Source organism: Agromyces sp. Y558 (assembly GCF_059445415.1).
In genome coordinates, this window is record NZ_JCAIUH010000003.1 from 1 (window position 1) to 56,937 (window position 56,937).

Annotated in this window: 57 protein-coding genes and 1 tRNA gene (1 of these 58 only partly in view); 43 read left to right on the top strand and 15 right to left on the bottom strand. The window is 66.3% G+C overall.

Going from position 1 to position 56,937, the window contains the following annotated elements:
* The 19 genes from AC1C2T_RS14725 to AC1C2T_RS14815 all read left to right on the top strand — a co-directional run.
* On the top strand, positions 1-1,122 hold a 1,122-nt coding region (locus tag AC1C2T_RS14725), incomplete at its 5' end, for a hypothetical protein (RefSeq protein WP_495385793.1).
* Entirely contained in the window at positions 1,097-2,131 is a 1,035-nt protein-coding gene (locus tag AC1C2T_RS14730; RefSeq protein ID WP_495385794.1) for an HAD-IIA family hydrolase, read from the top strand. The genes AC1C2T_RS14725 and AC1C2T_RS14730, both read left to right, overlap by 26 nt.
* A gap of 97 nt (positions 2,132-2,228) precedes the next feature.
* Positions 2,229-2,435 carry a hypothetical protein gene (locus AC1C2T_RS14735; RefSeq protein ID WP_495385795.1) on the top strand — a complete coding sequence of 69 codons (207 nt, stop codon included), beginning with the start codon at positions 2,229-2,231 and terminating at the stop codon, positions 2,433-2,435.
* A gap of 3 nt (positions 2,436-2,438) precedes the next feature.
* The gene (locus tag AC1C2T_RS14740) at positions 2,439-3,248 is read left to right on the top strand and encodes a TlyA family RNA methyltransferase (protein WP_495385796.1); all 810 of its coding nucleotides are present in this window, start codon (positions 2,439-2,441) and stop codon (positions 3,246-3,248) included.
* Positions 3,203-4,159, top strand: a complete 957-nt coding sequence (locus AC1C2T_RS14745; protein WP_495359681.1) for an NAD kinase — start codon at positions 3,203-3,205, stop codon at positions 4,157-4,159. Before AC1C2T_RS14740 ends, AC1C2T_RS14745 begins: the two co-directional genes overlap by 46 nt.
* A gap of 23 nt (positions 4,160-4,182) precedes the next feature.
* Positions 4,183-5,880 carry a DNA repair protein RecN gene (gene recN / locus AC1C2T_RS14750; RefSeq protein ID WP_495385797.1) on the top strand — a complete coding sequence of 566 codons (1,698 nt, stop codon included), beginning with the start codon at positions 4,183-4,185 and terminating at the stop codon, positions 5,878-5,880.
* 157 nt (positions 5,881-6,037) lie between these two features.
* A complete protein-coding gene (pyrG, locus tag AC1C2T_RS14755; protein ID WP_495360811.1) occupies positions 6,038-7,699 on the top strand; it encodes a CTP synthase in 1,662 nt (553 codons plus the stop codon).
* Positions 7,692-8,366 (top strand): NUDIX domain-containing protein, encoded by a 675-nt coding sequence (locus AC1C2T_RS14760; protein WP_495385798.1) that lies wholly within the window; start codon positions 7,692-7,694, stop codon positions 8,364-8,366. The genes pyrG and AC1C2T_RS14760 overlap by 8 nt, the downstream gene beginning before the upstream one ends.
* Positions 8,363-9,265, top strand: coding sequence for a site-specific tyrosine recombinase XerD (gene xerD / locus AC1C2T_RS14765; protein ID WP_495386122.1), 903 nt, complete (start codon positions 8,363-8,365; stop codon positions 9,263-9,265). Before AC1C2T_RS14760 ends, xerD begins: the two co-directional genes overlap by 4 nt.
* Positions 9,266-9,306: 41 nt before the next feature.
* Positions 9,307-10,194 carry a ParA family protein gene (locus tag AC1C2T_RS14770; protein WP_495359685.1) on the top strand — a complete coding sequence of 296 codons (888 nt, stop codon included), beginning with the start codon at positions 9,307-9,309 and terminating at the stop codon, positions 10,192-10,194.
* Positions 10,178-11,008 (top strand): segregation and condensation protein A, encoded by an 831-nt coding sequence (locus AC1C2T_RS14775; protein ID WP_495385799.1) that lies wholly within the window; start codon positions 10,178-10,180, stop codon positions 11,006-11,008. Before AC1C2T_RS14770 ends, AC1C2T_RS14775 begins: the two co-directional genes overlap by 17 nt.
* Complete coding sequence (gene scpB, locus AC1C2T_RS14780) at positions 10,968-11,729, top strand: SMC-Scp complex subunit ScpB (RefSeq protein ID WP_495359687.1); 762 nt, start codon at positions 10,968-10,970, stop codon at positions 11,727-11,729. Before AC1C2T_RS14775 ends, scpB begins: the two co-directional genes overlap by 41 nt.
* Positions 11,722-12,561 carry a pseudouridine synthase gene (locus tag AC1C2T_RS14785; protein ID WP_495385800.1) on the top strand — a complete coding sequence of 280 codons (840 nt, stop codon included), beginning with the start codon at positions 11,722-11,724 and terminating at the stop codon, positions 12,559-12,561. The genes scpB and AC1C2T_RS14785 overlap by 8 nt, the downstream gene beginning before the upstream one ends.
* The gene (locus AC1C2T_RS14790; protein WP_495385801.1) at positions 12,558-13,640 is read left to right on the top strand and encodes a prephenate dehydrogenase; all 1,083 of its coding nucleotides are present in this window, start codon (positions 12,558-12,560) and stop codon (positions 13,638-13,640) included. The genes AC1C2T_RS14785 and AC1C2T_RS14790 overlap by 4 nt, the downstream gene beginning before the upstream one ends.
* Positions 13,637-14,329: a (d)CMP kinase gene (gene cmk, locus AC1C2T_RS14795; protein WP_495385802.1), complete on the top strand. Its 693-nt coding sequence runs from the start codon at positions 13,637-13,639 to the stop codon at positions 14,327-14,329. The genes AC1C2T_RS14790 and cmk overlap by 4 nt, the downstream gene beginning before the upstream one ends.
* A gap of 41 nt (positions 14,330-14,370) precedes the next feature.
* A complete protein-coding gene (gene der, locus AC1C2T_RS14800) occupies positions 14,371-15,885 on the top strand; it encodes a ribosome biogenesis GTPase Der (RefSeq protein ID WP_495359691.1) in 1,515 nt (504 codons plus the stop codon).
* 7 nt (positions 15,886-15,892) lie between these two features.
* Positions 15,893-16,537 carry an SRPBCC family protein gene (locus AC1C2T_RS14805; RefSeq protein ID WP_495385803.1) on the top strand — a complete coding sequence of 215 codons (645 nt, stop codon included), beginning with the start codon at positions 15,893-15,895 and terminating at the stop codon, positions 16,535-16,537.
* Positions 16,534-17,250, top strand: a complete 717-nt coding sequence (locus tag AC1C2T_RS14810) for a DUF4166 domain-containing protein (RefSeq protein ID WP_495385804.1) — start codon at positions 16,534-16,536, stop codon at positions 17,248-17,250. The genes AC1C2T_RS14805 and AC1C2T_RS14810 overlap by 4 nt, the downstream gene beginning before the upstream one ends.
* Before the next feature lie 5 nt (positions 17,251-17,255).
* Positions 17,256-17,492, top strand: coding sequence for a DUF167 domain-containing protein (locus tag AC1C2T_RS14815; RefSeq protein WP_495359694.1), 237 nt, complete (start codon positions 17,256-17,258; stop codon positions 17,490-17,492).
* Positions 17,493-17,521: 29 nt separating this feature from the next.
* On the opposite strand, the gene AC1C2T_RS14820 is transcribed toward AC1C2T_RS14815, so the two are convergent.
* Entirely contained in the window at positions 17,522-18,160 is a 639-nt protein-coding gene (locus AC1C2T_RS14820) for a GNAT family N-acetyltransferase (RefSeq protein ID WP_495385805.1), read from the bottom strand.
* Between the two features lie 178 nt (positions 18,161-18,338).
* Here AC1C2T_RS14820 and AC1C2T_RS14825 point away from each other — a divergent pair, with 178 nt between their 5' ends.
* The 4 genes from AC1C2T_RS14825 (at position 18,339) to AC1C2T_RS14840 (ending at position 20,352) form a co-directional block, all read left to right on the top strand.
* Entirely contained in the window at positions 18,339-18,470 is a 132-nt protein-coding gene (locus tag AC1C2T_RS14825; protein ID WP_495359696.1) for a hypothetical protein, read from the top strand.
* The gene (locus AC1C2T_RS14830) at positions 18,467-18,634 is read left to right on the top strand and encodes a hypothetical protein (RefSeq protein WP_495385806.1); all 168 of its coding nucleotides are present in this window, start codon (positions 18,467-18,469) and stop codon (positions 18,632-18,634) included. The genes AC1C2T_RS14825 and AC1C2T_RS14830 overlap by 4 nt, the downstream gene beginning before the upstream one ends.
* Positions 18,628-19,137, top strand: a complete 510-nt coding sequence (locus AC1C2T_RS14835; protein WP_495385807.1) for a hypothetical protein — start codon at positions 18,628-18,630, stop codon at positions 19,135-19,137. The genes AC1C2T_RS14830 and AC1C2T_RS14835 overlap by 7 nt, the downstream gene beginning before the upstream one ends.
* 111 nt (positions 19,138-19,248) lie before the next feature.
* Positions 19,249-20,352, top strand: a complete 1,104-nt coding sequence (locus AC1C2T_RS14840) for a type I restriction endonuclease (RefSeq protein ID WP_495385808.1) — start codon at positions 19,249-19,251, stop codon at positions 20,350-20,352.
* Between the two features lie 45 nt (positions 20,353-20,397).
* Here AC1C2T_RS14840 and AC1C2T_RS14845 read toward each other — a convergent pair whose 3' ends face one another.
* A complete protein-coding gene (locus AC1C2T_RS14845; RefSeq protein ID WP_495385809.1) occupies positions 20,398-22,152 on the bottom strand; it encodes a pyruvate dehydrogenase in 1,755 nt (584 codons plus the stop codon).
* Positions 22,153-22,389: 237 nt separating this feature from the next.
* Between AC1C2T_RS14845 and AC1C2T_RS14850 the strand changes: the two genes are divergently transcribed.
* The 3 genes from AC1C2T_RS14850 to AC1C2T_RS14860 all read left to right on the top strand — a co-directional run bounded on the left by AC1C2T_RS14850 (position 22,390) and on the right by AC1C2T_RS14860 (position 24,112).
* Positions 22,390-22,466: transfer RNA gene (locus AC1C2T_RS14850), tRNA-Pro, on the top strand.
* Between the two features lie 179 nt (positions 22,467-22,645).
* Positions 22,646-22,882: a helix-turn-helix transcriptional regulator gene (locus AC1C2T_RS14855; RefSeq protein ID WP_495385810.1), complete on the top strand. Its 237-nt coding sequence runs from the start codon at positions 22,646-22,648 to the stop codon at positions 22,880-22,882.
* 36 nt (positions 22,883-22,918) lie between these two features.
* On the top strand, positions 22,919-24,112 hold the full coding sequence (locus tag AC1C2T_RS14860; RefSeq protein ID WP_495385811.1) for a tyrosine-type recombinase/integrase: 1,194 nt from the start codon (positions 22,919-22,921) through the stop codon (positions 24,110-24,112).
* A 407-nt stretch (positions 24,113-24,519) separates the two neighbouring features.
* On the opposite strand, the gene AC1C2T_RS14865 is transcribed toward AC1C2T_RS14860, so the two are convergent.
* Entirely contained in the window at positions 24,520-25,410 is an 891-nt protein-coding gene (locus AC1C2T_RS14865; protein ID WP_495385812.1) for a hypothetical protein, read from the bottom strand.
* 382 nt (positions 25,411-25,792) lie between these two features.
* Here AC1C2T_RS14865 and AC1C2T_RS14870 point away from each other — a divergent pair, with 382 nt between their 5' ends.
* The 3 genes from AC1C2T_RS14870 (at position 25,793) to AC1C2T_RS14880 (ending at position 28,005) form a co-directional block, all read left to right on the top strand.
* The gene (locus AC1C2T_RS14870) at positions 25,793-26,842 is read left to right on the top strand and encodes a hypothetical protein (protein ID WP_495385813.1); all 1,050 of its coding nucleotides are present in this window, start codon (positions 25,793-25,795) and stop codon (positions 26,840-26,842) included.
* A gap of 360 nt (positions 26,843-27,202) precedes the next feature.
* Positions 27,203-27,565, top strand: a complete 363-nt coding sequence (locus AC1C2T_RS14875; protein ID WP_495385814.1) for a ribonuclease E inhibitor RraB — start codon at positions 27,203-27,205, stop codon at positions 27,563-27,565.
* 92 nt (positions 27,566-27,657) lie between these two features.
* Positions 27,658-28,005 carry a DUF6228 family protein gene (locus AC1C2T_RS14880; RefSeq protein WP_495386123.1) on the top strand — a complete coding sequence of 116 codons (348 nt, stop codon included), beginning with the start codon at positions 27,658-27,660 and terminating at the stop codon, positions 28,003-28,005.
* Between the two features lie 785 nt (positions 28,006-28,790).
* Here AC1C2T_RS14880 and AC1C2T_RS14885 read toward each other — a convergent pair.
* Positions 28,791-29,639 (bottom strand): hypothetical protein, encoded by an 849-nt coding sequence (locus tag AC1C2T_RS14885; protein ID WP_495385815.1) that lies wholly within the window; start codon positions 29,637-29,639, stop codon positions 28,791-28,793.
* 212 nt (positions 29,640-29,851) lie between these two features.
* On the bottom strand, positions 29,852-30,175 hold the full coding sequence (locus tag AC1C2T_RS14890; protein WP_495385816.1) for a hypothetical protein: 324 nt from the start codon (positions 30,173-30,175) through the stop codon (positions 29,852-29,854).
* Positions 30,176-30,267: 92 nt separating this feature from the next.
* Between AC1C2T_RS14890 and AC1C2T_RS14895 the strand changes: the two genes are divergently transcribed.
* Together AC1C2T_RS14895 and AC1C2T_RS14900 are read left to right on the top strand one after the other, a co-directional pair.
* Positions 30,268-30,765, top strand: coding sequence for a DUF6578 domain-containing protein (locus AC1C2T_RS14895; protein WP_495385817.1), 498 nt, complete (start codon positions 30,268-30,270; stop codon positions 30,763-30,765).
* Positions 30,766-31,269: 504 nt separating this feature from the next.
* Positions 31,270-32,619, top strand: coding sequence for a HEPN/Toprim-associated domain-containing protein (locus tag AC1C2T_RS14900; protein WP_495385818.1), 1,350 nt, complete (start codon positions 31,270-31,272; stop codon positions 32,617-32,619).
* Here the strand turns inward: AC1C2T_RS14900 and AC1C2T_RS14905 are convergent.
* On the bottom strand, positions 32,616-32,918 hold the full coding sequence (locus AC1C2T_RS14905) for a hypothetical protein (RefSeq protein ID WP_495385819.1): 303 nt from the start codon (positions 32,916-32,918) through the stop codon (positions 32,616-32,618). The genes AC1C2T_RS14900 and AC1C2T_RS14905 overlap by 4 nt on opposite strands.
* An 818-nt stretch (positions 32,919-33,736) precedes the next feature.
* On the opposite strand from AC1C2T_RS14905, the gene mobF reads away from it, so the two are divergent.
* Entirely contained in the window at positions 33,737-37,204 is a 3,468-nt protein-coding gene (gene mobF / locus AC1C2T_RS14910) for a MobF family relaxase (protein WP_495386124.1), read from the top strand.
* Between the two features lie 227 nt (positions 37,205-37,431).
* Here the strand turns inward: mobF and AC1C2T_RS14915 are convergent, their stop codons facing one another.
* Both AC1C2T_RS14915 and AC1C2T_RS14920 read right to left on the bottom strand, forming a co-directional pair.
* Positions 37,432-37,995, bottom strand: a complete 564-nt coding sequence (locus AC1C2T_RS14915) for an ImmA/IrrE family metallo-endopeptidase (protein ID WP_495385820.1) — start codon at positions 37,993-37,995, stop codon at positions 37,432-37,434.
* Positions 37,996-37,998: 3 nt separating this feature from the next.
* Positions 37,999-38,370 carry a hypothetical protein gene (locus AC1C2T_RS14920; RefSeq protein ID WP_495385821.1) on the bottom strand — a complete coding sequence of 124 codons (372 nt, stop codon included), beginning with the start codon at positions 38,368-38,370 and terminating at the stop codon, positions 37,999-38,001.
* Positions 38,371-38,506: 136 nt separating this feature from the next.
* Here AC1C2T_RS14920 and AC1C2T_RS14925 point away from each other — a divergent pair, with 136 nt between their 5' ends.
* From AC1C2T_RS14925 to AC1C2T_RS14945, 5 genes are all read left to right on the top strand, one after another.
* Positions 38,507-38,674 (top strand): hypothetical protein, encoded by a 168-nt coding sequence (locus AC1C2T_RS14925; protein WP_495385822.1) that lies wholly within the window; start codon positions 38,507-38,509, stop codon positions 38,672-38,674.
* Between the two features lie 2 nt (positions 38,675-38,676).
* Positions 38,677-39,264: a hypothetical protein gene (locus AC1C2T_RS14930; protein ID WP_495385823.1), complete on the top strand. Its 588-nt coding sequence runs from the start codon at positions 38,677-38,679 to the stop codon at positions 39,262-39,264.
* A gap of 70 nt (positions 39,265-39,334) precedes the next feature.
* Positions 39,335-40,114, top strand: a complete 780-nt coding sequence (locus tag AC1C2T_RS14935) for a hypothetical protein (protein ID WP_495385824.1) — start codon at positions 39,335-39,337, stop codon at positions 40,112-40,114.
* A 167-nt stretch (positions 40,115-40,281) separates the two neighbouring features.
* Positions 40,282-42,072 (top strand): hypothetical protein, encoded by a 1,791-nt coding sequence (locus AC1C2T_RS14940; protein ID WP_495385825.1) that lies wholly within the window; start codon positions 40,282-40,284, stop codon positions 42,070-42,072.
* 522 nt (positions 42,073-42,594) lie between these two features.
* Positions 42,595-43,293, top strand: coding sequence for an enoyl-CoA hydratase-related protein (locus AC1C2T_RS14945; RefSeq protein WP_495385826.1), 699 nt, complete (start codon positions 42,595-42,597; stop codon positions 43,291-43,293).
* Here the strand turns inward: AC1C2T_RS14945 and AC1C2T_RS14950 are convergent.
* The 4 genes from AC1C2T_RS14950 to AC1C2T_RS14965 form a co-directional block, all read right to left on the bottom strand.
* A complete protein-coding gene (locus tag AC1C2T_RS14950; protein ID WP_495385827.1) occupies positions 43,218-43,970 on the bottom strand; it encodes an SDR family NAD(P)-dependent oxidoreductase in 753 nt (250 codons plus the stop codon). The genes AC1C2T_RS14945 and AC1C2T_RS14950 overlap by 76 nt on opposite strands.
* Entirely contained in the window at positions 43,967-45,478 is a 1,512-nt protein-coding gene (locus tag AC1C2T_RS14955; protein ID WP_495359701.1) for an APC family permease, read from the bottom strand. Before AC1C2T_RS14955 ends, AC1C2T_RS14950 begins: the two co-directional genes overlap by 4 nt.
* 205 nt (positions 45,479-45,683) lie before the next feature.
* Positions 45,684-46,196, bottom strand: a complete 513-nt coding sequence (locus AC1C2T_RS14960; RefSeq protein WP_495385828.1) for a hypothetical protein — start codon at positions 46,194-46,196, stop codon at positions 45,684-45,686.
* Position 46,197: 1 nt separating this feature from the next.
* A complete protein-coding gene (locus AC1C2T_RS14965) occupies positions 46,198-48,210 on the bottom strand; it encodes a primary-amine oxidase (protein WP_495385829.1) in 2,013 nt (670 codons plus the stop codon).
* A 127-nt stretch (positions 48,211-48,337) separates the two neighbouring features.
* On the opposite strand from AC1C2T_RS14965, the gene AC1C2T_RS14970 reads away from it, so the two are divergent.
* From AC1C2T_RS14970 to AC1C2T_RS14985, 4 genes are all read left to right on the top strand, one after another.
* Positions 48,338-48,934, top strand: a complete 597-nt coding sequence (locus AC1C2T_RS14970; protein ID WP_495385830.1) for a TetR/AcrR family transcriptional regulator — start codon at positions 48,338-48,340, stop codon at positions 48,932-48,934.
* 106 nt (positions 48,935-49,040) lie between these two features.
* Positions 49,041-50,036, top strand: a complete 996-nt coding sequence (locus AC1C2T_RS14975; protein WP_495385831.1) for a phosphotransferase enzyme family protein — start codon at positions 49,041-49,043, stop codon at positions 50,034-50,036.
* Positions 50,037-50,056: 20 nt separating this feature from the next.
* Positions 50,057-51,349, top strand: coding sequence for an aspartate aminotransferase family protein (locus tag AC1C2T_RS14980; protein ID WP_495385832.1), 1,293 nt, complete (start codon positions 50,057-50,059; stop codon positions 51,347-51,349).
* Between the two features lie 4 nt (positions 51,350-51,353).
* Positions 51,354-51,959, top strand: coding sequence for a TetR/AcrR family transcriptional regulator (locus AC1C2T_RS14985; protein ID WP_495385833.1), 606 nt, complete (start codon positions 51,354-51,356; stop codon positions 51,957-51,959).
* A gap of 58 nt (positions 51,960-52,017) precedes the next feature.
* On the opposite strand, the gene AC1C2T_RS14990 is transcribed toward AC1C2T_RS14985, so the two are convergent.
* Together AC1C2T_RS14990 and AC1C2T_RS14995 are read right to left on the bottom strand one after the other, a co-directional pair.
* Positions 52,018-53,427 (bottom strand): aldehyde dehydrogenase family protein, encoded by a 1,410-nt coding sequence (locus AC1C2T_RS14990; protein ID WP_495385834.1) that lies wholly within the window; start codon positions 53,425-53,427, stop codon positions 52,018-52,020.
* Positions 53,428-53,564: 137 nt separating this feature from the next.
* A complete protein-coding gene (locus AC1C2T_RS14995; protein WP_495385835.1) occupies positions 53,565-54,566 on the bottom strand; it encodes an AraC-like ligand-binding domain-containing protein in 1,002 nt (333 codons plus the stop codon).
* A gap of 924 nt (positions 54,567-55,490) precedes the next feature.
* On the opposite strand from AC1C2T_RS14995, the gene AC1C2T_RS15000 reads away from it, so the two are divergent.
* Both AC1C2T_RS15000 and AC1C2T_RS15005 read left to right on the top strand, forming a co-directional pair.
* Positions 55,491-55,895 carry a VOC family protein gene (locus AC1C2T_RS15000; protein ID WP_495385836.1) on the top strand — a complete coding sequence of 135 codons (405 nt, stop codon included), beginning with the start codon at positions 55,491-55,493 and terminating at the stop codon, positions 55,893-55,895.
* Positions 55,892-56,173, top strand: coding sequence for a winged helix-turn-helix transcriptional regulator (locus AC1C2T_RS15005; RefSeq protein ID WP_495354360.1), 282 nt, complete (start codon positions 55,892-55,894; stop codon positions 56,171-56,173). Before AC1C2T_RS15000 ends, AC1C2T_RS15005 begins: the two co-directional genes overlap by 4 nt.
* A gap of 124 nt (positions 56,174-56,297) precedes the next feature.
* On the opposite strand, the gene AC1C2T_RS15010 is transcribed toward AC1C2T_RS15005, so the two are convergent.
* Positions 56,298-56,937 carry the 3' portion of an MFS transporter gene (locus AC1C2T_RS15010; RefSeq protein WP_495385837.1) on the bottom strand. The gene runs 833 nt beyond the window's last position, so the window shows 640 of its 1,473 coding nt (coding positions 834-1,473); its start codon lies beyond the right edge, outside the window — the gene reads right to left on this strand; it ends in the stop codon at positions 56,298-56,300.

A 56,937-nucleotide genomic window follows, 5' to 3' on the forward strand; every position in this document is an offset into this window, starting at 1 on the left:
CGTGATGCGAAGAAGCCGTATGGGGACCGTGATGCGAAGAAGCCGTATGGCGATCGTGATGCGAAGAAGCCCTATGGAAGCCCGTCGCGCGGCGGCCGACCTGATGGTCGCGACGAGCAGCGTGACGCGCCTCGCGAGACGTACGGTGCAGCCGAGTTGCAGGTGCGTCCGCGCCACGACGCCCCGGAGATCGACGAGTCCATCGAAGCGCGCGATCTCGACAAGGGCGCTCGCGCCGAGCTCAAGACCCTGAGCAAAGACAACGCGGACTGGGTGGCGCGCCACCTCGTCGCGGCATCCCAATTGCTCGACGATGACCCGGAGCTCGCACACCAGCACGCGCTGTCGGCGGCACGCCGGGCCGGCCGAGTCTCGGTCGTGCGCGAGACCCTCGCGATCACCGCGTACGCGACCGGTGACTTCCCGCTCGCCCTCCGCGAGCTGCGCACCTACCGTCGGATCTCCGGAAGCAACGACCAGTTGCCGCTCTTGGTCGACAGCGAGCGCGGCGTTGGGCGCCCCGACCGTGCACTCGAAGTCGGGCGTGCGGTCGATCGGTCGACGCTGCCGGCCGCGGTGCAGGTCGGACTCGCGATCGCGATGTCGGGTGCACGTCTCGACCTCGGTCAGCCTGAGATCGCTCTCGCCGAACTCGAGATCCCGCAACTCGAGCCCGACCGGGCGTTCTCGTACAGTCCTGCGCTCTTCGCCGCCTACGCGGAGGTGCTCGAGGAACTCGGCCGAACGGCTCAGGCGAAGGAGTGGCGTGCTCGCGCCGATCGCGCTGAAGCCGCCCTCGGCGGCCCCGCCGAGGCCGAGTCGATCGAGATCTTCGAGATCGAGATCGACGACACGGTCGAGCCGGAAGAACCGAACACGGTCGAGCCCTCGACTGACGAGTCGGTTGCTGACGAGTCAGTCGCCCAAGATGCGGCTGAGTCTGAACAGACTGAACAGACATCCACCGCGCCGAACGCGGATACCGATGTGGATGTGGATGTTGACGAGGACCCCGGCGCCGTGCTCGAAGACGACGTCGCAGCGGTGATCGCCGAAGGCGCAGCACTCGACGCCGACGAGAACGAGGGCACGCCCGATGGGCCTGTTTCGCGCGAAGACTGAGACGTCGACCCCGCTCGACGGGGTCGACGCCGTGCTCGCCGACCTCGATGGCGTCGTCTATGCGGGGGCCGATGCGATCCCGCGTGCCGTCGAGAGCCTCAACCGCGCCAAGCAGCACCGCGCGGTCGGGTACATCACGAACAACGCGTCGCGAAGCGATGCATCCGTCGCCCGTCATCTTGCCGAACTCGGCCTCGATGTGGTGCCGGCGGACGTCGTCACCTCGCCGCAGGCTGCGATGAGCCTGCTCGACCAGCAGGTGGCGCCAGGCGCGCTCGTGTTCGTCGTCGGTGGAGAGGGTATCGTCACCGAACTCGAGAAGCGCGGATACCGTGTGACACGATCGGCCGACGACGCACCCGACGCGCTCGTGCAGGGGTTCACACCCGATATCGGTTGGAGCGATCTTGCTGAGGCGAGCTTCGCACTGAACGCGAACGGCGGGCCGGATGCCGCGACGCCGGGTATTCCCTGGATCGCGACGAACATGGACTGGACGATCCCCGTTGCCAGAGGCATCGCCCCCGGCAACGGCACCCTCGTCTCGGCGGTGCACACTGCAGTCGGTCGGTTCCCGCTGGTCGCAGGCAAGCCCGAGACGCCGATCTTCGACGAAGCCAGGCGCCGGTTCGCCGCCGAGCGGCCTCTCGTGGTCGGAGATCGGCTCGACACCGACATCCTGGGCGCGAACCGCGCCGGCATGCTGAGTGCGATCGTGCTCACCGGGATCGACCGCGCGAAGCATCTGCTGGCCGCTGATGCGTCGAGCCGGCCGGACTTCATCCTCGCCGACCTCGATGGGCTCCACGAGCCGTACCCGGCGACTGAAGCGGTTCGCGGCGGCGCCGTACGTGTCGGCGCAGCTCGGGTTCGAGTGGCCGGCAATCGTGTCGAGATCGTCGATGAGGGCGATGGCGGCATCGACCTGCTTCGAGCGGCGTGCGCAGCGATCTGGCAGTCCGGCACGTCGATCCACGTACTCGAGGTGCCGGAGCGCCTCTACACCTGACCGGCGGTCGTGCCATCATCGGAACTCCGATGTGTGGAAACCGAGCAGCGCCGATGTCATCGACCCGAGCGTCGGTCTGTCGGGGTAGCGTTGAGGGGTGAGCACAGAACCAGATCGAAGCCGCGAGGCGAACACGCCCGCAGTGTCGAGCGCTGGTGAGTTCGGTGAGGCATCCGAAGCGACACCCGGGCTGCTCGCCGACATCGAAGCGCGCCCGCTCTCCGAGCGTGCCGAGGGCTATCAGGGCCTCGCCGACCGGTTGCGCACACAGCTCGAGCAGTCCGACCCGTCGCTGCGTTCCTGACGCATGACCGAACAACGCCTCGACGCGGCCCTCGCGGCTCGCGGGCTCGCACGCTCTCGCACTCACGCCGCAACGCTGATCGCTTCGGGTGTCGTGACCGTCGACGGTCGCCCCGTGACGAAGGCCGCAACGAGAGTCGGCGATGAGGCGCGACTCGGGGTCGCGGCATCCGACCACTATGTGAGCCGCGCAGCGCACAAGCTCATCGCCGGCCTCGATGGATTCGACGTCGACGTCGAGGGCCGCGTCGTCCTCGACGCGGGAGCCTCGACCGGGGGATTCAGCCAGGTGCTGCTCGAGCGCGGTGCACGCCACGTGCTGGCGATCGATGTGGGCCACGACCAGCTCGCACCAGAACTCGTCGGCGAGACACGACTCGTGCTCGTCGAGGGCTGCAATGTGCGCCACCTCGACGCCGCACGCCTCGCCGAGCTGACCGGCATCGACGAGCGACCATCGCTCGTCGTCGCCGACCTGTCGTTCATCTCCCTCACGGTGGTGCTCCCGGCGTTGAAGGCGACGGCGTCGGATGGTGCGGACTTCGTGCTGCTCGTGAAGCCGCAGTTCGAAGTCGGGCGCGGAGGCGCGCGTGAAGGCGTGGTTCGCGATGCCGGGCTCCGCTCCGAGGCGGTTTCGAACGTGCTCTGGGCAGCCTTCGACGAGGGGCTCGGCACGGTCGGCGTCCTGTCCTCCCCAATCGCGGGTGGTCACGGAAACCTCGAATACCTCGTGCATCTGAGCGCGGTGCGCGGTGCGAGTCCGACAGAATGGACAAGTCGGGTCGACGAACTGGCAGGAAGGGCGAAGGCGTGAATGACGCACGGCGCTTCCTCGTGGTCTCGCACACCGGCCGTCAGGCAGCCCTCGAGGCGACGAGCGAGGTGTGCGCGCAACTGCTCGCGGCCGGCGCCGTCCCGGTGATCGCGGCCGAGCACTGGGATGACGTTCATGACTTCGTGCCCGAGCTCAACGGCGAGGTCGAGCGGTTCGAAGAGACCGACCCTGCCCGTGTCGAACTCGTCATCGTGCTCGGTGGCGACGGCACGATTCTGCGTGCAGCCGAGATCATGCACGACTACCCGATTCCACTTCTCGGCGTGAATCTGGGCCACGTGGGATTCCTCGCCGAGAGCGAACGCGATGATCTCGGCTACACCGTGGGCCGGGCACTCGCGCGGGACTACACCGTCGAAGAGCGGATGACCCTCTCTGTGCGAGCGAAGGTCGGCAACGCCGTCGTCTACGAGAGCTGGGCGCTCAACGAGGTCACCGTCGAGAAGGCCGAGCGCGAGCGGATGCTCGAGGTCGTCATCGAGGTCGACCGGCGGCCGCTCTCGTCGTTCGGCTGCGATGGCGTCGTGATGTCGACGCCGACCGGCTCCACCGCCTACTCGTTCTCGGCCGGTGGCCCGGTCGTCTGGCCGAGCCTCGAGGCCTTGCTGCTCGTACCGCTCAGCGCCCATGCACTGTTCGCGCGTCCGCTCGTCGTCGGCCCCGAGTCGTCGCTCGCGGTCGAGATCCTGCAGCGTACCGAGGCATCCGCAGTCATCTGGTGCGACGGCCGTCGCACCTACGATCTGCCGCCCGGGGCTCGGGTCATCGTGCGCAAGTCCCCGGTGCCCGTGCGCCTCGCGCGGCTTCACGAGGTGCCGTTCACCGATCGCCTGGTGAACAAGTTCCAGCTCCCGGTCACCGGGTGGAGGGGACCGGTGGGGCGTGAGTGAGGCAGCGATGATCGAGGGCAGCGATGATTGAGGAGCTCGGCATCCGTGACCTCGGCGTCATTGCCGAGGCGACGCTTCCACTCGGTCCGGGTTTCACAGCGGTGACGGGCGAGACCGGTGCCGGCAAGACCATGGTGGTGACCGCCCTCGGGCTGCTGCTCGGCTCACGCGCCGACGCGGGCTCCGTGCGCGCCGGTGCCAAGCAGGCTTGGGTCGAAGGGCGCTGGTTGGTGCCCGACGACGGTGCGATCGCCGAACGCGTGGCCGAGACGGGTGGTGAGGTCGAGGCAGGGGAGCTGCTGCTGGGGCGCTCGGTTTCCGCCGAAGGGCGCAGCCGTGCCGTGGTGGGCGGTCGCAGTGCGCCGGTCGGCGTGCTCGCCGAACTCGGCGACGAACTCGTCGTCGTGCACGGGCAGGCCGACCAGCAACGGCTCCGTTCCGCGGTTGCTCAACGTGAGGCGCTCGACCGTTTCGCGGGGCAGGGCCTGCAGACCGTTCTCGAGGCGTACCGCACGGCCTTCAACGCCTGGCGAACGGATGCCGCCGAGCTCGATCGCTTGCGCGAGGCCCACGACGCCCGCACCCGTGAGGCAGCGGACTTGCGCGCCGCGCTCGACGAGGTCGAATCGGCGGACCCCCAGCCCGGTGAAGACACCGAGCTGCAAGAGCGCGCCGATCGCCTTTCGAATCTCGAAGAGCTCCGCCTCGCAGCTGCGCAGGCACGCACGCTCATCTCGGCTGAAGACGTCGTCGATGATGCACCTGACGCCGTCGCGCTCGTCGACGGGGCGCGTCGGCATCTCGAACGGGTGTCCGAGCACGACCCGGCCCTGCAGCCGATCGCCGAGGTGTTGACGAACGCTGGATTCCTCCTCGCAGATGCTGCGGCGGAGTTGTCCGGGTACCTCGCCGGTCTCGATGCCGATGGCGCTCGCGAGCTCGAGGTCGTCCACGAACGACGTGCGCTGCTCGGGGGGCTCATTCGCCGGCACGGCAGCCTCGACGGGGTGATCGAGTTCCGCCGCACCGGGGGGCTGCGACTCATCGAGCTCGACAGCGATGATGAGCGCATCGAGGGGCTCGAGGCATCCGTCACCGCGCTCGAGGCCGAGGTCGATCTGCTTGCCGAGCGGCTCACCGCCGTACGCACCGAGGCTGCCGGCCGTCTGGCCGCCGCGGTCACGAGCGAGCTCGCAGCGCTCGCGATGCCCGATGCCCAGTTGACGGTCTCCATCGAGCGGGCGCCCGAGGCGGTCGTGCATGGGCGAGATATCGTGTCGATCCTGCTGCGCCCGCATCCGGGTGCCGAACCGCGGCCGGTCTCGCGCGGTGCATCCGGCGGTGAACTCTCGCGGGTGATGCTCGCAATCGAAGTCGTCATCGCGGGCAGCGATCCGGTTCCGACGTTCGTCTTCGACGAGGTCGACGCGGGTGTCGGCGGTGCCGCGGCCATCGAGATCGGTCACCGGCTCGCCCGGCTCGCCGAGCGTTCGCAAGTCATCGTCGTCACCCACCTCGCACAGGTCGCCGCATTCGCGACGAACCACCTGAGCGTCGTGAAGGGCACCGACGGGCAAGTGACCTCGTCGAGCGTGCGCCAGCTCGCCGGAGCCGAGCGAGAGGCCGAGATGGCACGGTTGCTGTCAGGGCTCACCGACTCGGAGAGCGGACTCGCGCACGCGCGAGAGCTGTTGGAGATCGCCGCAGATCGAGCGGCGTGACGCGCGGCCGAAGGCCGTGCGCGATGGGGGATCGACCGGATCCCGACAAGAGATAGGGGAGCGCGTGGGGCATGTCGGGGCGAACGACCGGGAACGTGAGTTAGACTATAAGCCCGTGGTGGATGAACGCGGAACAGCTCCTTCGAGCACAGACAATTTGAACGGCACGACCAAGCACATTTTTGTGACCGGTGGTGTCGTTTCTTCGTTGGGCAAGGGACTCACGGCGGCGAGTCTCGGCAATCTCCTGACAGCCAGGGGCCTCAGAGTCGTCATGCAGAAGCTCGATCCCTATCTCAACGTGGATCCGGGCACGATGAACCCGTTCCAGCACGGTGAGGTATTCGTCACCGACGACGGCGCCGAAACCGACCTCGACATCGGGCACTACGAGCGGTTCCTCGACATCAATCTGAGCCAGGCGGCGAACGTCACGACCGGTCAGATCTATTCGACGGTCATCGCGAAAGAGCGGCGCGGCGAATACCTCGGCGACACGGTGCAGGTCATCCCGCACATCACCGATGAGATCAAGCGGCGCATGCGGCTGCAGGCCTCGGAGTCGCCGAAGCCCGACGTCATCATCACCGAGATCGGCGGCACCGTCGGCGACATCGAGTCCCAGCCGTTCATCGAGTCCGCCCGCCAGGTGCGACACGAGCTCGGCCGTAAGAACGTGTTCTTCGTGCATGTCTCCCTCGTTCCCTTCATGGGCGCGTCGGGTGAGCAGAAGACGAAGCCGACGCAGCACTCCGTCGCAGCCCTTCGCTCCATCGGCATCCAGCCCGACGCACTCGTGCTCCGCAGCGACCGGCCGGTCACCGAATCGAACAAGCGCAAGATCGCACTGATGTGCGACGTCGACGAGGTGGCCGTCGTCAACGCGGTCGATGTGCCGTCGATCTACGAGATCCCCACGATGCTGCACGATCAGGGGCTCGACTCGTACATCATCGACGCGCTCGGGCTCACCGCGGCCGACGTGGACTGGTCGGGCTGGAGTGAGCTGCTCGAGGTCGTGCACGAGCCGAAGCACGAGGTGACGATCGGTCTCGTCGGCAAGTACATCGACCTGCCCGACGCGTACCTCTCGGTGACCGAGGCGCTCCGGGCCGGCGGGTTCGCGAACGACACGAAGGTCAAGATCGAGTGGATCCCGTCCGACGAATGCCAGACGCCGGAGGGCGCCCAGAAGCATTTGGCCCACCTCGACGGCATCTGCGTGCCCGGCGGCTTCGGCGTGCGCGGCATCGAGGGCAAGCTCGGCGCCCTGCACTTCGCCCGTGAGAACGGCATTCCCGTGCTCGGCCTCTGCCTCGGTCTGCAGTGCATGGTCATCGAGTACTCGCGCAACGTGGCCGGCCTGCCCGGCGCGTCGTCGAGCGAGTTCGATCCCGACACCGAGTTCCCCGTCATCGCGACGATGGAGGAGCAGGTCGAGATCATCGCCGGCGGCGACCTCGGCGGCACCATGCGCCTCGGTCTCTACCCGGCCGCGCTCGTCGAAGGGTCGATCGCGGCCGAGCTCTACGGTTCGACCGAGGTCTCCGAGCGGCACCGCCACCGCTACGAGGTCAACAACGCGTACCGCGATCGCATCGCAGAGGCCGGCCTGACCTTCTCGGGCATGTCGCCCGATCGTCACCTCGTCGAGTTCGTCGAGTTGCCGCGTGACGTGCACCCCTTCTACGTCGGCACCCAGGCGCACCCCGAGTTGCGCAGCCGCCCGAACTCTCCGCACCCGCTGTTCCGCGGCCTCGTCGGCGCTGCGCTCGAGCGCCAACAGGCGAGTCTGCTGTTCGACGTCAACAATGATTGATCCGCACGACACCGGCGTCGGCGAGGGGCGAGAGCCGCTCGCCGACGAACTGGTCGAGGTGCCCATCGTCACGAGCGAGCGGGTCTTCGACGGTCGCGTGTGGGATATCCGTCGTGACGCCTTCGAGTTCGGCGGCGAGACGATCGTGCGCGAGTACATGGACCACACCGGCGCCGTCGGTGTGCTGGCGCTCGACGACGACGACCGTGCATTCCTGATCAAGCAGTACCGGCATCCGGTTCGCATGCGCGACTGGGAGATCCCCGCGGGGCTGCTCGACATCGACGGTGAAGACCCGCTTGCGGCCGCGAAACGCGAGCTGGCCGAAGAGGCCGACCTCGAGGCATCCGATTGGGCGGTGCTCACCGACTTCGCAACCTCACCGGGCGGCAGCGACGAACTGATTCGGATCTACCTCGCTCGAGGGCTCTCGGCCACCGCCGACGCGTTCGCACGCGAGGCTGAAGAGGCTGACATGGAGACGCGCTGGGTGCCGCTCGACGAGTGCATCGACGCGGTGCTCGAGCGGCGCATCCACAATGCGCCGCTCGCCATCGCGGTGCTGGCCGCCGCTGCGGCACGCGCACGCGGCTGGTCGAGCCTCGGACCGGCGGATGCCCCGTGGCCGGGTCGGCACGTCGGCCGCTCGGAGCCGTCGCGGCGATGACCCGCACGCCGGTCGACGACTATCTGCGGCATCTCGCCGTGGAGCGGGGACTCGCGCGGAACACCATCGCCTCGTATGGTCGCGACCTCGTGATCTACGCCGACTGGCTCGCTGATCGTGGCATCGCGGGGCCGGCTGCCGTGACGGAGCAGGATCTCAGCGACTTCATCCGTTTCCTCGGCGCCGAACGAGTGCCGACGTTGGCGACTTCATCGATCGCTCGTGTGCTGTCGGCGGTGCGAGGCCTGCATCGATTTCTCACCGATGAAGGGATCGTTCCCGCAGACGTGTCACGCGAACTGCGCCCGCCGAAGCTGCCCATGCGCCTGCCGAAGGCGATCCCGGTCGACGATGTCGAGGCGCTCATCGCCGCGGCCGGCGGTGAGGAGCCCACGGATCTCCGCGACACGGCGCTGCTCGAGCTCCTCTACGCCACGGGGGCGCGGGTGTCCGAAGCGGTATCGCTGAACGTCGACGACCTCGTCGACCAAGAGGTGGTGCGGCTCTTCGGCAAGGGGGGCAAGCAGCGCGTCGTGCCGCTCGGAAGCTTCGCCCGGCGCGCGGTCGACGCGTACCTCGTGCGGGCTCGGCCGTTGCTCTCCGCACGCGGCTCGGCGACGCCCGCGCTCTTTCTCGGCGTGCGCGGAAAGAGGATGTCGCGGCAGGCCGCGTGGGAGGCGATCCGTGACGCCGCCGAGACGGCAGGGCTCGCGACATCCGTTTCACCGCACACTCTGCGGCACTCCTTCGCGACGCATCTGCTCGAAGGCGGTGCGGATGTGCGCGTCGTGCAGGAGCTGCTCGGGCACTCCTCGGTCGCGACGACGCAGATCTACACCCTCGTCACAGCCGATACACTCCGGGAGATGTACACGGCGGCCCACCCGCGTGCTCGATAGAATCAACCAAGCACCCGCACAGCCCAGAAGAGAGTGGACACGTGACGCACCAGAAGCGCGACTCAGCGAACGGAATCGCAACGCTTCCGCCAGAGCTCGGTCCCACTGGTCGTCCCCACCGCGAATTCCCCGAGCCCAGGGCGCTGAAGACGCATGGACCGGCGCGCATCATCGCCCTCTGCAACCAGAAGGGCGGGGTCGGCAAGACGACCACGACGATCAACCTCGGCGCCACGCTCGCCGAGTACGGTCGCCGCGTGCTCGCGATCGACTTCGATCCGCAGGGTGCGCTCTCAGCAGGACTCGGCGTGCAGACGCACGACGTGCCGACGATCTACGATCTGCTGCTCTCCCGCAATCTCGACCCGGCCGATGTGATCCAGAAGACCGGTGTCGAGAACCTCGACGTGATTCCCGCGAACATCGACCTCTCCGCGGCCGAAGTGCACCTCGTCACCGAGGTCGCCCGTGAGCAGATCCTCGCCGGCGTGCTGCGCCGGGTCGCCGACGACTACGACGTGATCCTCATCGATTGCCAGCCGTCGCTCGGCCTCCTCACCGTCAACGCACTCACCGCGAGCCACGGCGTCGTCATCCCCCTCGAGTGCGAGTTCTTCGCGCTGCGCGGCGTGGCGCTCCTCATCGAGACGATCGACAAGGTGCGCGACCGGCTGAACCCCGCCATCGAACTCGACGGCATCCTCGCCACGATGTACGACTCGCGCACGCTGCACTCGCGTGAGGTGCTCGAACGGGTTGTCGACGCGTTCGGCGAGAAGGTGCTCGAGACGGTCATCACGCGCACGGTCAAGTTTCCCGACGCGACCGTCGCAGCGACCCCGATCACAGAGTTCGCTCCCGAGCACCAGGCGTCGAAGTCGTACCGCCAGCTCGCCAGGGAGCTGGTGTTCCGTGGCGCGGTCGCCTGAGGCGGCTTCGGCCCCCGAGCAGCAAGTGCCCGAGGGGGGCTTCCGTGTCGCCCTCACCAACTTCGAGGGTCCGTTCGACCTCTTGCTCTCGCTCATCGCGAAGCACGAGCTCGACATCACCGAGGTGTCGCTGTCGGCCGTGACAGACGAGTTCATCTCCTACCTGCGCGGGCTCGATTCCGAGGAGGAGCTCGACCGGGCGTCGGAGTTCCTCGTCGTGGCGGCGACCCTGCTCGACTTGAAGGTCGCCGGGCTCCTGCCGCAGGGTGAACTCGTCGACGCCGAAGACGTTGCGCTGCTCGAGGCGCGTGACCTGCTCTTCGCGAGGCTCCTGCAGTACCGGGCGTTCAAGGAGGCTGCGCGGTGGTTCACGGGGCAACTCGAGCAGGAGTCGCTTCGGCATCCCCGCAACGTGCGGCTCGAGGAGAAGTTCCGCCAGCGTGCGCCCGAACTCGTCTGGACTCTCTCGGCCGATGACTTCGCCGCGCTCGCGACGCTCGCGCTCACGCCGCGAGAGATTCCCATGGTGGGACTCGATCACCTGCACGCGCCGCTCGTGTCGATTCGCGAGCAGGCCGCGCACGTCGTGGCGGTGCTCCGGCGCGGCGACCCTGTGACATTTCGCCAGCTCATTGCGGGGGTTGCGCAGCCGGGACTCGTCGTGGCGCGGTTCCTCGCCGTGCTCGAGCTCTACCGTCACGCGGCGATCGGATTCGAACAGCTGGAACCACTCGGTGAACTGACCCTTCGCTGGTCGGCGGAGAATTGGTCGGATGAGAACCTCGAGAGCCTGGGGGCGGACTATGACGAGTGAGACGGATGTCGCGGCGATGAATCTCGATACCGGCGCAGAGCGCCCGAATCGACCACCGGAGTCGGCGGGGGAGGCCGACGGTCCCGAACTGTCGATCTCGACGCCGCTCGACGTGCCCGGGCAACCGGCGCTCGACCTCGACCGCGCCCTCGAGGCGATCCTGTTCATCGCCGACGAACCGCAGAGCGTCGTGTCGCTGGCGGCCGCGGTCGCACGGCCTGTGGCCGAGGTGCGTGCGTCGATCGCTCGACTCCGCGCGGACTACGACGGCACCGGCACTTCGGGCGAGCCGCGGACGGATGTCGCCGGGGAGCCCGAGGCTCGCGGCATCCGTCGCGGCTTCGAACTTCGCGAGGTGGGCGGTGGCTGGCGTTTCTACGTCCGGGCCGAGTACGACACCCTCGTGGCGGACTTCGTGCTGACGCAGTCGTCGACCAAGCTCTCGCAGGCTGCGCTCGAGACGCTCTCGGTGATCACGTACAAGCAGCCGATCACTCGGTCGCAGGTTGCCTCCATCCGCGCGGTGAACGTGGACTCGGTGGTGCGCACCCTGCTCGGTCGCGGACTCGTGACGGAGGTCGACACCGACCCTGAAACAGGCGCGATCCTCTACGGCACGACCGAGCTGCTGCTCACCAACCTCGGTATCAACTCGCTCGACGAGCTGCCGCACATCTCGCCGTTGCTCGACGACGGCCAGGAAGGATTCGACGTTGACTGACGCAACCAGCTGGAGCGGCGAACCGCCCGAGGGCGTGCGCCTGCAGAAGGTGCTCGCGGCGGCGGGCGTCGCGAGCCGTCGGGTCTCCGAGCAGTACATCGCCGAGGGCCGAGTCGAAGTCAATGGCGAGGTCGTCACCGAGCTCGGGCGCCGCATCGATCCCGAGACCGACCTCGTTGCTGTCGACGGCGTTGCCGTGCAGCTCGACCCGGCGAAGCGCTACTACATGCTGAACAAGCCGCGCGGCGTGGTCTCGTCGATGCGCGACGAACAGGGCCGCCCCGACCTCACGCGCTTCACCGCCGACCTCGAAGACCGCGTGTTCAACGTGGGCAGGCTCGATGCCGAGACGAGCGGCTTGCTGCTGCTCACGAACGACGGCGACCTCGCCCACGTGCTCGCCCACCCTTCGTTCGGCGTCTCGAAGACCTACATCGCGAAGGTCACCGGCCGAGTGAGCCCGCAGACCGTGCAGCAGTTGAAGAACGGCATCGAGCTCGATGACGGACCGATCAAGGCCGACCGTGCGCGCATCCTGCAGCAGCAGGGGGACGACGCGCATTCGATGGTCGAGCTGACGCTCCACTCCGGCCGCAACCGCATCGTGCGTCGCATGCTCGACGCCGTGGGGCATCCGGTCGTCGACCTCGTGCGTCGCAGCTTCGGGCCCCTGAACCTCGGCACGCTCCGATCGGGTGAGATGCGCGAGCTGACGAAGGTGGAGCGTGGCGAGCTGCTCACGATCTCGCGGGCTGCGAACGCGCCCGCGGAAGCAACCGCGGAAGCAACCGCGGATAACGCGGAAGCCGACGGGGAGGCGAAGGACGCGTGAGCGAATCACGCCTGGTCGGGCCGGTTCGCGTCGTCGGTGTCGGCCTGCTCGGCGCCAGCGTCGGCCTCGGTCTGCGGGCGAAGGGCATCGACGTGATCCTCGCCGACGCGTCGCCCACCCACCTCGCGATCGCCGTCGACTACGGTGCCGGCCGGCCGGCCGCACCCGGTGACCGGCCGCAGCTGATCGTCGTGTGCGTGCCACCCGATGTCACGGCTGATGTCGTGGCTGCAGAGCTCGATGCCTACCCGCAGTCGATCGTCACGGATGTCGCCAGCGTCAAGCTCGCCGTCTATGAAGACCTGAAAGCGCGCGGCGCCGATCTCTCGCGCTACATCGGCACGCACCCGATGGCCGGGCGCGAGCGCGGTGGCCCGATGTCGGGTCGCGCGGATCTGTTCCTCGGTCGCCCCTGGGTTGTCGCCGCGCACGGCGGCATCTCCTACCAAGACGGCTCGGCGATCGACGACCTCATCCTCGATCTCGGGGCCACGCTCGTCGAGCTCACGCCGGAGCAGCACGACGCTGCCGTCGCCCTCGTCTCGCACGTGCCGCAGGTGGTGTCGAGCCTTATGGCGCGCCGGCTCATCGAAGCCCCTCATGCTTCGGTGAACCTCGCTGGGCAGGGCCTGCGCGATGTCACTCGTGTCGCTTCGAGTGACCCTGAATTGTGGGTGCAGATCCTCGGCCAGAACGCCGCGCCGGTCGCTGAGATCCTCCGCGGCTACCGCGACGACCTCGATCGGTTCATCGCCGCGCTCGAGAACATGGATGCGCCGGGCGCTCGTCGTCGCGTGGCCGAAGAACTCTTCGGGGGCAACACCGGTGTCGAACGGTTGCCCGGCAAGCACGGCGTCGATCGACGGTACTCGAGCCTCATCGTCATGATCGACGACCGGCCCGGTCAGCTCGCTCGACTCTTCCACGACGTCGGCGACGCCGGCGCCAACATCGAAGACCTCCGCCTCGAGCACTCGCCCGGGGCGCAGATCGGCCTCGCCGAGATCTCGGTGCTGCCCGAGGTGCAACAACACCTCACCGACGAGCTGGCCGCCCGCGGCTGGCGGATTGCAGGTTGAACGTGCCACCCGTCATCCCGTTCGTGGTCGCCATCGACGGCCCAGCCGGCAGTGGCAAGTCGAGCGTGTCCAAAGAGGTCGCGCGCCGGCTCGGGTTCGGATTCCTCGACACGGGAGCGGCGTACCGCGCGTTGGCCTGGCATGCAGAGGCATCCGGGGTCGACACGGATGACGCGGCATCCGTCGCCTCGTGCCTGGACTCGTTCGAGTACCGCATCGGAACCGACCCGACCGGATACGCGGTGCACGTCGGCGACATCGACGTGACCGACGCGATCCGCGATCCGCAGATCTCGGCGGTGGTCAGCGCCGTCGCACGTGTGCCCGAGGTGCGTCGCCACCTCATCGAGCTGTTCCGTTCGATCATGGCGGCCGTTGACGCGCCCGGCATCATCGTCGAAGGACGCGACATCACGACGGTGGTGGCACCCGACGCCCCCGTTCGCATACTCCTCACAGCATCCGAAGCGGTTAGAATGGGCAGGCGCTCCTCCGAGCTTGCCGGATCCTCGGCCGAGGCAGTGGGGGAGCAGTTGCGCAAGCGCGATGCGGCCGATTCCAAAGTCGTGGACTTCATGACCGCGGCCGACGGCGTCACGACCGTCGATTCGACCGAACTCGACTTCGACCAGACGGTCGACGTGGTGATCGGCGTGATCCGCGCAGCGCAACCGGCGCTCGCACCGTAGTCGCGACGCGACCGGCGCACACAGATTTCAGAGGAGAGACCATGACGGACCAGGGCGAAGACTTCGACGCTCCCGACGACGACCTCGCGGAGCGTCTCGCCGACGTCGACGACGAGCTCGCCGAGCAGCGGGCGACCACGCTCCGGTCGGGGCTCGCCGACTACGCGCTCGACGACGACGACCTCGAGGTTCTCGAGCTCTCCGAAGAGGGCGAGGAAGCGATTCGCTTCCTCCCCGCACTGCCGGTGATCGCGATCGTCGGTCGGCCGAACGTCGGCAAGTCGGCCCTCGTGAACCGAATCCTCGGGCGCCGTGAGGCCGTCGTCGAAGATACTCCGGGTGTCACTCGCGACCGCGTGTCGTACAAGGGCGAGTACCTCGACCGACGGTTCACCCTCGTCGACACCGGTGGTTGGGAGCCCGACGCGAAGGGCATCGATGCATCGGTCGCCGCACAGGCCGAGGTCGCGATCGACCTTTCCGACGTCGTGCTCTTCGTCGTCGATGCCACGGTCGGTGCCACGTCGACCGATGAGCACGTCGTGCGCCTGCTCCGCAAAGCGGGCAAGCCGGTGTTCCTGCTTGCGAACAAGGTCGACGACGCGCGCCAGGAGTCCGAGGCTGCTGCGCTCTGGAACCTCGGCCTCGGCGAGCCGCTCCCCGTGTCGGCCCTGCACGGTCGCGGCGTCGCCGACATGCTCGAGACCGTCTTCAAGGTGCTGCCGCAGGTCTCGGCTGTAGCGAAAGACGAATTCGGCGGACCGCGACGCGTCGCGATCCTCGGTCGCCCCAACGTCGGCAAGTCGAGCCTGCTCAACAAGACCGCCGGTGAAGAACGCGTCGTCGTGAACGAACTCGCGGGCACCACCCGTGACCCCGTCGACGAGCAGATCGAGTTGGGCGGCAAGATCTGGCGCTTCGTCGACACGGCAGGCATCCGTCGTCGCGTGCACCTGCAGCAGGGCGCCGACTTCTACGCCTCGCTGCGCACCCAGGCTGCCCTCGAGAAGGCCGAGGTCGCAGTCGTGCTGCTCGACGTCTCGCAGCCGATCTCCGAGCAAGACGTGCGCATCATCGACCTCGTGCTCGAATCGGGTCGCGCGCTCGTGCTCGCCTACAACAAGTGGGACCTGCTGGACGACGAACGTCGCCGCTATCTCGAACGCGAGATCGACCAAGACCTGCACCACGTGGCGTGGGCACCGCGCGTGAACATCTCGGCGAAGACCGGCCGGCACCTCGAGAAGCTCGTACCCGCCCTCGAGACCGCGCTCGAGTCGTGGGACACGCGCATTCCCACCGGCAAGTTCAACGCCTTCCTGACCGAGCTCACGCAGGAGCACCCGCACCCGGTGCGCGGCGGCAAGCAGCCCCGCATCCTGTTCGGCACGCAGGCAGCGAGCCGCCCGCCGACATTCGTGCTGTTCACGACCGGGTTCCTCGACCCGGGCTATCGCCGCTTCATCCAGCGGCGCCTGCGCGAGATCTACGGTTTCGAAGGCTCGCCGATCGTCATCAACATGCGAGTGCGCGAGCGCCGAGAGCGCGGCAGGTAGTCCACGGATGCCGCGGCGCCCGAGTCGTTCCCGTCGAGCGGGGGAGTCGGGTGATCGCGGCATCTACGTCGAGATCCTGGTGCGCGCCGAACTCGACGAGGTCTGGCGGCTCACGCAGGAGCCGGCGTTGCATTCGCGCTGGGACCTTCGCTTCTCATCGATCGTGCCGACGTCGCAGTTGCCCGAGGGCGGCTACCGGTTCGTCTACGAACGGTCGCTGGGCGTGCACACCATCACCGGCTCGGGCGTGTCGCTCGGCGAGCGTTCGCACGCCGACGGCGGCGCAACATCGGCGCTGCGGTTCGACACGGATGACCCGTGGTCGCCGATCCGCGCAGGACGCGGCTACTGGCGCTACGTGCCCACGCCCGATGGCGTGCGATTCCTCACGGGCTACGGTTACGAGCCCGGATTCGGGCGGGCGACTGACCGGGTCGTCCGGCCGTTCGTGCGGTGGATGACCGCGTGGAGCTTCGACCGCCTGCGGATCTGGGCGGAGACCGGCGTGGAGCCCGAACAGTGGCCCGTGGCATCCGTCATCATGTTCTGGCGCCGCGACCGGCCGCGAGCGCAGCGCTGTCGCACCGCCCCGCCGCCGCGGGGTGTGTTCGCGCACGGGCCCGACGCGCTCGACGCATTGGAGGAACCGTGACCGAGATCTCCGATGTGCCCGGCGTCGTGACCGTCGGCGCGGTGTTCCCTCGCGTGCTCGGCGAGGACTTCGACCGGCTGCATCCGATGATGCAGCGGCGGTTCGGTGTCTCGCTCGACGGCGGCTACGCCTGCATCGGCAGCGGCACGATGACGAGCATTCGGCGCGGGCCGTGGTGGACGGTGCCGTTCCTGCAGTTCGGGCGCCTTCGGAACATCCTGATTCCGGATGTCGGCAGTGAGGTGCCGTTCACGATCGAGAACCACCCGTACCTCGATCCGTTCGGTCGGGAGACTGTGACGTTCGTGCGCGAGTACCGCGTGCCCGGCCGTCGGCGGGCGAGTCGCTTCGACGCGACGATGGTGGTCGACCCTCGACGTGATGTCGTCGTCGACTACCTCGGAACGCACCAGCATCTGGCCGTCGACCTGACGCTTTCGGTGGAGCCTGACGGATCGCTGCTGCTGCGTTCGGGCGAGCAGAGATTTCGCAAGGGATGGATCGACTTCAGATTCCCGATGCTCTTCTCGGGCCGCGCCGAACTGCGGGAGCGGTTCGACGATGAGTCGGGCGTGTACCGAGTGAAGCTCGAGGTGCGCAATCGCGTGTTCGGCCTTCTCTTCGGGTACGAGGGGTGGTTCACGTGCGAGTTTCCGCGATCGGGTGACGTGCCCGCCGAGGCGCGCCCCAAGCGGCACGAGGCACGGTACTGATCGCGATGGACCTCACGATCAGGGTGAAGCCCGGCAGCCGCAAGGGGCCGCTCGTGGAGCCGAACGAGGGTGATGCGTCGGCGTCGGTCACAGTGTTCGTGCGTGAGCGCGCGATCGACGGCGCCGCGAACGAGGGCGTCATCGCCGCGCTCGCGACGCACTTCAGCGTGCCGCGCAGTCGTGTGCACATTCTGCGCGGGGCATCGTCGCGTGTGAAGCGCGTGCGCATCGACGTGGACTGACCGGCACCTGCTGCGACCCGACTACAGCCTCAATAGCGAGGAGCGCCGTCACTCCCCAGCACGACCTGCATGATCGCTCGGTCTGGCTTCGGCCGGGAGACCTCGGTGAAGCCCGCGCCCGCGAACATCGAGACCGTGCCGTGGAAGAGCGCATCGGCTGCCACCTTCGCACGCTTCGAGGGGTCGACGGCGTAGGCCTCGACGATGTACGCGCCACCCGCGCGCGCGAAGTCGACCGCCGCTTCGGCGAGCGCGCGACCGACACCGCGGCCACGTTGGCTTCGCGGTACGACGAAGCAGGAGACGGCCCAGACGCCGGCGTCGTCGAAGTCGGGGTGGGCGGTGCCGCCGGTGACGATGCGGCTGAGGCGGAGTCTGGGGAGATTGCTTCGCGGCTCGACGGCGCACCAGCCGACCGGTGTCTCACCGTCGTAGGCGATGAGTCCCGGCCCGGCGCCGGTGCTGTGCATCTGCGCCTGCAGGCGGTCGTGCAGGCCCTCATCGCCGATGCCCCGCCAATCGCTGCCCGGAATCTTGTACCACTGGCACCAGCAGTGCGCCGCGTCGCCGCGAGTGCCGAACACGGCCTCGACATCATCGAACGGTACGCCGCTCGCCGGAACGACCCGCAGCGGTGCGGGCTCGAGATCTTCGATCAGGTCGGTCATCACGTCTCGAGAGTAGCGCCGACCACTGACATCCGAGTCCGCGATCGGGGGCTATCGACAGCGCAAGCACCGCACCCGAAGGACCGCCGTGCGATCATCGTGTCGCTCACGCCATCCGCTCACGACATGATGCGCGACATGCAGCGCGACCACGCCGAGCTCTCGGCAGAGTTGCTGGGTGCCGTCGCACCGGCCGATCGCGACCCGCTGCTGCGGCGGCATCGATGCGATCGCCGGGCGGCTGCGGGAGCTCAGCGAGGCCGACGAGGAGCGCCGCTCGCTCGACGACACCAAGGCGGTGGGGGAGTGAGCGTCGGGACCGCGGCCCGGCCCGAGGCATCCGTTTGGCGACGCGTCGGTCGCTTCCTGAAGCGAGCGCTCCTGCTCGAACTCAGCATCTATGCGAGCATCGGCCGGTTCATTGCGCGCCGCCCGGCGGTGCCGCCGGGTTCTGCTATCACAAGCCCGTGGTGACGATCCTCATGATCTTCATCGTGCTCTCGGCCGTCGAGATCCCGATCTTCGACCTCATCGTGCACCGCTGGCCGGCCGCGCGCATCACGCTGCTCGTGCTCGGCATCTGGGGCCTCACGTGGTTGGTCGGGCCGCTCTGCTCCTACCTCATGCGGCCCCACACGGTCTGGCCCGACGGCATCCGCGTGCGAGCGGGCCTCGAGACTGACATCGCGCTCAGCTGGGATGACATCGCCTCGGTTGCGCGCGAACTGCAGGTCGACGAGCCGAAGTCGCCGAAAATAGTCGGGACCCTTCGACAGGCTCAGGGCGGCGCGGATGCCTCGCGCACGTTTATGCTGCGCCTCAACAACGAGACCGACCTCGAGATCGAACTCGAACGCCTCACCATCGTGCGGCTGCCGGGGCACGGCGCGGCGGGCGGCGACCAGGCGATCACCGCCGTGCGCATCTGGGTCGACGACCCCGTGGCGTTCATGGACGAGGTGCGGAAGAACATCTGACCATCGTGTGCGGCCCAACCGTGAGTGGACGCCCCTGTTCGGGGGGCCGCGGTGCACTTTCATTCGCCGATACGCTCAGCCACATCTGTGTGCTCGGCGAAAGGATGCCCATTGGAGATCTCGGAACGGCTGTCAAGTCTCGCAAACAAGATCAATCAGCAAAGGCGCTCGATCGAGACAGAAGAAGCGACGAAGAATGCATTCGTCATGCCGTTCATATCCTTGATTTTGGGTTACGACGTCTTCAACCCAAGTGAGGTCGTGCCCGAGTTCACTGCCGATGTCGGGATCAAGCGCGGGGAGAAGATCGACTACGCGATCGTCAAGGACGGCGAAGTCCAGATACTGATCGAGTGCAAGAAGATCGGTTCCGGATTGAGCCTCGCGCACTCGTCACAACTCTTCCGGTACTTCGCGGTGGCGAATGCACGCATCGCGGTGCTGACCGACGGCAATGAGTACCACTTCTACACAGATCTCGACGCGCCGAATCGAATGGATGATAAGCCGTTCCTGGTGCTCGATCTCACGGACCTCGACGAAACGTTGATCCCCGAGATTCAGAAGCTCACCAAGGACACGTTCGACATCGACTCGATCATCAGCGCTGCTGAGGAACTGAAGTACATCGGTGCGATAAAGCGTGTGCTCGCGGCGCAGTTTGCTAGCCCGGATGCAGACTGGGTGAAGGCGATTACGGCACGTGTTTACGATGGACCGATCACGCAGCGAGTACGCGATCAGTTCAAAGTGCTCGTGGCCAAAGCATCGAAACAGTTCCTCAGCGATCAAGTGAACGAGCGGATCAAAGCGGCACTGGGCGGTCCGGGCTATTCTCTGCAACGGGACGATGCATCCGTCTCCGGTTCGACCGCGAGTGAGCATGTGGCGGAGGCGAGTACAAAGGATGCCGCCGACGGAGACGGCATAAGCACCACGCTCGAGGAGTTGGAAGCGTTCCAGATCGTGCGCGCAATCGCCTGCAGCGAAGTGAAACCCGCTCGGATCGCACAACGTGACACCAAGTCATATTTCGGCGTCTTGCTGGACGACAACAACCGAAAGCCGATCGCGCGCATTCACTTCAATTCAGGGCAGAAGTACATCGGCCTCTTCGATCGCGAAAAGAACGAGACGCGGCATCCCATCAGCGCTCTCGACGAGATCTATCAGTTTGCCGATGATATTCGCGAGACTGTCCACTACTACGACTGAGCTTCGTCCCTACGACTGAAGCTGGCCGCTAGATTCGGAGAGTCCTCAGAGCCCGGGCAGGTGCCGAATGTTCGACCGCGCCATCGCCACTGCCTCGGCTGCGCCGCCGTGCAGCACGGTCTTCGACATCGCAAGCGCGAATCCCTTCACCTGGTCGCCCGTGATCGCGGGCGGCAGCGAGAGAGCCCGCGGATCGGTGACGATGTCGAGCAGCGCCGGCCCGTCGTGGGCGAAAGCGGTCGCAACGGCATCCTTCAGCGCGTGCGGGTCGTCGACGCGCTCCGCATGGAAGCCGATCGCCTCGGCGATGCCGGCGTAGTCGACCGACGGAACGTCGACGCCGAATGACGGGAAGCCGTCGACGAGCATTTCGAGCTTCACGAGCCCGAGGGTCGAGTTGTTGAACACGAAGATCTTGAGCGGCAGCTTGTACGCCACTGCGGTGTTCAGTTCGCCGAGCAACATCGAGAGTCCGCCGTCGCCGGCGATCGCGACCACCTGGCGGTCAGGGTAGGCGAACTGTGCGCCGATCGCGTGGGGGAGCGCATTCGCCATCGAGCCGTGGATGAACGATCCGATGATGCGCCGATCGGGGCCGGGGGTGACGTAGCGGGCCTGCCAGACGTTGCCCATGCCGGTGTCCGCGGTGAACACGGCGTCGTCGTCTGCGGCCTCGTCGATGAGCGAGATGGCGTACTCGGGATGGATCGGCGCGACCCTCGAGACATCCGTATAGGTGCCCACGACCGTGTCGAGCAGCTTGTTGTGCTTCTTCAGCATGCGATCGAGGAAGGCATGCTCGCTCTTCGGCGCGACGAGTTCGGTGAGTCGGGCGAGCGTGGCACGCACGTCGCCGTGCACGGGGTGCGCGACGCTGACGCGCCGGCCGAGGTGCGCGGCATCCGTGTCGATCTGGGCGATGACGACTTTCGCTGGGTCGGGCATGAACTGTTCGTAGGGGAAATCGGTGCCGATGAGCAGCAACAGGTCGGCATCGTGGATGCCTGCGTGTGCGGCGCCGTAGCCGAGCATGCCGGTCATGCCGATGTCGAAGGGGTTGTCGTACTGGATCCACTGCTTGCCGCGCAGCGTGTGGCCGACGGGCGCCTTGAGCAGCTCGGCGAACGCGACGACCTCGTCGTGGGCGCCCTCGACGCCGGCCCCCGCGAAGATCGCGACCGTCTTCGCCTTGTCGATCGCGGCAGCGAGGTGACGCACATCGGACTCGGCGGGCACGAGCGTCGCGGGTTCCGTGAGCACGAGCGATGGGAACGAAGCGGATGCCTCGAACTCCGCGACATCCCCGGGCATCACGACGACCGACACCCCGGAGTCCGCGATCGCGTGCCGCAGTGCCGAGTTGACGACCCGCGGCGACTGCGCGGCCGTCATGACCTGCTCGCAGTAGTTCGAGCACTCGACGAACAGACGCTCGGGATGCGTCTCCTGGAAGTACCCCGAACCGATCTGCGCACTCGGGATGTGGCTCGCGATGGCGAGCACCGGCGCGCCCGAGCGATGCGCGTCGTAGAGGCCGTTGATGAGGTGCAGGTTGCCAGGCCCGCAACTGCCGGCGCACACCGCGAGCTTGCCGGTGAGCTGCGCCTCGGCGGCGGCCATGAACGCGGCGGATTCCTCATGGCGCACGTGGATCCAGTCGATGCCGCCCTTCGCCTTGCCTCCCGAGCGACGCACGGCATCGACGATGGGATTCAGCGAATCCCCGACGATGCCGTAGATGTGATCGACTCCGGCATCGATGAGCTGGGCGACGAGCTGGTCGGCTATGGTGCGTGCCACGGTGTTCCCCCTCAGAGCTGCGAACGTGCTCTCAGTCTTGCGGGGATCGCGCGCGCGGTCGAGGGCTCCCAGCGGATCGTCAGTGGCTCGAGGAGGATGTCGTCTGTTGGTTGAGGGGAGCGAAGCGAGCGTCTCGAAACCCGGCGAGCGGATGCCCCGTGGTCCTCCGCTGTGCACGAGCACGCCTTCGGATGCCGCTATGATGGTCAAGTTGTCTTCGGGGAAATCCGATGGCATCGGGCTGTGGCGCAGCTTGGTAGCGCACTTGACTGGGGGTCAAGGGGTCGCAGGTTCAAATCCTGTCAGCCCGACCAGAAAGTCCCGGAAACTCAAGGGTTTCCGGGACTTTTGAGGTTAAGAGATTTGATCCTCCCATCGAAAACCCATCACTTTCACCCCTGCAGCACCCCTGATCCGGACGTGCCGTCCGAGACGGCCGTGTCGTCACCGGTCGGTTCCGACTGCTCAGGGGCGCAATGCGCACCTGACCGGTATGAACACGCACGAGGATCTGCAGATCGGTTCCGCGACGGTACCCGCCGACGCATTCGGGCTCGAGCCGCTCTTGGACGTCACCGAGCTGGCTGCCTATCTGGGCGTGCCCGTCTCGACGCTCTACGACTGGCGCACCCGCGGCAAAGGGCCGGCGGCCTACCGTTTCGGCAAGCACCTGAAGTTCGCCGTCTCAGACGTGCGCGCCTGGGTGGCCGAGCAGCGGGAATCGGCGTAGCCGCCGCCCCCATGCTGCGAGGGGTGGCGAATTGACATGGGCCGGCCACGACTGACCATCGGCAGCTTCGGCGATATCACCACCCGGATCCTGCCATCCGGGCGATTCGAAGCCCGCACCCGGTATCGCGACTGGGACGGTCGCTCACGCATCGTGCAGGCCACCTCCGACACCGCCAAGGCAGCCGTGCGAGCCCTGAAGCAGAAGCTGGCGGGACGTTCGGAGCTCCAAACCGCATCCGGCACCGGGCACTTGACGCCGGACAGCCCCTTCGGCGACCTCGTCGCGTACTGGCTGCAGGACATCGACCTCGAGGGCCGGATCTCGACGACGACTCGGATCCTGTACGAGCGGAACATGCGCACCCTCGTGCTGCCGGTGTTCGAGCACCTGACCCTGCGTGAGATCGGGGTGGCCCGCTGCGACCGCTTCATCAAGGAGCAGGCGAAGATCTCGTACAACCGCGCGAAGCAGTCGCGCGTCGTGCTGCGGCTCGCGCTCGAACTCGCGGTGCGGCACGAGGTGCTGCCGGCCAACCCAATGCATCACGTCTCCCGCGTCCACCGTGAGGGCCGGATGCCCGACGCGCTGACGAGCGTCGAGGTGAACGCGATCCGCGCCGTGATCGCCCGCTGGGAGTCCGGCGTCGACCACATCTCAGGTCCCCGGCCCGATGGGCAGCTCGGCGCGATCGTCGAGGTCATGCTCGGCACGTCCGCCCGCATCGGTGAGGTGCTCGCGATCCGCCGGCGCGACATCGACGTCACCGGGCCGACGCCGACGATCCGCATCGCCGGCACGATCATCAGCCGTCATGGCGAACCGACATTCCGGCAGGACCATCCGAAGACGGCGAAGTCGCGGCGCATCATCGCATTGCCGTCGTACACAGCCGAGGCGGTGCGGCGTCGACTTGCGGTCACCCGCGACCCAGACCAGGAGTCGCTGGTGTTCCGCTCGCGCGACGGTACTCCGCTGACCACGGCCAACGTCCGGCGTCAGCTGCGACACGTGCTTGAGCGGGCCGGCATCGGCGGCGTGACACCGCACCTGTTCCGGCGCACCGTCGCGACCGCGGTGAACAACAACGCGAGTGTCGAACTCGCCGCCGAGTTGCTCGGGCACACCGATTCGAAGATCACGGTGCAGCACTACATCCAGCGTCGGGAGCTGGTGAACCCGGCGACGGCGGAACTGCTGGAGCGGGCGTTCAGGCGGGATGAAGACTGATCGAGACGCTCGGCGGAAGAGCGACGGGCAGCACGGATGCGGGTGTCCGGGTGGTCTCGCCGATACGACGCCGTCTGATCAGAATTGACGGTCGGGGCGAATCAGCCCCACCGTGTGATCAGGGCTTTTCTCCTTGAGGCACAATCGCGCCCGTGACCCGTGTGCGCGTCACCCGAGCTGTACAACCTCGACTTGGACGGAATGCGCGAGGCGATGTGCGTGGCCCAGATCGCTTCCATGACAAGTAGGTGCGCACGTGCTCCCTCGCGTGCAGCGCTGTGCATCTGTTGCCGCCTCCTTCACTATCTCGCATTCGAAGGACGTCCGCCTCCGTCCGATCGCCGACAAAGCACACGGTTCCCAGCTGAGGGTGGTACCGCGGGCACCTCAATACGGGCTGCCACAAGTTACATGTCGGAGCCCGGGTCGAAGAATCGGCTGCCTTCGTCCCAGGCAAGCGACCTTGCCCAGCCGGGCGACTCGTTCGCAAGGGTGGCCCAAACTTCTTCGTACGCACGGATGCGAAGGTCCCCGCCGGGCGGGTTGCCAAGCCATTCGTCGGGACGAAGGGCTGCCTCTGGAGGGCCGCCAACAACCGGGAAGGCAAGCGACCTGCTCCAAAGTCCAAAGCAGTCTCTATGCCCGCGGGCTCCCTGGGAAAGCGCGACGACGGAGATTCCCGGTTCCGGGGATCTTGTCCACTCTTGATAGCTCGACGAGAACGTGCCGAACAAGAGAGCTCGATGACCATACGCCCGAAGGTCCACCAAGAAGCTCGCTGGGTCTGTGGAAACCCCGCTGATGGGAGCAATCTCTTCGAACGGCGCCAAGTCAACGTCGTCTGAGGTGTCCACTATCGACACCTCTATCGAGCAGACCTGGGGCCAAGTACGCTCCATCGATGCGAGGTCGCCCTTCGTCATGCCACCGTCGCGACTTGGGAGCTGCCAGGGACGTACAGCTGTGATGGTCAGGATGTGCGCTCGCACCATGCCCTCGAGCGGCGTGAAGTGGGCCGATCGGCGCACGAGCTCCCTGCCGGTCAAACTTGCCGCGACAAATCCTGAACGGTGGTAATGCAGCTTCGGATGCTCGGAAGTTAGCACCCATGTGTCTTCTCGACTCTCCCGCTCACTGAAATTGCCGTATACCCACGGATGGCTTTCGACACCGACAGGGATGACGAAAACCCCGCCATCAGAGGCAAGCCCGATCCGTGCAAATGGCTTATACGTCATCGATGGCCCGCGCAGCAGGCCGACCCGCATTGGCGACCTCAGCTTCTTCAACCCGACCATGAGCTGATCGTAAGCTCCAGTCGCCGTCACGTCCTAGGAGGATGCGCTTGCGACGTCCGGTGACGGACAGGCTTTTCGCACTTCCCCGGGAACCGGTTTGCTCGCTCACAGCGCGATGGCCTTTCGAGCGATCAGGACCGCAATGGCGAGGTCTCCCGGGTTCCGCCTTCCCAAGCGACGAACCTTCGTGCGCTCCTCTGGCATCGCTAGCATTGGGGTGTGCAAGGAGTGGCTTCACGAGTCCGGCAGAGGAAGCGCGCGGCGGTCCCGAGGTTGCGTGGTCGTCATCGATTTTGAGCCTGAGTACACGCTGACTTGGCCGCGATCGCTCTTCGAATGGGAAGCGCGACGGCTTCTCAGTGCTGGCGATGAGGATCTACCCGTGACGGTGGCGCAGCTGCTCCGCGAAGCATTCGAGGAAGCCGACGCGGCGGAACAGTTCCTTGAGGCGATAGCTCCAGGAACTGTCGGAGTGTGGCACGACATCACCACTGCGACGGCACCTCAGACGACCCCCCGGGCGTGGCTCGTGGAGTTCCTCACCAACGAACAGGCTCTCGCCGAGCCCGTCCGCCCCACCTACTGGGCTCAACGCAACGGACTCACAAGTGCCGATCGCGTTGTCGAGGCGATCAGCCTCGGCGAAGAATTCTTCGCGCTCATTTCGGAATTCGAGTGGAGCGGCTACCTCCCGCGGATTCTTCCGAAGGTGTGCGTGGACGACCCGTCCGGGTACTCCAACGAGGAGGTCAGCCGGGCGATCTCCCGCGCAACCGGGCTTCGTATCAGCTGGCCGATCCCCGACAAGGAACAGCCACGGATATCGAATGCCGTGCTCTTCAGTCTGATCGAGTTCTTCCACGACCAAGCCCAACGGCCACGAAGCCCCGGGTATATCCATACCTGGGCCGAGTGCGGAGCGCATTACGCAAACTGGAACAAGGAGTCCGGAGGGGTCGTCTACCGGTGGCGCCTCAATCAGCTCCTAGAAAAGCACGATTCCGGCTACCGGCTCAGCTCCAATGTTGGTGAACGTGGCCGGCTCGTGGCCGTGATGCCGCCAGAAACCGAACTCATCGTCAAGGGACAACTTCTCGAGCGGACCGATCCCGCCGACGAAGTCGCCCACGCGCTCAGAGACTACCGGCGTCGCAACGCCAGCCGCCCACAGAAGATCGCAGCCCTCACACTGCTAGCCGGCGAGCTCGAACGGCGCCGGGGCCGCGTCAAGACAGAACTCCTGAAGGGTGACGAAGCCGGGCTCTTCCAGATCGCCAACGAGTACGCCATCCGGCACCGCAACGAGAAACAGAGGACGGACTACGGCGATGAGTTCCTTGACTGGGTGTTCTCCATATTCGTCGCGACGATCAACCTAATCGACAAGCTCGAACGACGAGGCATCGGGCCAATGGGAAAGCCTACTCAGTGAGCCGATAGTGGTGGGCACGTCAGAGAGCAGATCCCAAACTGCAGAATTGGCACAGCCCCAAGCCATCCACAAGCGGATCGCCATCCAAAAGCGGATCCCTCAGCGTGTCAGCTAGCGGAATGGTGCCGCGCGTCGATCGTTATGGTCGATCGTTGATTGTTCGATTGTCCAGCGCCGCGAAGTTCGGGGACTACCTCAACAAGACCGATCGCCGAATCCCAGTCCTGCAGCTCACCCCTCACGCGGACTATGAACCCGCCAACGTCGACGGGCGGTCGCGACCGGCTGACTTTTGGTGGCGGGCATGAGCAACGGGGCCAGCGTTCGTCATCGGCAGCGCTCGGGGCCCATACTTCACTCATGGCCTGGTTTGGAAAGAAGAAGCCCGCTTTGCCGACCTCCGGGCACGCGGGTGACGACACCGTATTGCAGCAGATGGTCAAGCACGGTGCTGACCTGACGGAGCCTCGTCACTGGGTCCACTACCTCTACTTCGCCGACGAACCGACAGCGCGCAACGCGGCGACCGCTATCGCCACCGCCGGATGGGAGCTCCAACGCGTGGACCGCGCCGCGACCGATGACGGCACCTGGGTCGTGATTCCCGAGCGGCACGACGTCATCGTCGATCCCGAGCGTGTCCGCGAGGCTCGAGTGTTCTTCGAAGGCGTCGCTGCGGCTCTGCCTCAATCGGATTACGACGGCTGGGAAGCGAGCCTCTAGCCAACTTCCCGCTGGGGGATCGGCGTGTGGGCGAGACTGTACATGTGGAACCGGTCATCTTGCTAGGCAGCGAAAGCGAGGGGTTGTCCGTCGTGGGCGTTAGTGGCCTGCAGGGCGGCGCTCCGGAGCAAGCACTCGTACAAGTGAGCACCGATGGGTTGAGGGCTACTCGATGGATAGCGGAGTACCCGGACTTTCGAGGCTTGGTGAAGTACTTCGCCGAGCTGGAGCGACATTGGCGCGGGTGGCCCGGGACGAAGTCGTGGATCTCCCTTGAAGGAGATCTCGCGTTCGCCGCTACGCATACGGGCTCTCGTGTCGTCGTCTCCGTGAGCCTCGAATCACCCTCGACATGGAAGGCACAGGCCGAAATGAGTCTCGGGGTAGGCGAGGAGCTTTCAGCTGCGCGACTCGCGGCTGCGCGCCTCTTGGACCCGTGAAAGACGTCACGCAGCCGCGAGACAACCCTCGACCGAGCTTCGTTGAAGGATCCACCGGCGGGCTCTCACTCGGCCGCTCCGGTTTCTGTCGGGCGCTCATCCCGGAGCGGCAGCGCGCAGACCGCGCCGATCGGCGATCTCGGATAGATGAGACAGTCAGCGCGCCAGGATGACACCGTGGCCCACAACCTTGGGACGTTCGCGGAGCTCGAAGTTTGTTCCAACGCCGAGCGCGGAGTAGTCGACCAACTCTGGATAGAGCGGCCCCAGGATCAGCTCCGTGGTCTCGCCGGCTAGCAGGTCGCATCCCGTCGAAATGACCCGAACGCCCAGTTACTCGCCATCGTCGACGACAACATGAGGTGAGTAATGCCGACCCCCGGAGTTCCGGATCGGCGTGAGGCGTCCTCCGGCTTCAGTCGACAGCAACATCACTCGAGCTCGCATGTTCCTCGTCCGTCGCAGCGCGGTCATCTATCGACATTGCGCTACCGCGCGAGTCCACCGCGCATGGCACTGGATTGAGCAACCTGCGTCCGTGAGGGATCGGTCACCCGGGCGATCCCTATGCCGGCGAAGGTGATCTCATTCTTGAGATTGGCCTGCTCGGTCTGTGCGGGAGGATTTGGTGGGGGCAACGGCGACCCGCACGCGCTGCGCGCCCTCGACGAGGCGAACGAGAACGCCCCATCAATCGACGAAGCAAGTGGCCGAGTCTAATGAGCGGCCTCCCCAGTGACGCGGTTCCGGATCGACTGAGGGGATCAGATGTGGGACCGCAACGGTCAAGGCTCTAGCTTCGCCAGCCGGTCAGGGATCGCCCCCCGACGCCACTGAGGCCCGACTTTTCGGACCCAGCGGCGGAGCACTTTGACCTCGTCGTCTCGGCGTCCGAGCTTCCTGAGGATGATTGCTGCCTGCTCGGTGTAGAAGGTCGGCATGGCTCCTTCCTGATGCGCGGACTCGGTCGCTTCGATCGCCTTGTACGCAAGGATCAACGCGTCCTCGAGTCGGCCTTGGCGTTTCAGCTCCTTGATCGGTTCCACGAGCTCCAGGTAGTGGACCCCGTCCACCATCCCGGCCTTGAACTGTTCTGCACGGATGCCGCCGCCGGCGACCGCATCCGCGACCATGGACCTGCTGCTGGCGTGCTGCGCCATTCGCTTCTCGGCCGGCGTCATCGGCGGCGGTGTTTGCGGTCCGTACGTCCACGCCGGAACATCATCGCCGATCCATGCCCACGCTTCCACGCGGAGCTTCCCGGAGACCAGGGCTGCGAACGCGCGGACCGGAACTTCGATCGCGCCCTTCTCCAGGTTGACGCCTTCCCTGGCGGCACGGTCGAGGTACCCGACCCGTTCGCCTTCGACGTGCACAGCGACAGCGTCACGATCGACGGGGTTCTCAGGCTCCCGCTGGACGGTGCCCGTGACGTCGACCATCCCGGATTCCGTGACGGCGTGCCGGGCCATCATGGCGTGGGCGCCGGCCTTGCTTGTCGTGGTGGTCCCGGCGAGCTTCGCTTCACCGGCGTAGTTGCCGGCGACGATCTCGAAGTCAATCCTGACCCGTTCCTGCCCGCCCGGGTCCTGCGAGGGTTCGGAGTTGCGTGCCAGCCAGTTCCTCAACGCCATGGGTCGATCCTGCCCGATTTCCCACGCCCGCAGGAGGAGCTTCTTCGTTGTTTCGGCTTTCGCCAACTGTCTCGGTTGGGTGCGCCGTCAGCGACATCGTCGAGATAGACACTCGAAGCTCTTACTTCCACTGGGCAAATCGAGTCCGAGGAGCCATCCCTGTGCGGGCGACTGCGGATGGATCGAGATCCGCCGGATGTGAGGGGTGGGCGTCAAATGGACACGAATGTGATCGTCGTAGACGTCCCTGCGGTTGGGTTCGAGCCCGCGAGGCGTATCAGGCCCGGCGCATCTGTCCAACCCTCGGATCGTGATTGGAGCCTGTCGGTGTGCTCGACGAACAGCTCATAGGTGCGGTCCCCGCCCTGTTGCTCGGCCCATGCGATGACCTGGTGGACATCCGTCGCGTCGGTGATCCTCCATTCGTAACTGGTGGACATGCTGCCGTCGGATGGGGTCGACCAGAAGTACACCCGGTACGTCGGTTCATCCCTCTCCCAAGTCGTGTCGCGTGGATCGATCGGTGATGCCTGCATGCCCCGAGGCTAGCGACGTGGTCGCTGATTCGGATCCGTTTTCGTGTGGAAGCGTCGGCAAGCGAACCAGCGCCAATGGATAGGGTGCGTTCATGGCGACGAAGCGGGTATGGCTTGAGAGCTGGGAGTGGAGTTGCTGCGGCGTGCCTTTCGGTCCCGGCGACACCATCAACCTCATGGTGGACAGGCCCATCAACGCCCCGCTGATTGACCTCCTTGGACCAAAGCTCGCGCAGACGATAGATGCGGCCGAGTCACACCACGAGGACGGCGGTGCGACCCGATTGACCGGCTCCGTCGCGGCTGTCAGCGGTGCGTTGATCCAGCACATAGAGCGGCGCGTCCCGCGGGAACGGCGACCAGCCTCCGACGACGCGGCTCCCCGCAAGTACGGTTCGCCCGGTGGATGGATGGCCCGGTCCGGCGCTGACACGGGGTACGTGATTGTGAGCGAACCCGTCGCCGGCACGGTGGAGCTGCACCCGATCCCGCGGGTGCCGTGGCCGCCCAGAGAGAATGAGGGCCTGACCGCACCGCGGGACCCCGTACCGCATTTCACCGGATACGTGGTCGACCTCGAAATCGACTAGCTTGCCCGCAGCCCGCAGCCCGCAGCCCGCAGCCCGCAGCCCGCAGCCCGCAGCCCGCAGCCCGCAGCCCGCAGGCGGATCGGCTTGGGGACAGGGGGCACCTGGCGACCTAGACGGTGCTCACCTAGCGATCGAAGATGCGCACAGTCACTGCCAGCTCAGCGTCAGCGCTCGTCTCTTGCAGATCACGCCCGAGACCTCTAGGGCTGGTCAGATGACCGCCGTGGTCCAACACAAAAGCTAGGAGATGATTCGCCGTGCCTGCATTTGTACGTCGAGTGCTACCAAGCAGGAGCCCGCCAGGTGGCGGCCCCCTTGCCTCCTTCGTCGATCTCGGCGGGCAGCATCCGCGTCAGCCATCGGCGGCTCGCTCGATGTGGTCGGCCTCGCCGAGAATCGCTCGGGTCTCATCGTCCGTTGTGCCGGGCATGCCGGATAGATCATAACGACCTTCCAGCTCCCGCTCCATTTCACCAAACTTGGTCCCTTCGCTAGGGTCGGCGAATGGGATCGTGGTGGAATGTCGAGATCGGTGGTCGAGATGCCCCAGTCTGGGGAAAGAGCTATGTTCCTGACGAGCTGATGCTGCTCTTCGAGGACGATGACTACTACATGAACTCCGCAAAACTAAAGGAGCTCGAGGACGCCGAGAGTGCAGACGCCGGACGGGGTGAGTTGCCGGCGACTTGGTATACAGATTTGCTCGGCTACTCATCGACTGCGGGCGCGCTTCGACAGCGATTGCAGCTCCAGGGATTCTCCTCGGAATGGGTCGGTCGTCTCTGCACCGCGTTCTTTGAAGACCAAGAAGAGGAGCGACAGGAGCAGGCTAATTGGCAAGAGCTGTCGGAATGGTATCCGAATAGCGCCGCGATCACGGCGGCGCTGACCACCCGTTCGGGCAGAGCCGTGGGCGCGGGCATCCCTCCGGATCGGCAGACGCATCCGAGGGAATCCTTCCTCTACGAGCAATGGGGGGCGCTACGGGAAGCCTTTGATGACCCGAGGTTCGCCTTGGCTCTCTCGCTGAGCCGCACCCACGAGTCGACCCCGGTGAGGATCGACCTCACGGACCTCGTGCTTGGAGGGTGGCTGGTCTCGACCGAGAGCCCACACCGTGAGGCCCGGCTGCGCATGGCCGCTGGTATGGGAGCAGATGGCCCGGTAATCGTGATTACGGAGGGAGCAAGTGACGCCCGGCGCCTGCGTCGCTCGCTGGAAATCTCCGCACCCCACGTTGCCCGCTTCTTTACGTTTCTCGATTTCGACCTTCGCCCTCCAGGCGGGACGGACCGAGTCGTTTCGCTCACGAAAGGCATGGCCGCAGCTGGTGTAATGAACCGGATCATTGCGGTACTCGACAACGACACAGCTGGCCGTGACGCCAAAGAACAGCTAATGCGCCTGGATATGCCCGACCAAGTCGTTGCAATCTGCTTGCCAGAGGTGCCGTACGCGGAGGTCTATCCGACGCTTGGTCCGTCGGGAAGCGGAACAGAGAGTGTGAACGGTCGGGCAGTCTCAATGGAGTTCATGTTCGGCGACGAAGTCCTCCGCGACGTGGTAGCAGCGCTAGCACCGGTGCGCTGGAGTGCATTCAATGAGCGAGTTGGTGACTATCAAGGCCACTTGGCCTCGAGCGACAAGTCAATTGTCGGCAAACGAATCGACGCAGCCCTTTCACCGACGTCGAGCAGCGGTGTCTCAGCGCAAGTCGCTGAAGGCTGCGCGCGGCTCGCAGCGATGCTTATCGCGGCTGCCATACCGCCACAGCGGATGCCAGCGTCTGAGGGCTCGGTGCTGACCGCAACGTGGCGACGCGAACCATTCACCGATCTCCGCGTCGAGCCCTAGCCGCCTACCCACATTCCGGCCGGCGATGCATAGTCGAACGATGCTTGTTGATTTGGGCCTGCAACCAATTTGGCTCCCAGGGCTGGTTCCTTGTTCGAACAACCACTGAGGTGTTGTGCGCCCAGTTTCGATGCGATTGGTAGGTTCGACAAATGACATCCGTAGTCGTGCAAGTCCGCCACGATCAAACGCGCGCCTTGCGCGACCTTGTTGGCGAAGGTGACGGCGAAGCGGCCGCCATCGAGGATGCAAAAACAAAAATGCTTCCAGGAGAGGCTGTCGTGCGGGTAAAGGCGCACTAAGCCGCCTCTGCTACAGAGCCTTGTCGCGAGGTATGTGGTGATTCGGTCGATCCCGGTCCGAGCGTATCCAGCGAGCTAGCTCTGGACGTCGAGGGTGGCCCGACTAGTCTCCTCGAGGTCCTGACGATGTTCCCGCCGTTGAGGGTGTTGGCGGGCGCAGTTTCCAGCGCCGCGCCCATCTGGAACCAACCAGTCGGAGTCCATGGGCGCGAATCCAAGGCACGGCCGGGTTGATTCTCCGCGACGATCTGAACGACGGCTTCATCGCCCGCAGGGACCAGCCAGCCGGCAAGGTCCGATTGCTCTCAAGTGGCAGGCCCTCGCGGACGGACGTGTGGCAGAGCACGTCCGTCACCTTTGCTGTTTCACGGGGACTGGTGAGATCTACAAACCGAGGAAGGCCTTGCCGAGCTCGATCAAAGCGCCGGCCGTGACGTTGGATGCCAGGCTTCCGGTGACAGCGATGGCGCGCCCGTCCGTCCCTTTAGGGCCCGCAGGCGGGTCGTCGACCGAGACGGTGCCTCGTTCCCGAACAGGACTGTGAGGGTGGCATCCGTCGAGGGCACGATTCTCGTAACACCCGCCCGCGATAGTGCCCGGTCAGGATGCCTCGAACGCAACAGCCGACGCAAAGCTGATCTGCTAGCCGGGCGTACAGAATAACGACCAAGCTCTCGCCGCCCGCGGGACGCGCTCGGAGCCCTCGGCGTCGAGTGCCGCCCCTTCGCCCCAGAAATCCAGCGACCCCACGCCTCTTGCAGATCGAGGGCGCGCACCTTTTCCGCGACGGTGGGGGTGGCGCGGTGACGGTGTCGATGCGGGTGATGAGTGCGGGCGACGGGTTCCGGTACCTGCTGCGCACGGTCGCCGCCGGCGACGGAGAACGGTCGATGTCGACGCCGCTGACCCGCTACTACAGCGCGAAGGGCACGCCACCGGGCCGCTGGACGGGTAGCGGGCTTGCCGGCGTCGGCGCTGGCTCAATCGCCGAAGGTGCTGAAGTCACGGAATCGCAGCTCCAGCTTCTTATCGGTATGGGCCGTGATCCAGTCATCGGCGAGCCGCTCGGACGCGCATACCCGACCTACGAGCACGCCGCCGGTCGGCGTCGTGCGGTTGCCGGGTATGACTTCACGTTCTCGATTCCGAAGTCGGCGAGTGTCCTCTGGGGTGTTGCGGATGCAATGACGCAGGAACGGATAGTGCGCGCGCACCACGCTGCCGTTGCGGAGGCGCTCGCGTTCCTCGAGCGGGAGGTTGCGGCCACACGCACCGGTGCAACATCTCGCGACGGGGCCGTTGCGCAGGTCGACGTCACTGGCGTGATTGCAGCGGCATTTGATCATTTCGATAGTCGGGCAAGTGATCCGCATCTGCACACGCACGTCGTGATCAGCAACAAGGTGCAGACCGTGCTCGACGGCAGGTGGCGCTCGCTCGACGGCCGGCCAGTACACGCCGCAGTAGTCGCTCTCTCCGAGTTGCACGAGGCACTATTCGACGACGCGCTCGCACGCGAGCTCGGCGTGCAGTGGGAGCAGCGGGAGCGCGGGCGCGACCGGCATCCGGCGTGGGCGATCGCGGCGGTGCCGGAGTCCCTGGTCCGGGAGTTCTCGACCCGATCGCGCCATATCGACGCCGAGACCGATCGCCTGATCGACGCATTCGTACAGGTGCGCGGTCGTCGGCCGAGTCCGGCGACGATCATGAAGCTCCGTGCGCAGGCCACCCTTGCAACGCGGCCGGCGAAAGAAGTGCGCTCGCTCGCGGACCTCACTGCGGAATGGCGCGAGCGCGCGGCACGGGTGCTCGGCACGGATGCCTCGAGCTGGGCGCACACCGCAACCACGAACCCTGCACAGCGAGCGCTGCGCTCGGATGACGTGCCCCTCGTCGAGATCGCCGCACTCGGTACGAGCGTCTTGGCAGCGGTGAGCGAGAAGCGCGCAACATGGCGGCATTGGAACCTCGCTGCGGAAGCGGCCCGCCAGACGATGCGATACCGGTTTGCGTCGGCATCCGATCGCGAAGCCGTCGTAGGACTCGTGGTCGACGCCGCTGAGCGGGCGTCGGTGCGGCTCAGCCCGCCGGAGCTTGCATCGAGCCCGGCGGCATTCCGGCGGGAGGACGGGACGTCCGTGTTTCGCCCGAAGCACTCGACTGTGTTCACCTCGATAGAGATGCTCGACGCAGAGTCCCGGCTGCTCGACCGCGCCGCCGACGAGTCGGGCCCACGCCAGGCGCCAACCGCGTTGCGGGAGGTCGCCCGCAAACGGCTGCCCGGCGGGGGAGTGCTCGCCGACGACCAACTCGAAGCACTCGAGAGGATCGCCGGCTCCGGCCGCGTCATCGACGTCCTCGTCGGCCCAGCCGGCGCGGGCAAGACCACGGCGATGAACGCCCTCCGCCACGCCTGGGAACAGGTTCATGGCGGAGCATCCGTCATCGGCCTCGCGCCATCTGCCGCTGCCGCACATGTCCTCGCCGAGGATCTCTGCATCGCGACCGAGAACCTCGCGAAATGGTGGCATGACCACCAGGCATACGGCGAGACACTCCGGCCGGGACAGCTCGTGATCGTCGACGAAGCATCCCTCGCCGGCACCCTTCCGCTGGACCGGGTCGCCACGCTCGCCGCAGCGGCGGGAGCGAAGGTGCTGCTCGTCGGTGACCCGGCTCAGCTGCAGTCGGTTGACGCGGGCGGTGCGTTCGCCCTGCTGGTCCATGACCGGTGGGATGCTCCGGAGCTCGTCGACGTGCACCGCTTCGTGAACGAGTGGGAAAAGTTGGCATCACTCGGTCTGCGTCGCGGCGATCCTGAATCGGTCGACCGATACCTCGCTCACGGCCGGGTGCGCGAGGGTGACACCGATGCGATGGCGAATGCCGCGTACCTGGCCTGGCGGGCGGATGCCCGCGCCGGCCGGGCGACTGTGCTGATCAGCGACTCGAACGAGACGGTCGACACGCTGAACCAGCGTGCTCGAACCGAACTCATCCTGGACGGCCGCATCAATGCGCTTCGCGAGGTCGACCTGCACGACGGCACCCGCGCCGCAGTCGGCGACACGATCATCACCAGGCGCAACGACCGCCGGCTGCGCGCGGGGCGACGCTGGGTGCGCAACGGCGACCGGTGGACGATCGTCGCGGTGCATCGCAACGGGTCGCTCGAAGCACGGCCGCCAGAGCACCTATGGGGAAGCACGGTCCTCCTTCCCGCTGCGTACGTCCGGCAGCACGTCGAGCTCGGATACGCCGTCACCTCCTACCGCGCCCAGGGCATCACGACCGACACCGCGCACGTCGTCGCGGCCCCCGGCATGACCAGGGAGAACTTCTACGTCGCGATGACCCGCGGCCGAGAAGCGAACACCGCGTACGTCGCCATCGACCGACCCGATGTCGCGCACATCGGCCCGCGACCCGGTGACAAAGAGGAGGCAACCGCTCGGAGCATCCTCTTCGGCGTCCTGCAGCACGTCGGCGCCGAGCTGTCCGCGCACGAGACGCTCACGGCGGAGCAGGACGCGTGGGGCTCGATCGCGCAACTCGCGGCAGAGTACGAGACGATCGCCGCCGCCGCGCAGCACGACCGATGGGCAGCGGTGGTACGTGCGTCCGGGCTCACGCCGGAGCAGGCCGATGCAGCGATCGAATCGGATGCCTTCGGGCCGCTGACTGCCGAATTGCGTCGAGCCGAGGCACAACACTTCGAGGTCGAGCGACTGCTCGCGAGCGTGGTTCCCTTGCGTGGGTTCGAGGACGCGGCGGATGTCGCGGCAGTACTCCGCTCGAGGCTCGCCGCAGCCGTCGCACAAGCCAGCGGCGTGCAAGCCGCTGCCGGCAGGGCGCGGCGGAGGCCTCGTCTGATCGCCGGTCTCATCCCACAGGCCATCGGCCCGATGGATGCGGACATGCGGCGCGCCCTGCACGAACGCTCCGAACTGATCGAGTCACGAGCTCGAGCCGTCCTTGACCCATCGTTGATCGCCGAGGAAACGTGGACTCGAGCTCTCGGACAGCCCCCACGCGTAGACCTTGCTGCCGTAGCTGCGTGGCGTCGTCACGCATGCACGGTCGCGGCCTACCGCGACCGGTACGGCATCGTCAGCGCGACGGCGCTCGGACCCGCACCCGAGACCACCGCACAGAAGCTGGATGCCGCCCGCGCCCACGCCGCGCTCGTCGCCAGTCGACGGCTGTCAGACCAGTACGCTGCACCTGCCGAGTTACGACCAATCGTCAAGACGGGGGTTCCGTCTGTCAGTCGCGAGTTCTAATCTCCTCCGTGCCGTACGGGCTGGCAGCCTGATGCCTGACGAGCCGAGCGACGTGCACGTGGAGATGAGAGGCCGTTCGCCTGGCCGACCGACTCTAACCGCGGGCGTCTCCGCTGGGACACGAAGCTCACGTCCATGACGAAGGACGAACCTCGACGCCAGAATCGATGATCCCACGAAGAAGGCCGCCATCCGATCTGAATCAGAAGTCGCGAATACTCTCCGTCCTAGGCGGTCTGGCGCCACTTGCGACGGCTGCGCTCGCGGATGGCGTAGCCACCCGACATCTTCATCCGCCAGGTCGCCATCTCGACACTGACCTGGAATCGGCCAGCGACGACCTGGGGCGAGATTCCCCGGATCACGGCGAGCTTCGCTTTCTCCTGCGGCACCAGGAGGGCGCCCGCCAATTCGGCGGCCTCCTTCTCCTGGGCGTTTGTGGTGCCACCGCAGCTGCTGTCCTCACCTGTCCAGGCAGGAGAGGGATCGTGCTCGGCTTCGAAGTGCGCGACCTCGTGCGTAAGGTCAGAGCGGATGCGCTCGGTACTTCGCTCCGGGTTGTAGATCACGAATCTGCGTCGTCCATCACGCAACAGTGCAGCGGACCAGACATGCGGCTTCTCCTCTAGGAAGCGACGCATGGCCGCTTCGTCGGCGGTGAAGTCGCGGAGTGAGATGAACGGTATGCCGTTCTCGTTCGACCAAAGGAACGGGTCGAAAGGATTGTCGTCAGTGAGGCCGAAATCCTTCCGCACCTCCTTTGCGAGTCGTCCGAGCGCAGCCTTGTTCATGCCTTAGCTCGTCTTCCTCGTCTGACGGAAGTAATCGAGCCCCGACTGCAAGATGGTCTCGAGATGTTGCTTGTCCTGATCGTCAAGGTCGCTGCGTGACCGAAGCAAGGCATTTATAGACGAGCTCAATTCTGGCTCTTCACGAGTTGCAAGCTCGTGGGCGTCGACCATGAACTGATCCGCTGGGATCCGAAGCCATCGAACGATGCGGGCGAACGCGTCGAGGTCGGGTCGCTGTTCGTTTCGAAGTCTGGTTAGAAGCGAAGGGCTGACGCCGATCTGGCCGGCCGCCTGTCGCCAAGAAATCTCGTCCGCTTTGACTCGCGTTTCGAGCGCGCTGGCGAGGCCGGTGACGTCGATGACTGTGTCTGGCATGAGGCTCCCATCTCCGGGGTCGACCTGCGACCCATCCTCCAAGGGTATCGCGACATCGGCGAACTGTTTTGCAACTGGAATGGTGTGTTATTCTTGAATCACTGTTTTGCTACTAGAACACTTTCAGGAGGAAGCGATGGCGAAGAACACCGGCAAGGGCTACCGACAGGGCGCTGTGAGCGCCCGCTCGCAGTCCTTCAACCCGAAGACGAAGACTCACACCAAGCGGGACACGACGACGGGTCGTTTCATGGACGGCAAGAGCGACAGCACGCCCTTCAAGGGCGTTCGACGAGAGGACTGACCATGGAGATCGGACTCGGGGCGTTCATCAAGTTCGCCAACGCCACTCCGCGAGCACGCCCCAGCCTCGCGTGTCAGATCGCCGCGCAGTCGCGCAGCGAGTACGACCCCGCGACCGACTTTTGGCGGCCGATGCGTCAGGCGATCAACCGCGACCGCAAGACCACTCGCGACGGCGAAGCTCTGCGCCAGGTCGCCCGCGCGGCCCCGGAGCGCCGTCGACCGAGCTTCGAAGAGATCAGCGTTCGTTGGGATGGTGTCGCAACGCGCTGGAACGGCGCGGGTCTCGTGGCCTCTCATGCCGCGCGCATCGAGATCGGCGGTCTGCTGGTGCGAGTCAACCCGCTCTTCTCCGAGCAGTGGGCGGACGGTCGCGCCGAGTCGGCCTATGTCTGGTTTAACAAGGAGGAGCTGCGCGACGACACGCTCGCAGGAGTTCGTCACCTGCTCACGCGTGATGGCCATGAGGCGCACCGTGAGCCGATTTTCATTGACGTGCGTCGCACGCTCGCGGTGCCTGCCGTGCCGATCGGTGGCATTGACGGCTGGCTCGAGGACCTCGGCTCCGAGTTCCGCGGCCTGGCTGCTTAGGAGGTGCGGCATGGAAGAAGCTAAGAGTCGCACGACCGGCACCGTCTGGGGCGCTGAGGATTTCGCCGCGTTGAGCTCGGGGGAGCGCGATTCACTGCGGGAAACGCTCATCTGCACGGCGTGCGGGGCCGACGCCTACTTCATCCGCGAAGCGCGCAACGGTCGCCGCGCATGCTTCGGAGCGCGCCCCCATAGCGACGACTGCGAGCTCGCCTCGTTCGTCACTGAGGATGGTGGCGGTGCGCCCCTCGACGAAGTTGACGAACTCATTAACGCCGGCGACATCTTCCGCATCGATCCGAACCGCGGGCGAACGATCAAGCACGTCCGCCACGATCCCTACGCGCCGCCTTCGAGCGGTGGTTCCGCGGTTCGCTACACCAAGCTTGGCCGCGGCAACGTGCGCCAGTCGTCGATGGGTCTTGGGCGCTTGCTCCGTCAGCTCGTCCTGCGCGAGCTCTTCCGCCGCAGTCAGACGCTCCTCATCATGTCCGACGACACGCGCCAGACAGTGAAGTCCGGCTGCGTCCATCTGTCAGAAATCGAGGACAAGCACAAGAACCGTCTTCGCGTGTACTGGGGCACGATCCGCTTCCCGAGACCGAAGGACGGCGGCGGTGCCTGGTTGAACACCGGGTGGGGGTCGCCCACGATCGTCATCAATGAAGACGAGCTCGCAACGCTCCTTGAGCGCTCGGGGCTCCAGGACCTCGAAGACCTGTCGGGCGCCTTCTTCGCCATCATGGGCAAGCTCCGCCAAGGCGCGAACGGCAAGTACTACTTCTTCGTTAACGAGGACGTCGACTGGATGGCTATCCGCCCGTTCATCGACGACGAGGCGCTCAACTAGCCGCCCTGTGGGACGAACTCCATTTGTACTGCTTTTTGGCAGGGCTGTCGACCGGCGCGTTGACGTTGTGATTTAGCTCGTCGTACTGCCATATCTAGAACGAAAGCCTGGGGTCCGAACTGCGTCACTTGTCCACAGATGCTGGATCCTTCGGCCAGGATAATAGGGTGGGGGAACCGATCGCCGATCCGCAGGAGCGCTATCGCCAGAGGCGACGACGTCCGCGCCAGCGCCGCGAGAACTCTGATCTGCCCTCGTCGCCAGATGTCGAGCGGGCCTTTGACCTTGTGCCAGAGATCGGTGAGGGTCTTCGCTGGTATGACCCTCCGTATCGTCTGCTCGGATGGCTGCTGTCTGGGTGGAGGCGAACACTCTTCCCTCCGTTCGCGCGCGTCTGGCTCAACGACCGGCTCAACGATCTCCTCCAGTTCAACGAACACGATCGGCACAAGGCTTGGAGCCTGGATTCGACCTTCGAGAACCTCTTCGTTCCGCCTGACGAGCATGTGCGAGTTGGTGGAATCTGGGTCGTCGAGCTCTTCCCACCCACTGAGCTTCCGGCTCTTGAGCGTTCGATGGAGAGGAACGGCTGGAACAAGCCGAGGGCCCTACCGCCGCACGAAGCAAACAACCTTGCGACGCTTCAACGCTCGCGCTCGGGCTCCGGCATGAACTGGTGGCGTTTGGCCGACGTGGTCGCATTGGACTCGAAGAGGTTCTACTCGTTCCACGCGCACAAGATGAGCTTGCCCGAGGCTTTCGACATGGTGGAGATTCGGGCAGTTCAGATCGGTCAGGGTCTCACCGCCGCGGTTGCACACTTCACGTTGACGAACACAGCCGCTTCCGCGCTTGACGTCACCTGGCATGAACGGCACGAACCGATGCTCACTCGAGTGAACGGGCGACTACATCCGCTCGATCGCAAATGGGCGGGAATGCGAGTGACGCAAGATGCGCGCCGCGCAGTTCATAGGTCCGCTCGAGCCTGGTTAGCGAAGCGACTGCCCGGCTCGTTCGCCGCGAGCGGTGAGCAGCAGTTGCTCCTGGAACTCTTGCTGCTTGACCAGTACGATCCGATGGAGTCGACCATCGATGAAAGCAACGAGGACGAGGTGCGATTCGCACGAGTCAGGCAAAGTGACGCGTACCGCGCACTCGGCCTAGATCTCGATGACTACGAACTCGTCAAGTCAAAGTCCATTCCGAAGCTCGTTCTGTCACAGCCCGACAAGGGAGGCTCCGACCGACTTGGCGATGATCCAACCTGGACGCTCTGGGGCAATGCACTATCTGTTGAGAGCTCTTTCGCCGAAGAGCGAGATCTCTTCGGTGGTTCCGCGGAGCGTGCAGTTGCTCGCAACGTCGACAGATTCCACAATCTTCTACCCATGCTTGCGATCGCCGAGTACTTGTCGAACCTCGGTGCAAGATACGCTCGTCTGCGCGATCGGGCCAGCACGAAACACGGCAAATTTAAGCCCCGCGCCCTCCGCGATCTGCGTCGGAGCTTGCTCACCCTGAGTCTCAACATCACGTCCACACGGCGCGATGTCAACGAGTTCTGGGAAATGGCAGCAAGGCGGGGTGGGCTCTCGGATTTCAGAATGCACAAAGCACCGCGGTACAAGGCTCGCGACCGAGCCGCCGGCCGTCGAACGAGTAAATCAACGAGGCTAGACGACGCGCTCAAGGAGCGGCTCGACCGGCAATTCGCGCGCCTCACAGAAGCCGATCGAGACTACCGCGACATTCTCTCGACGGTCGCCTCGCTCGGTGCATCGGCCGATGCCTTCAAAATAGGGAGATGGGCGCTCTGGGTCGCCATAGCCTCGCTTGCAGTAGCCTCGGCAACGATCCTCCTCGCGGACATCGGATGCGAAAGTTCGCTGCACGAGCTATTCGGTTGGCCCCCCGCGACCGAGTGTGCGACGGGGAACGGCCAGGTTGTTCCATAACGGCTACTGCCGCGTAGAGATAATTCGGCGAACGGCGGCGCCGCATCACAGGCGGCGTGGGCGGGATGGTGGCTGCCGTGGTCGCGCGGAACCCTGGCCACTTCTGGGCAAACCAGATCCGATGTCACCTATCGATGGAATAGACCCACTCCCATCGTTTACCCATCACAATCACCCGCGAGCGACCGCAACCATCCGGATAGAATCGGACGTAGCGAACCGCCCGGTTCCTTGTCAACACAAGGGAATCCGCGAGTTCCCGAGACATCCGGTGCTGACCCGAAGGGGGTTGAATCCTCCAAGGGGTCGCAGGTTCAAATCCTGTCAGCCCGACCAGGGACAAGCCCCGGTAATCGCGAGTTTCGCGAGGTACCGGGGCTTTCTTGTTACCTCAGAAATACGGTTCCACCGCCTTTTTCCAACACCGTGATCACGCTCACAATCGAGGGCGCCGTCGCTGACATCGCGCTGGATTCCCCGAGAAGCTCAACGCCCTGCCGCGGACGGCGCTGGACGAGCTCGATGCCGCGTACACGGAGGCGGCGGCATCCGGCGTTCGGCGTCCGTGCCCTCGTCCTGCATGGCGAAGGCCGCGCATTCTGCGCGGGGCGCGATATCTCGGGGGTGGACCCCGCAACCGACGACGTCGCGGACTACCTCGACGCCGTCGATCGGGTGATGCGCCGGATGAGCTCGTTTCCGGCGCCGACGTTCGCGGCCGTCCAGGGCGCGGGCCTCGGCGTCGGACTCGGTCTCGCGATCGCCAGCGATGTCGTGTACGTCGCCGAGAACGCCAAGCTGGGGTCGCCGTTCGCGGGCATCGCCGCGATGCTCGACTCCGGCGGTCACGCCCACCTCTACGAACGCGTCGGTGCGCATCGTGTCTCGATATCATCTACACGGGTTGCCTCTTGTCAGGGTCCGAGGCGGTCGCGGTGGGCTTGTTCAGCCGCGTGGTCCCCTTCGACCAGCTGCTGGCGTTCACGCGCGAGCGTGCGACACGCGTCGCCAGTGTCCAACGCGGGCGTTCTTGGCCTCGAATCTCCTCATCGCCCGCTTGCGCGACGAGCAGCTGTGGGATGTCTCTGCGGCCGAGACCGTCGTCGCCCGAGCAGAGGAAGGGCCGGCGTGTGTGGTGAAGCGGACTACGCCGGGAAGGACGAGCGGCCCGTGTACCCGAAGTCCGACATCAGACTCACGCCGTTCACGGCGCGGGCCTGACGCGATGCCAGGTAAGCGACCGACCACGCGACGTCTTCGGCCGACTGCAGCGGGAACGCCGGGGCGTCGATCGCCTCGTCGCCGAGCCCGCGCCTGGCCATCGGCGTGTCGACGATCGACGGGGCGACGCTGTTGACGCGGATGCCGGACTCGTCGTACAGCTCGACCGCGAGCGCCCGTGTGAGCTGCACGATTGCCCCCTTCGAGGCGTTGTAGGCGAGCATGCCCGGCACCGCGACGAAACCGGAGTCCGACCCGATGAGAGTGATGCTCGCGGCCTCGGACTTCTCGAGCCACGGCAGTGCCGCGCGCACGGCGAGGAAGGCGCCCACGACGTTGACGTCGAGCGCTTCGCGGAAGCCCGCGGCCGTGACCTCGCGCACAGAGGCTCCCATCTCGCCCTCCGTGCCGGCGCACACCACGAGCGCGTCGATCCCGCCGAGGCCTTCCGCGAGCGTGCTGACGGCGTGCTGGACGGCATCCTCATCCGTCACGTCGGCGGCCGCGTGCAGCACCGACTCGCTGAGTGATGCGGCGGCCGCCCCGAGCCGCTCGACGGAGCGGCCGATGAGGCCGACCGCCGAGCCGGCGTCGTGGAAGAGCCGTGCGCACGCGAGCCCGATGCCGGACCCGCCGCCGGTGACGACCACCCGCTGGGGCAGGTGTAGCCCTGTCATCGGTCTCCGGGCAATCCCGAAATCGTGTGATCTTCGGGCATCTCGGTGAAGTTCTCGAGGTCCGCATCGAGACCGCGATAGATGTCGGGCTTCCTCGCCTTCAGGTAGTACGCGTAGATGAGGCCGCCGACCACCGCGAGCACGAGGAGCCACGGCAGGAGCTGCACGTACAGCGCCTCCGACCCCGCCACGAGGGTGAAGTTGAAGATCGCCATGATGCTGAACAGGAGGAGGGCGATGAACCCGATGCCCGGCGCGATGAACGTGCTCCACCACTTCGTGCTGCGCTGACGGCGGAAGTACACGACGACCGAGAGCGCGGCGATGGCCTGCACGATCATGATCGCGAGCGTCGCGAAGCCGAGGCCTACCGGCACGAGCGTCAGCACGGGGGGCAGGGGGTTGCCGTCGGCGTCGGTCTCGACGAAGAGGGCGAAGATGCCGGCGACGATGATCGCGAAGACGAGGTTCACCAGGAGTGCACGCTGCGGTGCACCCTTGCTGTTGGTCTTCGAGAGCCACTGGGGCAGCACGCGGGCGCGTCCGAGGGCGAAGAGGTAGCGCGCGGCCGAGTTGTGGAACGCGAGCTGGGCGGCGAACAGGCTGACGACGAGGAGCACGAGTGCCACGACGCCGACGATCGGGCCGAGGTAGGCGTCGAGGAGGACGAGCGTCAGATCCCCCGCGGCCAGGCTGTCCAGCGCCGCTCCCTGCGCATCCGAGACGCCCAGGGCGCTCACGATCGCCCAAGCGACGATCGCGTGCATGACGCCGATGATGATGATTGCCGCGTACGTGGCGCGCGGGATGGTCTTGCGCGGCTCGCGCGCCTCTTCGCCGAACAGCGCCGTCGCTTCGAAACCGATGAAGGCCGTCGCCACCATGAGGAGGCCGATCCAGATCGAGCCGCCAATGAGGATCTCGGGGCTGAACGCCTGCGTGATCGCCTCGATGCTGAATCCGGTCTGGACGAGCACCGAGATGGCGAAGGCGACCAGGATCAGCGTCTCGAGCACGAGTGCGACTCCGAGCACGATCGCGCTGAGGTGGATGCCTGACCGGGCGAGCAGGAACACGACGATGAACAGGACGACACCGCAGAGGTACCAGTTCAGCTCGAACCCGAAGAGCGCGGGAAGGACGACCGCGCCCGTGAAGAACCCGATGGTGCCCATGGCTCCCGCGACGAAGAAGTTGTAGCCGATTGTCGCGATGAGTCCCGTGACGAGACCCGCGGGCCGCCCGAGTCCCTTCACTGCGATGGCGTAGAAGCCTCCCGCGTTGACGAGATCCTTCGTCATCTGGGCGTAGCCGATGGCGAACAAGAGCAACGCGAGCGCGACGATCACGACCGCGACGGGCGTGCCGCCGCCGTTGCCGAACGCGATCGCCAGCGGCAGCACGACGATCGCGACCGTGAGCGGGGCCACGGCCGCGAGCACCAGGAAGACGATCGAACTGACGCCGAGTTTGTTTCGGGCGAGGGTGCCGGAAGCAGGAGATGTCATGAAGACTCCAATGGTTGGGAGGGTGCGGAGCGCGTTCCCTCGGGTGGGAATGAAATCGGCTGCGGAACACCCGATACACGTCGTCGGGCATCGAGCAGGATCGTAGCCCCGGGCGGCGAGCCGGCACACGGGGGAGGGGGCCATCCGTGCGTCTGGTGCGTCATCGTGTGCGTTCCCCGCACACGATGGGCGGTATCGCAAGCGTTCACAGGACCACTGCGAGCGCCATGAGGACGGTTGAGGCGCCCATCGCGAGGTACTGCATCCGTTCGAGCACAGAGCCCGTGCGGGCGAGCCACAGCGATGCTCCGCCGTACCCCGCGGCGATAAGCAGCACGAGCGCCTGGGGCGATCCCGCCGCATGATGCCCCGACACGGCGGCACCCGGCGCGGAGGTCATGAACACCAGCAGCGCCGCCATGGCGATCAGCCCGATGCCCGCGTGCACCGCCATCGGCTCAGGACGCCTGCGGGGCCGTTCCGTGCGGGAGGCGCCCTGAACGCGCAGCCACACGGCCTGTGCGAGGGCCGTGGTGACGAGCGCCACAGCCCACCTGATCGGCGCGACGACGCCGAAGTGCGAGGCATCCAGCATCGCGACGATCATGAGGACGGATGCCGCGACCTCGCCCGCCCTCGTGCGCCCGCGGTCGGCGGCGACGCAGCACGCGCCGACCGCGGCAGGCGCGACGGCCCATGCGTGCAGGACCTCGACCATGTCAGTGGTGGTGGTGCGCGCCGGTGGAGCCGTGGTCGCAGTGGCACGATCCGCTCGCGCACGAGCAGCCGCCCGCCGCCTTCGCCGGTGCCGGCACGTTCAGCGTGGGGTTGCGCTCGAAGAAGTTGTAGGGCTTCAGCGTGAACTTGGCGTAGTCCATCGGCATGATCGGCCAGTCCTCATTGCGGGGGAAGTGCGTCAGCCCGAACGTGTGCCACAGCACCAGGTCTTCGCCCACGAGTGGCTCATCGCCCTCGATGAACGCGGGGATGCCCGACTGACCCGGATGCTGGTTGACGAAGTCCCCCGCAGCGTAGCGCTCCGCCGGGTCGTACTTCGTAACGAAGAGGTTCTTCGTCGCGAAGGCCGCGCGGGCGGCGATCGACGACTCGTCGGCGGCCAAGAGTACGGGATGCCCCTCGGGGAAGAGCACGTAGGACGTCGGCTGACCCATCGAGGTCTGCTTCTCGGTCGAGGCGATCTGCCACACGCGATTGACGGTGCCGTCCGCGAGGCGGCCGGACTCCTTCTCGGAGGTGATCGGTGTGACCTTCTTCGTGAAGGCGTTGCCGTAGGGGTTCTCGGGCGAGATGGGTAGGCGCACGGCATCGATCTCGTTGACCACGTTGGCGACGCCGTCGACCGTCATATCGAGCCGCATCGAGAACAGGTGCTGGTGGTAGGGGGCGCCGAGTCCCGGTGCGACCTCCGAGGCGAAGGGATACGGCTCACCGTCGGCGCTCGCGCCCGGGTACGCCGAGGTGAAGAGCACGCCCGTGAGCTTCGCTTCGCACTCGATGGTGCCGTCGAGGTAGAGGTACCAGAAGAAGCCGTAGTCGTAGTTGCCGACGGTCGTGAAGAACGAGATCACGAGGCGCCGCTGGCGGCGCACTTCGTTCGAGCCGGTGAAGAGGTCGTTGTGCTTCCACAGCGTGCCGTAGTCCTCCTCGTGCATGCAGATGCCGTTGCGGATCGTGCGCGGCATTCCGAGTTCGTCGGCGACGACCGGCGAGAAGTAGCGGATCTCGCCGACGCAGTCGCAGCCGAGTTCGAGTTCGCTCGTGTAGCGGCCGAAGAGATACTCGCCCGTGTCGAAGTAGTTCTGCCAGAAGCGGTTGGGCGAGGGATCCCCGTAGGGGACGACCATTTCGCTGACCGAGCCGCGGTACATGACGGGTCTGTCCGCGAAGCTCAGGTTGCGAAGAACCAGGCCTTCGCGGGTATCGAACCCGATGCGCAGGTCCCAGTTCCCCCACGTGATGTGCTCACCGTCGACGGTGTAGCTCGGTCCTTCGGGCTGCGTGATCACGATGGGCTTGAGTCCCTCGAGCGGCGGGCCCTGCTCTTCGGGGTCGTCGAAATTGCCGGTCGTCTGCGGGATAGGGAAAGCCGGGCCTTCGACGATCTTGGCGACCTCGCGGCGGCTGACGTCGATGTAGGCGGTCAGGCCGTCGACGGGGTGCGCCCAGGGGTGGTCTCGGGGAGAGAACTGCTGGAAGGCGAACGTGCGCAGCAGGCGCCGGTCGGTCTCATCCTCGAGGTCGTAGCTCCCCGCCGAGAGTGGCACCAGGACGACATCGTCGACGGTCAGCCCACGCGAAGCGAGTGCGGCGGCCCAGTCTGCGTCGGCGTTCGCGATCTCGGCGACGAGTTCGAACTCGGCATCGAGTATCGGCAGCCGGCCTTCGGCGGGGTCCAGTTCGATGTGGCTCACGAGGTCGCCGGTACTGATCGATACGACCGCGTCGATCGAGTCCCCCGTCGAGAGATCGAGCAACTGCACGCGTGCACGGCGATCGGGGAGGTTTGCGTCGCCCGCCGTCCAGGCGAGGACGTCGTGCTTGTGCGGCTCCTCGAGACCCACGTAGGCGAATCGCGTCGTCTCGGTAGGTGCGAGCGTGGAGAGCACGATCGATCGGACGGCTTCGATCTCGGCAACGGTGAGGGAAGCGAGCGGATGCGGCGCACCCGCATCACCGGAACTCTCGGCGTGCACGGAGTCGGTCATCGTCATGGGGTTCTCCTGTCCCGTCATTGGGATCGAGCAGCGCGTCGTCGCACTGTTTCGATCAGTGTCCAGGTTTTCGTACACGTGTACAAGATTGGAGGCGTGGCCGTTATGGTTCTGTTACATTCGCTGTATGCCGAAGTACGTCGACCATGACACGCGCCGTCGCGAGATCATCGGGCGGGTGTGGCGCCTGATCGCCTCCGAAGGCATCGACGAAGCGACGACGCGTCGTATCGCAGAGGAGACAGGATTCTCCAACGGACTGCTGCGCTACTACTTCCCGAGCAAGGACTCAGTCATGACGGCGGCCTTCGAGCACGTCTTCGGGGCGACGAACGAGCGCGCGGCGGCAGCCGTGGGCAAACCGGGGATCGGTGGCCTGCGGGCGCTGGCAATGGAGATCCTCCCGCTCGACGACGAGCGGATTGCCGAGGCCCGCGTCGTCATCACGTTCTGGCAGCGGTCGTTGAACAACGCCGCCGAAGCCGATCTGTTCTCCGAGCGCACGACCGAGTGGCGCGTGACCTTCGCCGAGCGATTGCGTTCGGCGATCACGCGCGGCGAGCTTCGGGAGACCCTCGACGTGCAGGAGGTCGTCGACGAACTCCTCTCGATGCTCATGGGGGCGCAGATCGTCGCGGTGTTCTCGCCCGCCGAGGCGAGTCCCGCGCGCCTGGAGCGTCAACTCGACCTGTTCATCGAGCGCCTCGCGACCGCGCGGCGTTGACGTGGTCGAACAGTGAGTACATAATCTGTACTCGGAGTACAGAAAGCCATGCGAGGCCGACGTGCCGGCTGACCGTTGAGGCGCGACTCGACAACGAGGAGATGTCATGGACGACAAGATCCGTGCCGCTGAGCTGATGGCGCGCTCGGCGCTGCTCGACTTTCCGGTGGGGGCCGAGCCCAGCATCCGCTTCGTGAAGTATCGCGAGAACGTGGTCTTCCAGGTCGAGGACGGCGCGGGGCGATACGCCCTGCGGATCGCGCGCCCCGGTTACCGCACCGACGCGCAGATCTCGAGCGAAGTGACGTATGTGCGTGCGCTGCGGGAACTCGGCATCCGCGTCCCCGACTTCATCCGCACGACGAACGGCAGGGATCTCACGTCTCGATCCGCTGACGGACGGCGCCACCAGATCCTGCTCCAGCACTGGATCGAAGACGCCGCGCCGATCGACGACATCGGCAACGGCTTCGACGGGAGCAGCACGCTCACGCCCGAGGACTTCGCCGCCATCGGCGCCCTCGCTGCGCGGATGCACGAGGTGGGCAGGCGCATCGGGCGGCCTACAGGGTACGACCGCTCGGCGTGGGACCGCGACGGACTCGTCGGCCCCGCTCCGCTCTGGGGTGACCCCCGCGCGATCGCGGAGCTCACGGCGGACGAGATCGCGGTACTCGATGCCGTGTGCGTCTCGCTGGCCAGGGTCCTCGACGATGCCGGCACCGACCAAGACGTCTTCGGGGTGCTGCACGCCGACTTCAGCCCCGAGAACGTGCTGCGGGCGGATGACGGAACGCTGACGCTCATCGACTTCGACGATTTCGGCGAGGGATGGCACGCGTTCGACCTCGCGACGACGCTGTTCTTCTTCCTCCCGCACCCTCGGTATCCGCAGTACCGCCGCGCTCTCGAGACGGGCTACGCCGAGGCCGCCACGCGCCCCGAACGCACGCTCGCGCTGCTCGATGCGCTCATCCTCGCGCGCGGCCTCACCTACCTCGGCTGGGCGGGGGAGCGTCGAGGTGACGAGACGGCGGAGTTCCTCGTCGCGGAGGTCCGCCCGCTCGTGCTCGCGCTCGCGCGCATCCACCTTTCCGAATGACAGATCCACAGGAGACACGCATGTCCGCTGACGAGAAGCCCACGCTGCTGGAGCGACGGCACCGCACGATCGGTCCGCACTCCCCGCTCTTCTACTCGACGCCGCTGCACGCCGTGTCGGCATCCGGCGTCTGGATCACCGCCGCCGACGGCACGCGCTTCCTCGACGCCTACAACAACGTCCCCCACGTCGGCCACGGCAACGCCCGCGTCATCGCAGCGGGGACCGCACAATGGTCCACGCTCAATGTGCACACGCGCTATCTCAACGAGCGGGTCGTGGATTACGCCGAGCATCTGCTCGCGACGTTCGGTCACGGGCTCGACCGCGTGTTCTTCACGAACAGCGGATCGGAGGCCAACGAGCTCGCCCTGCGCATCGCCCGCCAGCACACGGGCAGCACCGGGGTCCTCGTGTCGGACTTCAGCTATCACGGCAACACGACCTCGCTCGCTGAGCTCACGACGGGGCTGACGGTCGCCGAGGAGCTCGGCGATCACGTGCGGGCCCTGCGGATCCCAGACGCGACGGGTCCCGATGCTGCCGAGGCGGCGGAGCGCGCGCTCGCCGAGGCGGATGAGGCGATCGCCTCTCTGCGGTCGGCCGGACTCGGGGTGTCGGCCCTTCTCATCGACCCGGCGTTCTCGACGGAGGGGCTCAACGCCCTTCCCGACGGGTTCCTCGCCGCTCTCACGGACCGCGTGCGCGCCGCCGGCGGCCTGGTGATCTCCGATGAGGTGCAGTCGGGCTTCGGGCGTCTCGGCGACTCGCTGTGGGGCCACGACGTGGTCGGCATCCGCCCCGATCTTGTGACCCTCGGCAAGCCGATGGGCAATGGGCATCCGATCGGAGGCGTCGTGACGAGCCAGCAGATCCTCGAGGAATTCGGCGAGCACAACCTGTATTTCAACACCTTCGCGGGGAACCCCGTGTCGTCGGCCATCGGTCTCGCGGTGCTGGATGAGATCGAGGAGCGCGGTCTCGTCGCGCACGCGGGGGTTCTCGGTCGGGCGGCTCGCGCGCGCCTCGAGGGCTTCGCCGCCGGGCAGCCCCGGGTGCGCGCGGTCAAGGGTCGAGGGCTCTTCTTCGGCCTCGAGCTCGTCGATGAGCAGGGTGATCCCGATCCCGAGCTCGCCCGCAGCGTCGTCGAGGCGATGTACGCGCGGCACGTGCTCATCAGCCGCGTCGGACGCGACGAGAACGTGCTCAAGATCCGCCCGCCGCTGGTCATCAGCGCGGTCGAACTCGATCTCGTGCTCGACCGGCTCGAGGATGCCGTGGCGTCCGCCGTAGGATCTGAGCCAGGGAAGTAGGCCCATGACGACCGGCACCGGACGTACGCTGCGTGAACGTCAGCAGGAGCGCACGCGCCGCGATGTCATGCGCGCGGCGCTCGAGCTGATCTCCGCCGACGGCAGCGACCGGATGACGATCGATCGCATCGCCGCGGAGGCGGGGATGTCGCGCGGCACGCTCTACGCGCACTACCCCGACGGCCACGACGAGATCATCCGATCGGCCTACGACCTGCTCGGCGCCGATCTGCTCGCGACCGCGCAGGTGCGCGCCGAAGAGCACACGGACTGGGTGGATCGGCTGACGGCGTACGCGGAGGCGATGGTCGAGCTCGCGCAGGACTCGGAGCTCGGCTTCTTCTACAACATCTCGGGCCCGAGCCGGGTCGGTCTCCATCGGGATCGGGGCACGAGCTCCTTCAGCTACCGAGAGGTCTTCCGCACCGAGCTCCAGGGCGCTCAGACCGCGGGGCTCGTGCCGCCTGACGTCGATCCCGTCGCGACGGCAGGGCTCCTGGTGGGGATGATGCGTCAGGCCGGCATCGACGTCGCGCGTGATTCGTCGCTTGCGGCATCGTACGTGGCAGCCTTCCGCCGCACCCTCGAGGCGCTTTCGCGCTCCCAATGAGGGTGACGCGGAAGAGCCGGCCCGCGTGACGCGGGCCGGCTCTTCCGCGACTGTCGGGTCAGCGCTGGATCACCTTAGGGGCCGAGACCGCCTTGAGGCCGGCGACACCGAACTCCTGGCCGTATCCGGAGGACTTGATGCCGCCGAACGGCACCTGGGGGTTGATCGCGCCGTGCTGGTTGATCCAGACGGTGCCCGCCTGGATCCGCTTCGCGACCTCGACCGCTGCATCCGCGTCGTTGGCCCACACCGAAGCGCCCAGGCCCTGCGTCGAGTTGTTCGCGCGCCGCACCGCGTCGTCGACATCGCTGTAGCGGACCACGGGGATGACGGGACCGAACTGCTCCTCGTCGACGAGCGGGGCGCCGTCGTCGATGTCGGCCACGACGGTCGTGCGGTAGAACAGCGGCCCGTGCTCGGGTGCCGGCTCGCCGCCCGTGACGATGCGCGCGCCGCGGCTGCGGGCATCCTCCACCAGTCCCGCGACGATGTCGTACTGCTTCTCGTTCTGCAGCGGACCAAGCACGTTGCCGGCCGTCAAGCCGTTGCCCATCGGCATCGCGGCGGCCATGCCGGCGAGCGTGTCGACCACCTTGTCGTACTGCGAGTCGTGCACGTAGAGGCGCTTGAGTGCGGCGCAGGTCTGTCCGGTGTTGAGGAAGATGCCCCAGAACAGGTCCTCGGCGATGGCCGAGACGTCGGTGCCGGGCAGGATGATCCCCGCGTCGTTCCCACCGAGTTCGAGTGTCAGCCGGGCGAGGTTGTGCGCCGACGACTCGACGATCTTGCGGCCCGTCGCCGTGGACCCGGTGAACATGATCTTGTCGAGACCGCGATGACCCGCGATCGCGGCGCCGACTTCGCGGTCGCCCGAGATCACGGTGAGCACGCCGTCGGGGAGGTGGCGGTTGAAGACCTCGACGAGCGCGAGCACCGACAGCGGCGTGTACTCGCTGGGCTTCACGACGACCGTGTTGCCCATGCGCAGCGACGGCGCGATCTGCCAGACGGTGATCATCATGGGCCAGTTCCACGGCCCGATCGCACCGACGACGCCGAGCGGGTCGTAGTGCACCTCGGCGCGCGATTCGCCGGCTTCGAACACGACCTCGGGGTCGAGAGCCGTGTCGGCGGCGCTGCGTGTCCAGATGCCGCACGCACCGACTTCGAAGCGGGCGTTCGGACCGTCCATCGGCTTGCCCTGCTCACGCGAGAGGATCACGGCGAGCTCTTCGGTATTGGCGTCGAGGTCGTCGGCGATCGCGTTGAGGATGCGGGAACGTTCGGCGTGGCCGAGTGCAGCCCAAGCGGGCTGAGCGGCGCGCGCGGCGTCGATCGCGGCATCGAGGTCCGCCACCGTGTGAACGGGGGCGTAGCCGATGGTCTCGCGCGTCGCGGCGTCGGGAATCGCGCGACCGTTCGCTTCGGTGGTGGTGATGGTGTCCAGAATCGTGGCTGACGCGGTCACGGGTTCCTCCTCGTCTTCGTGGGCAACGTTGCCCACGAAGACGAGGCTAAGTGTCGTCTCGGGCGGGGGAACCGCGGTCGGGCGAACGGTGCGCGCATCGCACACACGCGTGCGCCTCGTGCGCAGAACCCTGCCGTTCAGCGCGCGATGTCGGCGCGTGCGCTTGCGCGGTACTCGCTCGGCGACATCCCGAATTGCTGCCGGAACGCCCGCGCGAAGGCGGCGGCGTCGGCGAAGCCCCACCGCATGCCCACAGCGGCGATCGGCGCCGTGGCCGCCGCGAGCTCACGCCTGCTCGCTTCGAGCCGACGGTGGCGGATCCAGCCGCTGACAGTGTCGTGCTGCTGCTCGAAGAGCTTCTGCAGGTAGCGCACCGACACGTGGTGCACCGCCGCGATGCCCGCGACCGTCAGGTCGGAGTCCGACAGGTGCGCTGCGATGTAGGACTCGACCCGGGTGCGCAGCGCTCGACGGTGGGTGTCCTCGTCGAGCAGGCTCGTGCTCTCGACGCGTTCGGCGATGGAGGCCATCACCAGGTCCAAGACGGCGTCCGACAGGGGGAGAGCGGCGCGCAGTTCGCCCTCGTTGAGCTGGCGGCTCATCTCGGCAAGGAAGCGCGAGGCGATCGCGCCGATGCCCGTGCGCCCCGAGAACCGCAGCGCCGTGAAGTCACGCAGCACTCCGCGATCGAGATGCAGGGATTCGACCGGGAACATCACGACGAACATGCGGAATGCGTCCTCGGAGTCCACCACGTACGGCCTCGTTGTGTCGTAGAGCGCGAAGTCTCCGGGCGCGAGCGCCGCATCGCGCCCGTCTTGCGTGATGACACTGTAGCCCCGCAGCTGGAGCCCAAGCTTGATGTAGCCGGGATCCGCTTGCGCGATCTGGCGAGCGCCGCGACTCACGCGCACGGCCGAGCCCGAGACGATGTTCACCGATGTGCCCGCGAGCGGTTGCGAGACGAGTCCGCCCATGAAGGCATCGCGCGCCGTCGCATCGCGTCCCGAGGCCAGGAGAGGGACGAAGCTCCCATCGACGGCTGCCGACCACGCATCGAAGCGCTCGCGCGGGCGTAGCGGCGCGCAGTCCAGGACCAAGCGTCCTGCGGGAGAAGGTGCGGCGTTCGGGATCGTCACGGCCGTCTGTGTCAATGGGACCCCTCCACGTCGTCGTGTTCCGTCAGCATACGCGCGACTTTTGCGTTGCTGAATGACCGGTCGAAAATAGTGCGCGGACCATGATGGGGCAATGGATGCCGCTACCGCTGAGCGACCTGGGGCCGGTGTCCGATACGTCTTGCGAGGCTAAGCTCCGAATCTCCCGACGCGGACGCCAGCGACCCACTTTCATGTATCCCGCAAGCTGGTCCGTCAGCGAGGCACATGCTGTCGCGTAGGCGGTTCCTTGGGTTCTTGCCCGCGCTAGCGTTGAAGCGAACAAGGAGGTTTGATGCGTGTCGCCCACCTGCGATCTAGGCCGTGTTGATCAATTTGCTTCGATGGGCCGGGGGGTCGGGCAAGCGTCGGTGCTAGTGTGCGAACGGTGCAGGTAGACCCCTTGATCACGGGAGTGATCTCAGCGTCGTGGATGACCGTGGCGATCCTGGCGGGTGGCTATGCGCGAACGCGGAACAGGTCCGCGTGGAACTGGTTCCTGCTGACGCTCTTCCTTGGTCCGATCGCGGCGTTCTTGATGGTGATGTGGCCGGCGCGTGTTAACCCCTCCGCGGTCCCGGCTCAGGCTTCCGCGGCTGATCGGGATCGTACGAAGACGGGCTAGCGTGCGCTGGTCAGGTCCGTTCTGATCCAGATCAGTGTGGCGGCGAGGGCGATCGCGGCCCGGTCTTGTCGGAGCGCATCGGTATCCCGCACCACTGCTTGAGCTTGTTGACGCAGCGCTCGACGACTTCCTGCACCGCGCCGGCACGTCCTGCAACGACGCCGTCGACGAAAGCATTCGAGGCCGAGCCGGCCGCAAATGAAACTTCAAGATGCTGGATACCGAACCAGGGGTGCGGCCCGGCCTTGACACGGCACTTCTATTTTGGAAGTGTTGTCTTTATGAGCCTATTCATTACCTGCCCGGTCGAGAGCGTCGAGCGCGCGACCACCTTCTACACCGCCCTCGGCTGGACTCTCAACGCCGGGATGTCAGATCACAACGTGTCGTGCTTCGCGATCGCCCCCGAGCAGTACGTCATGCTCGGCAGCCGCGAGATGTACGCGAGCGTCGGCGCCACCGAGGAGTTGACCGGCGGGCCCGACACCCCCTCGAAGGTGACGGTCTCGTTCGACCTCGGCAGCCGTGAGGCGGTCGATGAACTCGTCGAGCGCGCCCGCGCTGCCGGCGGGCGTGTCGGTGACATCGATGACTACCCCTTCATGTACCAGCGCCAGTTCGATGATCCTGATGGCTACCACTACTCGCCGTTCTGGATGAAGCCGGACACCGATCCGATCGCGTGAGCGACCTCGCCGCAGCCCTCGACATCGTCGGAGCACGGTGGGCCCTGCTCATCGTGGAGCGGCTGCTCGACGGGCCACAGCGATACGGGGATCTGCAGCGCGACCTCGGAATGGGGACGAACATGCTCGCGACCCGCTTGCGCGAGCTCGAAGCGGCTGGCGTCCTGCACCGTCTGCCCCTCCGGCACAACACCCGGGCCTATGCGCTGACCGATCGCGGGTTCGCCTTGCGCGCGACTATCGTCGCGCTCGGACGCTGGGGCGCCGAGGAAGCCTAGGTGTGCCCGAGATCGTCGAATCGTCGCGTTATCTCGCCAGTAGTCTCCAGTAAGCGTCCTCAAGGATGCTCAGGCGACATTGATTTCGGCTGGCATCGCCGCCGAGCTGAGAGTGGCCGAAGACTCATGTCGTGTGAGCTCCTGTGTCTGGGGTGGGTTGCGCAGCGGGTTTGCCGACCAAGACTGCAGCGGCGACGCCTGCTAGGGCCATGCTGAGGGAAGCGATACCGAGGGCAAGGCCGAAGCCCGCGAGTTCTGCTTCCGGCGCGGACGTGCTTGTCGCTCCGACATCGGATGCGTATCGCACGGCGATACTCACGAATATTGCGAGGCCAAGAGCCCCGCCGGCGTGGGTCATGGTGGCTTGGATCCCCGATGCGAGCCCCGCATCTTGTTCTCCGACGCCGGACAGTGCCGTGGTCGTCATTGAAGGCAAGAGGATTCCCTGGCCGAGGCCGACGACCACCATGCTGGGTGCAATCTGCCACCAGTAGTTTGCGTCCGGTGACAGGAGGGCGACAGTCAACCCCAGCCCGAGGGCGGTGAGAATGCAACCTCCAGCAAGCACCGTGCGGAGACCCACGCGAGGAATCATGGCCGAGCCGAGGGCGAGACCCGCACCGATTGCGATACCGATCGGCAGGTAGGCGAGCCCCGCGGCCAGCGGCGTATAGTGCAGGATGCTCTGCACGTACAGGCTCAGGATGAACAAGAACGAGCCGAAGGCGGCCGCATTCACGAGCGTCACCGCATTGGCGGTCAGC

Coding starts and splice junctions, on each gene's coding strand:
- AC1C2T_RS14730 (WP_495385794.1), top strand. CDS start 1,097: ATGGGCCTGTTTCGCGCGAAGACTGAGACGTCGACCCCGCTCGACGGG.
- AC1C2T_RS14740 (WP_495385796.1), top strand. CDS start 2,439: ATGACCGAACAACGCCTCGACGCGGCCCTCGCGGCTCGCGGGCTCGCA.
- AC1C2T_RS14745 (WP_495359681.1), top strand. CDS start 3,203: ATGGACAAGTCGGGTCGACGAACTGGCAGGAAGGGCGAAGGCGTGAAT.
- recN (WP_495385797.1), top strand. CDS start 4,183: ATGATTGAGGAGCTCGGCATCCGTGACCTCGGCGTCATTGCCGAGGCG.
- AC1C2T_RS14760 (WP_495385798.1), top strand. CDS start 7,692: ATGATTGATCCGCACGACACCGGCGTCGGCGAGGGGCGAGAGCCGCTC.
- xerD (WP_495386122.1), top strand. CDS start 8,363: ATGACCCGCACGCCGGTCGACGACTATCTGCGGCATCTCGCCGTGGAG.
- scpB (WP_495359687.1), top strand. CDS start 10,968: ATGAGAACCTCGAGAGCCTGGGGGCGGACTATGACGAGTGAGACGGAT.
- der (WP_495359691.1), top strand. CDS start 14,371: ATGACGGACCAGGGCGAAGACTTCGACGCTCCCGACGACGACCTCGCG.
- AC1C2T_RS14805 (WP_495385803.1), top strand. CDS start 15,893: ATGCCGCGGCGCCCGAGTCGTTCCCGTCGAGCGGGGGAGTCGGGTGAT.
- AC1C2T_RS14815 (WP_495359694.1), top strand. CDS start 17,256: ATGGACCTCACGATCAGGGTGAAGCCCGGCAGCCGCAAGGGGCCGCTC.
- AC1C2T_RS14820 (WP_495385805.1), bottom strand. CDS start 18,160: ATGACCGACCTGATCGAAGATCTCGAGCCCGCACCGCTGCGGGTCGTT.
- AC1C2T_RS14855 (WP_495385810.1), top strand. CDS start 22,646: ATGAACACGCACGAGGATCTGCAGATCGGTTCCGCGACGGTACCCGCC.
- AC1C2T_RS14860 (WP_495385811.1), top strand. CDS start 22,919: ATGGGCCGGCCACGACTGACCATCGGCAGCTTCGGCGATATCACCACC.
- AC1C2T_RS14865 (WP_495385812.1), bottom strand. CDS start 25,410: ATGGTCGGGTTGAAGAAGCTGAGGTCGCCAATGCGGGTCGGCCTGCTG.
- AC1C2T_RS14875 (WP_495385814.1), top strand. CDS start 27,203: ATGGCCTGGTTTGGAAAGAAGAAGCCCGCTTTGCCGACCTCCGGGCAC.
- AC1C2T_RS14885 (WP_495385815.1), bottom strand. CDS start 29,639: ATGGCGTTGAGGAACTGGCTGGCACGCAACTCCGAACCCTCGCAGGAC.
- AC1C2T_RS14890 (WP_495385816.1), bottom strand. CDS start 30,175: ATGCAGGCATCACCGATCGATCCACGCGACACGACTTGGGAGAGGGAT.
- AC1C2T_RS14895 (WP_495385817.1), top strand. CDS start 30,268: ATGGCGACGAAGCGGGTATGGCTTGAGAGCTGGGAGTGGAGTTGCTGC.
- AC1C2T_RS14900 (WP_495385818.1), top strand. CDS start 31,270: ATGGGATCGTGGTGGAATGTCGAGATCGGTGGTCGAGATGCCCCAGTC.
- mobF (WP_495386124.1), top strand. CDS start 33,737: ATGCGGGTGATGAGTGCGGGCGACGGGTTCCGGTACCTGCTGCGCACG.
- AC1C2T_RS14915 (WP_495385820.1), bottom strand. CDS start 37,995: ATGAACAAGGCTGCGCTCGGACGACTCGCAAAGGAGGTGCGGAAGGAT.
- AC1C2T_RS14920 (WP_495385821.1), bottom strand. CDS start 38,370: ATGCCAGACACAGTCATCGACGTCACCGGCCTCGCCAGCGCGCTCGAA.
- AC1C2T_RS14925 (WP_495385822.1), top strand. CDS start 38,507: ATGGCGAAGAACACCGGCAAGGGCTACCGACAGGGCGCTGTGAGCGCC.
- AC1C2T_RS14930 (WP_495385823.1), top strand. CDS start 38,677: ATGGAGATCGGACTCGGGGCGTTCATCAAGTTCGCCAACGCCACTCCG.
- AC1C2T_RS14945 (WP_495385826.1), top strand. CDS start 42,595: ATGCCGCGTACACGGAGGCGGCGGCATCCGGCGTTCGGCGTCCGTGCC.
- AC1C2T_RS14950 (WP_495385827.1), bottom strand. CDS start 43,970: ATGACAGGGCTACACCTGCCCCAGCGGGTGGTCGTCACCGGCGGCGGG.
- AC1C2T_RS14955 (WP_495359701.1), bottom strand. CDS start 45,478: ATGACATCTCCTGCTTCCGGCACCCTCGCCCGAAACAAACTCGGCGTC.
- AC1C2T_RS14960 (WP_495385828.1), bottom strand. CDS start 46,196: ATGGTCGAGGTCCTGCACGCATGGGCCGTCGCGCCTGCCGCGGTCGGC.
- AC1C2T_RS14965 (WP_495385829.1), bottom strand. CDS start 48,210: ATGACGATGACCGACTCCGTGCACGCCGAGAGTTCCGGTGATGCGGGT.
- AC1C2T_RS14970 (WP_495385830.1), top strand. CDS start 48,338: ATGCCGAAGTACGTCGACCATGACACGCGCCGTCGCGAGATCATCGGG.
- AC1C2T_RS14975 (WP_495385831.1), top strand. CDS start 49,041: ATGGACGACAAGATCCGTGCCGCTGAGCTGATGGCGCGCTCGGCGCTG.
- AC1C2T_RS14980 (WP_495385832.1), top strand. CDS start 50,057: ATGTCCGCTGACGAGAAGCCCACGCTGCTGGAGCGACGGCACCGCACG.
- AC1C2T_RS14985 (WP_495385833.1), top strand. CDS start 51,354: ATGACGACCGGCACCGGACGTACGCTGCGTGAACGTCAGCAGGAGCGC.
- AC1C2T_RS15000 (WP_495385836.1), top strand. CDS start 55,491: ATGAGCCTATTCATTACCTGCCCGGTCGAGAGCGTCGAGCGCGCGACC.